Consider the following 57,671-nt stretch of genomic DNA (forward strand, 5'->3'; position numbering starts at 1 on the left):
CAGTTCCCGACCGTATCTATGGGTCTGGGCCCAATCGGTGCCATCTACCAGGCTAAGTTCCTGAAATATCTGGAACACCGTGGCCTGAAAGATACCTCTAAACAAACCGTTTACGCCTTCCTGGGCGACGGCGAGATGGATGAGCCAGAATCTAAGGGCGCTATCACCATCGCGACCCGTGAAAAACTGGACAACCTGGTCTTTGTTATCAACTGTAACCTGCAGCGTCTTGACGGCCCGGTAACCGGTAACGGCAAGATTGTTAACGAACTGGAAGGCATCTTCGCGGGTGCTGGCTGGAACGTAATCAAAGTCATGTGGGGCGGTCGTTGGGATGAGCTGCTGCGTAAAGACACCAGCGGTAAACTGATCCAACTGATGAACGAAACTGTTGACGGCGACTACCAGACCTTCAAATCCAAAGATGGCGCATACGTACGTGAGCACTTCTTCGGTAAATACCCGGAAACTGCAGCCCTGGTTGCTGACTGGACTGATGAGCAGATTTGGTCTCTGAACCGCGGTGGTCACGATCCGAAGAAAGTTTACGCTGCACTGAAAAAAGCGCAGGAAACCAAAGGCAAAGCAACTGTAATCCTCGCCCATACCATTAAAGGTTACGGCATGGGTGACACCGCTGAAGGTAAAAACATCGCTCACCAGGTTAAGAAAATGAACATGGACGGCGTGCGTTATATCCGCGACCGTTTCAACGTTCCTGTGACCGACGAGCAGGTTGAAAACCTGTCTTACATCACCTTCCCGGAAGGTTCTGAAGAGCACACTTATCTGCACGCTCAGCGTCAGAAACTGCACGGCTACCTGCCTGCTCGTCAGCCGAACTTCACCGAGAAGCTGGAACTGCCAGCTCTGGAAGACTTCGGTGCGCTGCTGGAAGAGCAGAACAAAGAAATCTCCACCACTATCGCTTTCGTTCGTGCCCTGAACGTGATGCTGAAGAACAAGTCGATCAAAGATCGTCTGGTTCCGATCATCGCTGACGAAGCGCGTACTTTCGGTATGGAAGGCCTGTTCCGTCAGATCGGTATCTACAGCCCGAACGGTCAGCAGTACACCCCGCAGGACCGTGAGCAGGTTGCTTACTATAAAGAAGACGAGAAAGGTCAGATCCTGCAGGAAGGTATCAACGAACTGGGTGCTGGCGCATCCTGGCTGGCTGCTGCGACCTCTTACAGCACCAACGATCTGCCGATGATTCCGTTCTACATCTACTACTCCATGTTCGGGTTCCAGCGTATCGGCGACCTGTGCTGGCAGGCTGGCGACCAACAGGCTCGCGGCTTCCTGGTAGGGGGTACTTCTGGTCGTACTACGCTGAACGGCGAAGGTCTGCAGCACGAAGATGGTCACAGCCATATTCAGTCTCTGACTATCCCGAACTGTATCTCTTACGATCCGTCTTACGCGTACGAAGTTGCAGTCATCATGCACGATGGCCTGGAGCGTATGTACGGTGAGAAACAAGAGAACGTTTACTACTACATCACCACGCTGAACGAAAACTACCACATGCCGGCAATGCCAGCAGGTGCCGAGGAAGGTATCCGTAAAGGTATCTACAAACTCGAAACCCTCGAAGGTAAGAAAGGTAAAGTTCAGCTGCTGGGCTCCGGTTCTATCCTGCGTCACGTGCGTGAAGCAGCACAGATTCTGGCGAACGACTACGGTGTAGGCTCTGACGTTTACAGCGTAACTTCCTTCACTGAACTGGCGCGTGATGGCCAGGATTGTGAGCGCTGGAACATGCTGCACCCGATGGAAACTCCGCGCGTTCCGTACATCGCTCAGGTGATGAACGACGCTCCGGCAGTAGCATCTACTGACTATATGAAACTGTTTGCCGAACAGGTTCGTACTTATGTACCGGCTGATGATTATCGCGTACTGGGTACTGACGGTTTCGGTCGCTCTGACAGCCGTGAAAACCTGCGTCACCACTTCGAAGTTGATGCTTCCTACGTGGTTGTAGCGGCCCTGGGCGAACTGGCTAAACGTGGCGAAATCGATAAGAAAGTGGTTGCAGACGCAATCATCAAATTCAACATCGATGCAGATAAAGTTAACCCGCGTCTGGCGTAAGAGGTAAAAGAATAATGGCTATCGAAATCAATGTACCGGACATCGGGGCTGATGAAGTTGAAATCACCGAGATCCTGGTCAAAGTGGGCGACAAAGTTGAAGCTGAACAGTCGCTGATCACCGTAGAAGGCGACAAAGCCTCTATGGAAGTTCCGTCTCCTCAGGCTGGTATCGTTAAAGAGATCAAAGTCTCTGTTGGCGACAAAACTGAGACCGGCAAACTGATCATGATTTTCGATTCCGCCGATGGTGCAGCAGCCGCTGCACCTGCTCCGGCAGAAGAGAAGAAAGAAGCAGCTCCGGCAGCAGCACCTGCCGCCTCAGCAGCGAAAGAAGTACACGTACCGGACATCGGTGGTGACGAAGTTGAAGTTACCGAGGTCATGGTTAAAGTCGGCGACACCGTTGCGGCTGAACAGTCTCTGATCACCGTAGAAGGCGACAAAGCCTCTATGGAAGTGCCGGCGCCGTTCGCAGGTACTGTTAAAGAGATCAAAATCAACACCGGCGACAAAGTGTCTACCGGCTCGCTGATTATGGTCTTTGAAGTTGCGGGCGCAGCGCCTGCTGCAGCACCGGCTCAAGCGGCAGCTCCAGCAGCAGCGGCGGCTCCGGCAGCTTCTGGCTCGAAAGAAGTTAACGTACCGGATATCGGCGGTGACGAAGTTGAAGTCACTGAAGTGATGGTTAAAGTGGGCGATAAAATTGCCGCTGAGCAGTCACTGATCACCGTAGAAGGTGACAAAGCCTCTATGGAAGTTCCGGCACCGTTCGCGGGCACCGTGAAAGAAATCAAAATCAGCACCGGCGACAAAGTCAAAACCGGTTCTCTGATTATGGTCTTCGAAGTTGAAGGCGCAGCGCCTGCTGCCGCTCCTGCGCAAGCCGCAGCTCCGGCTCCGGCCGCTGCACCGGCTCAGGCTGCTAAACCAGCCGCGGCGTCAGCAGCGAAAGCGGAAGGCAAATCTGAGTTTGCTGAGAACGACGCTTACGTTCATGCAACGCCGCTGATTCGTCGCCTGGCGCGCGAATTCGGTGTGAACCTGGCGAAAGTGAAAGGTTCTGGCCGTAAAGGTCGTATCCTGCGTGAAGACGTTCAGGCTTACGTGAAAGACGCTATCAAACGCGCCGAGTCTGCACCGGCTGCGGCTGGTGGCGGTATCCCGGGCATGCTGCCCTGGCCGAAAGTGGACTTCAGCAAGTTTGGTGAAATCGAAGAAGTGGAACTGGGCCGTATCCAGAAAATCTCTGGTGCTAACCTGAGCCGTAACTGGGTGATGATCCCGCACGTTACGCACTTCGACAAAACTGATATCACCGATCTGGAAGCGTTCCGTAAACAGCAGAACGCGGAAGCTGAAAAACGTAAACTGGACGTGAAATTCACCCCAGTGGTCTTCATCATGAAAGCCGTTGCCGCCGCTCTGGAACAGATGCCACGCTTCAACAGCTCCCTGTCTGAAGACGGTCAGCGCCTGACCCTGAAAAAATACATCAACATCGGTGTTGCGGTGGATACGCCGAATGGTCTGGTTGTTCCGGTCTTCAAAGACGTGAACAAGAAGAGCATTACCGAGCTGTCTCGTGAACTGACCACCATCTCCAAGAAAGCACGTGATGGCAAGCTGACCGCTGGCGAAATGCAGGGCGGTTGCTTCACCATCTCCAGCATCGGTGGCCTGGGTACTACCCACTTCGCGCCGATTGTGAACGCGCCGGAAGTGGCTATCCTCGGTGTCTCCAAGTCCTCTATGGAGCCAGTGTGGAACGGTAAAGAGTTTATGCCGCGTCTGATGATGCCGATTTCGCTCTCCTTCGACCACCGCGTAATCGACGGTGCGGATGGTGCGCGCTTTATCACCATCATCAACAACATGCTGTCTGACATTCGCCGCCTGGTGATGTAAGCGAAAAAGCCGGCCCGACGGCCGGCTTTTTTCTGGTAATCTCATGAAGTCAGTGAGGTTATTGTGCGAAAGACAAATCGGTTGCCGTTTGTTGTTTCAAAATTGTTAACAATTTTGTAAAATACGGGCGGATAGAACGACCCGGTGGACGACGGGTATAAATTAAGAGGTCATGATGAGCACTGAAATCAAAACTCAGGTCGTGGTACTTGGGGCAGGCCCTGCAGGTTACTCTGCTGCCTTCCGTTGCGCAGATTTAGGTCTGGAGACCGTCATCGTAGAACGTTACAGCACCCTCGGTGGTGTTTGTCTGAACGTCGGCTGTATCCCTTCTAAAGCGCTGCTGCACGTAGCAAAAGTTATCGAAGAAGCCAAAGCGCTGGCTGAACACGGTATCGTTTTTGGCGAGCCGAAAACCGATATCGACAAGATTCGTACCTGGAAAGAAAAAGTTATCACTCAACTGACCGGCGGTCTGGCTGGTATGGCCAAAGGCCGTAAAGTGAAAGTGGTTAACGGTCTGGGTAAATTTACCGGGGCTAACACCCTGGAAGTTGAAGGCGAAAACGGCAAAACCGTGATCAACTTCGACAACGCGATCATCGCGGCGGGTTCCCGTCCGATCGAACTGCCATTCATTCCGCATGAAGACCCACGCGTGTGGGATTCCACTGATGCTCTGGAACTGAAAACTGTTCCTAAGCGCCTGCTGGTAATGGGCGGCGGTATCATCGGTCTGGAAATGGGTACCGTGTACCATGCGCTGGGTTCAGAGATCGACGTGGTTGAAATGTTTGACCAGGTTATCCCGGCTGCCGATAAAGACGTGGTTAAAGTCTTCACCAAACGCATCAGCAAGAAATTCAACCTGATGCTGGAAACCAAAGTGACCGCCGTTGAAGCGAAAGAAGACGGTATCTACGTTTCCATGGAAGGCAAAAAAGCGCCTGCTGAAGCTCAGCGTTACGATGCGGTGCTGGTGGCTATCGGTCGTGTACCGAACGGCAAAAACCTCGATGCGGGCAAGGCTGGCGTGGAAGTTGATGACCGTGGCTTCATCCGCGTTGACAAACAGCTGCGCACCAACGTTCCGCACATCTTTGCTATCGGCGATATCGTCGGTCAGCCGATGCTGGCGCACAAAGGTGTTCACGAAGGTCACGTTGCCGCTGAAGTTATCGCCGGTAAGAAACACTACTTCGATCCGAAAGTTATCCCATCCATCGCCTACACTGAACCAGAAGTTGCATGGGTTGGCCTGACTGAGAAAGAAGCGAAAGAAAAAGGCATCAGCTACGAAACCGCCACCTTCCCGTGGGCTGCTTCGGGCCGTGCTATCGCTTCTGACTGCGCAGATGGTATGACCAAACTGATCTTCGACAAAGAATCTCACCGTGTTATCGGTGGTGCGATTGTCGGCACCAACGGCGGCGAGCTGCTGGGCGAAATCGGTCTGGCGATCGAAATGGGTTGTGACGCTGAAGACATCGCGCTGACCATCCACGCTCACCCGACTCTGCACGAGTCCGTGGGCCTGGCGGCAGAAATCTTCGAAGGTAGCATCACCGACCTGCCAAATCCGAAAGCGAAGAAAAAGTAATCTCCCGCTTTTGTGAATACGCCTCTTCGGAGGCGTTTTTTTTGCCTGAAAGCTACCATTTTTGGTAGTCATGTTATTGATATTTCCACTAAAAAAAACTGCGCAACTGCCGATACTTTTTTCGCCATTGTGTGGCTACTGGCTGCACGGAGAAGAGGCTCTGGACTCTCTATTACACGAAAAAAGGAAAATACATGTCTTTAAAAAAAATCGCGGTTGTTGGCATGGTTGTCGCGACAATGACGCTGACCGGTTGTGGTGCGATGACCACTGCCGTTAAAAAACGTAACCTCGAAGTGAAAACGCAGATGAGCGAAACCATCTGGCTGGAGCCTTCCAGCGAGAAGACCGTCTACATTCAGGTAAAAAACACTTCTGATAAAGACATGAGTAACCTGCAAACCCTGCTGGCAAACGATTTGTCCGCGAAGGGCTATAAAGTGACCAGTTCACCGGACAGCGCCTACTACTGGGTGCAGGCGAACGTACTGAAAGCAGACAAAATGGATCTGCGCGAAGCTCAGGGCTTCCTGAAGACCGGCTACGAAGGGGCGGCGGTGGGCGCTGCTTTAGGCGCGGGGATTACCGCCTATAACAGCAACTCCTCCGGTGCGGCGCTGGGTGTTGGCCTGGCGGCGGGACTGATCGGCATGGCCGCGGACGCCATGGTAGAAGACGTGAACTACACCATGGTTACTGACCTGCAAATCTCCGAGCGCAGCAAAGCGAAAGTGACAACGGATAACGTTGCCGCGCTGCGTCAGGGGACGTCCGGCATCAAGCTGCAAACCAGCAGCGCGCAGGGCGATCGCGCAAAATACCAGACCCGCGTGGTGTCGAATGCTAACAAGGTGAATCTGAAGTTCGAAGAAGCGAAACCGGTTCTCGAAGCGCAGCTGGCGAAATCCGTCGCTAATATCCTGTAATCTGTTGTAAGTTGCCGGGTGGCGGTTTCGCCTTACCCGGCCTCCTAACTTTTCGCCTCTGGGGATCAGGGTGCTACGGGCTGCCAGTTTTTATCCGGATGGTATGCGGTTAACGCCTGAGCTTTCTGCTGCGACTCCTCGCCAAGATCCGCCTGGTAGACCTTGTCTTCACCGTTAATGATAAAACTCATGACACCGGTGTGATCGTAGCTGACGGGCCAGGCGACCATCGCAAAGCCGCTGGCTTTATCGGGAAGGATACGGAAATGATAGCCGTGATAGCCCGTACCTGGCTCCGGTGGGCTAAAGGCCGGGCCTAGCGGGCTGGGGGCTTCGCCGGGCGAAACAGGCCAGTACAGACCGTCTTTTTTCCCTTCAGAACTGACAATCTTTTGCGCGTATTTTTGGTTCATCGCAAAGTAGCTTTGCTGAGCATCTACATAGGCGTGTAATGCTTCAATCGCGGAAAGTTCGTTGCGCCCAATCTCTCGAGTCAGGATCTCTTCCGCCGCTTCCTTGATATCAAATTGCCAGCCAGAAGCGGTTTTAACAACGGGGATCGGCAGTTGCCAGTCGCTGTCCCCGACCACCAGATGCGCGGTATTGCCGTCGACGATGGTGTTATGGCGAACCTTCCAGTCGCGCAGGAAGCGATCAACCGCATCAGGATCAACGCCTTCCGGCGGCAGAAACTCGCGCCAGTTTTCCCCAAGCAAGTTGTTCATCGCGCTTTCATTTTGCTCGCTGATAGCGCTTGCCAGGGCATCGGTCGCCTGGTCTGGCGTACTGAAGGATTGCTGTGCCATCGCGGTGGCCGAAACCATGAACAACACCATTCCACTGAGTAGTTTATTTTTCATGTCGGCTCCCTTAACGATGACGGAATTCACGGTGTTCAGCACGACCGCCGGAAAGCTGGCGAGATGGCTGGTTGCGGGCGACCTGTCTGCTTTGAGCACCTCGCTGCTGCTGCGCCTGCCAACTGGCGGAGCGACTGTCGTTGCCGCTCAGTGCATTAGCGCGTGGCTGGCTGGTCCGCTGTTGAAGATTACGCTGCTGTACATTATGGTGCTGCGCTGGTTGCGTGATCCGTTTCTCCTGGCGTTGGGTCGCGGCCTGGCGATTTTCGCGCTGCTGAGTGTTCGCCCGTTTCGCCGTTTGCGGTTTGGTATCGTAACCCCGGTAGTTATTACGCTGGGAAATTTGCTTCAGCTGTTGGCTGGATGCCTGACGCTGGGCGTCTTTCGTGCCTGGACGCGCCGCCTGCGGGAATGTTTTCCCCGTCGATTTTTCCATCTGGCTCAGGGCTGCCTGACGCTGGCTATCACGGTTGACCGGTCTTTGCTGGGTTGAGCTTAATCCCGTCGCCGTGTTAGTGGAGTGAAAGCGGTTATTAAGCTGGTTGTTAGGGTACGGCACGCCCTCGCGATAGGCCGGGTTATGCTGCCAGGTACGGTTAGCGTCCGTCAGCCGTTGCCCACTGATTTTATTGAAGTTATCAACGTTGATATTAATGTTGTTATCACCATTGCGGTTATAACCGCCATGGTTATCCCAGTCATCGTTATGATGGTGATCGTCATCATCCCAGTCGATATTGCTAAAGATGGCATAGGTTGTGGCAACACCGAGGCTGAAGCCTAAACCGTTAACGAAGCTGTTGCCAAACTGCTCACCGGGCGTTGGCGGCAGATAGGTTGGCGGATAGGCGGTGTTCGGCCAGGTACCGTAAACCGTATTCGGGTTATAGGTGGGAACGTACACTACCTGTGGATCGGCGGATTCAATTTTGATTACCGTTGGAGCCGGTGGGGCCGTCGATTGAACTGTTACTCCTTCTTGAGTTTGGGTACGAGGAGGAGGCACATTTTTCACACTCGTGGTGACTGTCTGCTGCGGTGTCGATTGCAACGCACCGGTCTGTCGCGCCAGCGCACGCAGGCGTTGCACGGAATCCATAACATCTTTCGGCTGCGCAAGGAAAGCATCACCCAGGCTTTGTACCCACGGCGGATTTTCACCCATCAGCGACATCAGTTGCGGAAATGCGACCAGTGATTTCACGCTGGGATCCCAGGGTTGGCTGGCAACGGCCTGAATGGCGGCATCACCCTGCATTTTGGGGTTGTCTTTTGACCACTGCGCGGCCTGGATGACGTTGGCCGGGTAGGTTGAGGCCATCAAAATCTGCGACAGCAGTGAATCCGGATAGAGCGCGATAGGCGCAACCCACTGATCGATTTGTGCCGCCGTGTACGTAGGTGTTGCAGCAGGCGCTGGGGCAGGGGCCTCTACGGGAGCCGGAGCCGGCGCTGACGGTTGTTGTGCGACGGGGGCTGGAGCTGCAGGCTCCGTTGCGCGACTTTTAACGAACATCACGCCAGAGGCGGCAAACAGCCCGGCACTGCACAGAAGGACAAGCAGGTGTGGCTTAAAGGGCAACTTCATAAAATGACTCCAACGAGACAAGTGCTGTGCCGTGAGGCGTTCCTGTTGCCGCGAGTATTATTCACCCGTGTTAGACAGTTTTGACTTTTATTGGGGATTCACCCGGTAGGTCCGGAAAAAGAGTGTGAAGATTTATTACACAATTATATCTGATGGCTGAAAAGTCGCTGGAATATTCAGCAGGTCACGCTTGAAAATCAACCGTTTCAGGGCGGTTTCAGGTAGCCTTAATGGCCTCCCGCCTTGTCGCTATACCATTCTTAACGATTCAGCCAATTTTTTATGTTGCTTTTTTGTAAACGGATTAACACTTAATGAAAATCCTGTTATTGTGCCTTATGCGGTACCGGGCATTTACCCTACTAACTACTGTCTCACAGGAGCGTGAAGAGAATCGCCCATCTACAAAAGCGCCGCATTATGACAATGAGAGCGAGGAGATATCGTCGTGCTAGAAGAATACCGTAAGCACGTAGCTGAGCGTGCTGCCCAGGGGATTGTGCCAAAACCTTTAGACGCAACCCAAATGGCCGCACTTGTCGAGCTGCTGAAGACCCCGCCTGTGGGCGAAGAAGAATTCCTGTTAGACCTGTTGATCAACCGCGTTCCTCCTGGCGTAGATGAAGCCGCGTATGTTAAAGCTGGTTTTCTCGCTGCCGTCGCGAAAGGCGACACTACCTCCCCGCTGGTTACGCCAGAAAAAGCCATTGAACTGCTGGGCACCATGCAGGGTGGTTACAACATTCATCCGCTGATTGACGCGCTTGACGATGCAAAACTGGCGCCGATTGCCGCCAAAGCGCTCTCTTCAACGCTGCTGATGTTCGATAACTTCTACGATGTAGAAGAAAAAGCCAAAGCGGGCAACGAATATGCGAAGCAGGTAATGCAGTCCTGGGCCGATGCCGAATGGTTCCTGAACCGTCCAGCTCTGGCTGAAAAAATCACCGTTACCGTCTTCAAAGTGACCGGTGAAACCAACACCGATGACCTCTCTCCGGCTCCTGACGCATGGTCTCGCCCGGATATCCCTCTGCACGCGCTGGCGATGCTGAAAAACGCCCGTGAAGGTATCGAACCGGATCAGCCGGGCGCGGTAGGTCCGATCAAACAGATCGAAGAACTGCAGAAAAAAGGCTACCCGCTGGCTTATGTGGGTGACGTTGTCGGTACCGGTTCTTCGCGTAAATCCGCTACCAACTCCGTACTGTGGTTCATGGGCGATGATATTCCGCATGTGCCGAACAAGCGCGGCGGCGGTCTGTGCCTCGGCGGTAAAATTGCACCTATCTTCTTCAACACCATGGAAGATGCGGGCGCGCTGCCAATCGAAGTGGATGTGTCGAACATGAACATGGGTGACGTGATTGACGTTTACCCGTTCAAGGGCGAAGTACGCAACCACGAAACCGGCGAACTGCTGGCAAGCTTTGAGCTGAAAACCGACGTGCTGATCGACGAAGTGCGCGCTGGTGGCCGTATTCCGCTGATCATCGGTCGTGGCCTGACCACCAAAGCGCGCGAAGCGCTGGGCCTGCCGCACTCAGACGTCTTCCGTCAGGCGAAAGACGTGGCGGAAAGCAGCCGCGGCTTCTCTCTGGCACAGAAAATGGTGGGTCGCGCCTGCGGCGTGAAAGGTATCCGTCCGGGCGCGTACTGCGAACCAAAGATGACTTCCGTGGGCTCTCAGGATACTACCGGCCCGATGACCCGTGACGAACTGAAAGACCTGGCATGCCTGGGCTTCTCTGCTGATCTGGTGATGCAGTCTTTCTGTCACACCGCCGCGTATCCGAAGCCGGTTGACGTGACCACACACCATACGCTGCCGGACTTCATTATGAACCGTGGCGGCGTGTCGCTGCGTCCGGGGGACGGCGTTATCCACTCCTGGCTGAACCGCATGCTGTTGCCGGATACCGTCGGCACCGGCGGTGACTCCCATACCCGTTTCCCGATTGGTATCTCCTTCCCGGCGGGTTCCGGTCTGGTAGCGTTTGCCGCGGCGACCGGCGTGATGCCGCTGGATATGCCGGAATCCGTTCTGGTGCGCTTCAAAGGCAAAATGCAGCCGGGTATTACCCTGCGCGATCTGGTACACGCCATTCCGCTGTACGCGATCAAACAGGGTCTGCTGACCGTTGAGAAGAAAGGTAAGAAAAACATCTTCTCTGGCCGCATCCTTGAAATCGAAGGTCTGCCGGATCTGAAAGTCGAGCAGGCGTTCGAACTGACCGATGCCTCCGCTGAACGTTCCGCTGCCGGCTGTACCATCAAACTGAATAAAGAGCCGATCGTTGAGTATCTGAACTCTAACATCGTGCTGCTGAAGTGGATGATCGCTGAAGGCTATGGCGATCGCCGTACGCTGGAACGTCGTGTGCAGGGGATGGAAAAATGGCTGGCGGATCCGCAGCTGCTGGAAGCCGATGCTGACGCAGAATATGCGGCGGTGATCGACATCGATCTGGCGGATATCAAAGAGCCAATCCTGTGTGCGCCGAACGATCCGGACGATGCGCGCCTGCTGTCTGACGTGCAGGGCGAGAAGATCGACGAAGTGTTCATCGGCTCCTGTATGACCAACATCGGCCACTTCCGTGCCGCCGGTAAGCTGTTGGATGCGCATAAAGGCCAACTGCCGACGCGTCTGTGGGTGGCTCCGCCAACCCGTATGGATGCGGCACAGCTGACCGAAGAAGGCTATTACAGCGTGTTCGGTAAGAGCGGCGCGCGTATTGAGATCCCGGGCTGTTCCCTGTGCATGGGCAACCAGGCGCGTGTGGCTGACGGCGCAACGGTAGTGTCCACCTCTACCCGTAACTTCCCGAACCGTTTAGGTACCGGAGCGAACGTCTACCTGGCTTCTGCTGAGCTGGCGGCGGTTGCGGCGCTGATTGGTAAACTGCCGACGGCGGAAGAGTATCAGACCTATGTGGCGCAGGTGGATAAAACTGCCGTAGATACCTACCGTTATCTGAACTTCGACCAGCTGTCTCAATACACCGAGAAAGCCGATGGTGTGATTTTCCAGACCGCGGTGTAATGCGCTAACGCGTTTTGTCTAAAAACGCATCAATGCCCGGAGAAGTCTGCTTCTCCGGGCATTTTTATTTCTATTCCTTATACCCGCTACGCTTTTTTTCTGCCGCGCTGCTGCGATAATTACAGCAAGGCGCAATGCGGTATTGGCGCATTGCCGGGAGCAGAGGAAGACATTATGGATTACGAATTTCTGCGCGATATTACCGGGGTGGTAAAAGTGCGTATGTCCATGGGCCACGAGGTGGTGGGGCACTGGTTTAATGAAGAAGTGAAAGAGAACCTGGCCTTACTGGATGAAGTGGAACAGGCGGCGCGTGCGGTGAAGGGCAGTGAGCGCTCCTGGCAGCGAGCAGGGCATGAATACACGCTCTGGCTGGATGGTGAAGAGGTGATGGTTCGTGCTAATCAGCTGGAGTTCACCGGAGATGAAATGGAAGAAGGGATGAACTACTACGACGAAGAGAGCTTTTCACTTTGCGGCGTAGAGGATTTTCTTCAGGTCGTGGCCGCATATCGTGAATTTGTGCAACAGCGTTAATTCATGCGGAGCCAGCGGGCTCCGCTATGCCTGTTACTTCACGTACGCCAGCAGGCTTAACGAGTCACGCGCCAGCGCTTTGCATTTTTTTGCCGTTGGGATGCCGATACCGCTGAGATCGCGATAGCTGTCCTCACCCAGTGCCTTCATATTGAAGGTGTCGTAATTACTCAGGTCCCACTGGTTTTGCTGGGCAAAAAAGACCAGTGCGCGACGAATCTGCCCGTTAGGCAAATTCTGGTATCCACAGTCATTTTTCAGAAAAACAAAAACTGCCGTTAAATCGGCCATATCTTCGGCTTCGGACTCACTCAGCGCGTAGCTATTTGCGCATACGGCCATCAGGCTGCCGAACAAAACTGTTCTGAAAAACGTCTTCATTGCTTCTACCACTGCATCACGGAATTTAAACGTTAGCACACTGCGAGCGAAGCGACGACCTTTATTATTAGCCGTTCACTTGACCTTCCCGTAAGGGGAAGGCTTATGCTTAAAAGATAGCCTGCTTAAGCTGCTGAATATAAGGAAGTGATTATGCAACGTCGTGATTTTTTAAAGTACTCCGTGGCGCTGGGCGTCGCGTCAGCGTTACCTTTGTGGAGCCGGAGCGTATTCGCCGCAGACCGTCCCGCATTACCCATTCCAGACCTGTTAACCGCCGATGCTTCTAATCGCATTCAGTTGATTGCACAAGCCGGGCAGTCGAGCTTTGCAGGTAAAACTGCTACCACATGGGGATATAACGGCAACTTGCTCGGGCCAGCGGTCAAGCTGAGCAAAGGGCAGGCGGTCACGGTGGATATCCACAACCAGCTTGCCGAAGAAACGACGTTGCACTGGCACGGGCTGGAAATCCCCGGAGAGGTCGACGGTGGGCCGCAGGGCATTATCCCGGCGGGCGGGAAACGTTCAGTGACCTTCACGCCGGATCAGCGCGCAGCAACCTGCTGGTTCCACCCGCATCAGCATGGGAAGACTGGTCGCCAGGTGGCGATGGGGCTGGCCGGACTCGTGTTGATTGAAGATGAAGAGATTCGCAAGCTGCTGCTGCCTAAGCAGTGGGGCATTGATGATGTGCCGGTGATTATTCAGGACAAACAGTTCTCTGCAGATGGTCAGGTTAACTATCAACTCGACATCATGACCGCTGCCGTCGGCTGGTTTGGCGATACGCTGCTGACCAACGGGGCGATTTATCCTCAGCATGCGGCACCGCGCGGCTGGCTGCGCTTGCGTCTGTTGAATGGTTGTAACGCGCGCTCATTGAATATTGCAGCCAGCGACAATCGTCCTTTGTACGTTATTGCCAGCGATGGCGGACTGTTGGCGGAGCCGGTAAAAGTGACCGAACTACCTATGCTGATGGGCGAACGCTTCGAAGTGCTGGTGGATGTGAGCGACGGTAAAGCATTTGATCTGGTCACTCTGCCTGTCAGCCAGATGGGCATGGCGATTGCGCCATTTGATAAGCCGCACCCAGTGATGCGCGTTCAGCCGCTGCTGATTACCGCTTCCGGCACGCTGCCGGATACGCTGACATCTATGCCCGCGCTGCCATCGCTTGAGGGGCTGACGGTGCGCAAACTGCAATTGTCTATGGATCCGATGCTCGACATGATGGGTATGCAAATGCTGATGAAGAAGTACGGCGCTCAGGCTATGGCGGGTATGGATCATGGGAAAATGATGGGCCATATGGACAATGACAATATGGGTCACGGGAATATGAATCATGGCAATATGGACCACGGTGAGATGGGGAATATGCAGCATGGCGACATGGGCAACATGAAGCATGGAACATTCGATTTCCATAATGCCAATCGGATTAATGGCCAGGCGTTTGATATGAATAAACCGATGTTTGCCGCGGCGAAGGGTCAGCATGAACGCTGGGTGATTTCCGGTCAGGGCGACATGATGCTGCATCCGTTCCACATTCACGGCACGCAGTTCCGCATTTTGTCTGAAAATGGCAAAGCGCCTGCCGCGCACCGCGCGGGATGGAAAGATACGGTACGGGTAGAAGGCGGCGTGAGTGAGGTTTTGGTGAAGTTTGACCACGACGCGCCAAAAGAGCATGCCTATATGGCGCATTGTCATCTGTTAGAGCATGAAGACACCGGGATGATGCTCGGTTTTACCGTATAAACAGCGGCGGATAGCGGTGGCGCTATCCGCTAAATGTTTATTCCAAAAACGGATTATTACCCTATCGTCCAGTAGAAGCATGCATATACTGATGAGGTTAATCACTCATCACGAGGTATTCATGACCCTTTTGCGTAAAATACTGACGGCATCTTTTATTATGCTTCTGGCTGTTTCGGCACAGGCTGCGATGAAGATGGAACGCCAACAGATTTCAAAACTGAATTTAAGCCTTGAAATTCCGCAGGCGCTCACGCCGATGCCGGACGAAATGGCAAAAATCAAATACCCTTCTGAAAACCGTCCACAAGTGATTTACGGTGACGAACGCGGTAAGGCGTCTTTAGGTATTACCGCCGGGCGCAACGCGTTGCCTGCCGCTCAGTTGGATGTGGCAAAGGATGCGACGCTGAAGATGCTGACCAACTTCAACCCGCAGGCCGAACCTGTCACAGTTGACGGACATAAAGCGTGGCTGATTACCTTCCGTTCTCAAGCGCCGGATACTGAAATTCTCAATATGCTGCTGATTACCTCGCAAAACGAGAAAGCGGTGCAGGTCTCCTTCAATATGACCAAAGATCTGGTGGCTCAGTATCAGGAAGCCGCAAAAGCGTCGTTACTGTCACTGAAGTTTGAATAAAAAAACGCCCGCTGAATAGCGGGCGTTTTCCATTTTACTTCGCGTCGTCCGGCAAGGCATATGCCACGATATAATCGCCCATCTTCGTACCAAATGAGCCGTGGCCCCCAGCGGAAATCACCACATACTGCTTACCGTTCACTTCATAGGTCATCGGCGTTGCCTGACCACCGGCCGGCAGACGGCCCTGCCACAGTTTTTCACCGTTACTCATGTTGTACGCACGCAAATAGTTATCCGCCGTCGCGGCGATAAACAGCACGTTCCCCGCGGTGGAGATAGGTCCGCCCAGCATCGGCATCCCCATATTGAACGGCACCGGAACCGGCATTGGGAACGGCATGCTGTCCTGCGGCGTACCTATACGTTTTTTCCACACCACGTGATTGGTTTTCAGGTCCACCGCGGAGATATAACCCCATGCTGGCTGCTTACACGGCAGGCCAAATGGTGAAAGGAACGGATTGAGCGTTACGCCGAACGGTACGCCGTATTGCGGCTGAATACCGGACTCCGTGCCTGTACCTTTGGCGTCTTTTGGCGGTTCCATTGGGTTGCCGGGACCGCGTGGGATCAGCTTCGAAACAAACGGCAGCGCCATTGGGTTGGCAATGGCGACCTGACGGTTAGGATCAACAGAGATCCCGCCCCATTCGAACATGCCGAGATTACCCGGGAACACCAGTGTGCCCTGCTCTGAAGGTGGGGTAAAAATGCCCTCATAGCGCAACTGATGGAACATTACACGGCACACCAGCTGGTCAAACATGGTTGCGCCCCACATATCCGCGCCACTGAGATCTTTATGCGGACGGAAGCTGAGGTCGGAGAACGGCTGGGTTTTGCTGACATAATCACCTTTGGCTGCCCCTTGCGGCACCGGTTTTTCCGGGGCTGGCACCACCAGTTCACCATTACGGCGATCGAGCACAAAGATATTCCCGGTTTTTGCCGGGGCATAAATGACCGGAACTTTCTCTCCGTTGACGTTGATATCCGCCAGAGTTGGCTGCGCCGGTAAGTCCATATCCCACAGATCGTGGTGAACGGTCTGATAGCTCCAGGCCAATTTCCCGGTAGTGGCATTTAACGCCAGGATGGAGCTGGCATAACGTTCCTGCTCCGGTGTGCGGTTACCGCCCCAGATATCCGGCGTGGTGACGCCCATGGGCAGATATACCAGATCCAGCTTCGCGTCGTAGGCCGCAGGCGCCCAGGAGTTCGGCGAGTTAAAGGTGAAGGTATGTTCATCCGAAGGGATGAAATTAGGATCTTTGGCGCCTGGGTCGAACGCCCACAGCAGCTTACCGGTATTCACATCGAAGCCACGGATAACGCCGGAAGTTTCGCGGGTGGAGAAGTTATCAGTCACCGACCCGGCAATCACAATGGTTTTATCAGTGATGATGGGCGGTGATGTTGGCTCATACAGACCCGGCGTGGTATCCGGCATATTGGTCTGCAGATTCAAAATGCCTTTATTGGCGAAGGTTTCACACAGCTTGCCGGTCTCGGCATTCAATGCAAACAGTCGCCCATCATTGACCGGTAAAAGGATACGGCGCGGACAGTCGGCCATCACCTCTGCTGAAGCCGTATCCGGTCTGGCTTCATGATAGGAAACGCCGCGACAAGTTACGTGCTGGAAGCTGGTATTGGTATTAAGTTGAGGATCGAAATGCCACTTCTCTTTACCGCTGGCCGCGTCCAGGGCAAACAGTCGCTGGTGGGCGGTACACAGAAAAAGGGTATCGCCTACTTTTATGGGCGTAACTTCATTGGTGATTTCACCGGGATCGTTGGGTTGTTTTAAATCCCCGGTACGAAATACCCAGGCTTCTTTCAACTGATGAACGTTGTCTGCGTTGATTTGTTTCAACGGAGAGTAGCGTTGACCTTCCTGATTGCGACCGTAAGCCGGCCAGTCTTCATCGGCAACCGGAGAGATAGCCTCAGCCTCGGTGGCATCAGCACTCAGCATACCGTGAACCTCTTGTGGGTCGTTGAAGCCAGCCCAGGTCAGGATACCGCCGCTAATCAGCAGGGCCACCACCAGCCCCGCTACTGCGCCACTGGAAGGGATAATCAGGCGACGCCAGACGAAAGGCAGGATAAGCCAGATACCAAAGAAGACCAGGATGTCGCTACGCGGCGTCAGCGCCCAGAAATCAAAGCCGACCTCCCATATGCCCCAAATCATGGTGGCGAGAAGCAGGGCGGCATACAGCCAAAGGGCAGAGCGTTTACTGCGCCATAACAGAAGCGCCACACCGAGCATGGCGAGGCCCGCGATCGGGTAATACCAGGAGCCGCCAATGGCGACGAGCCAGCCTCCGCCAATCAGGAGATACAGTCCACAAAGTGCCGCGAACACGGCGCTCAGGGTCACGATAAGCCGTTGAGAACGTACGTTGTTATTTGCCATAAAAAATACCATCACATGTGTTATTTCTTTAATAGCAGTTAATTATAGGAGCTAAAACGCGTGACCATTGTCACATTATGAACTTTATCAACAGATGCCGCGTATGAATGCTTTTGCTGGTATACTGCGTGCCTTGCGCTTAGATGCTGGCTTATTAAAAGTAAGCATTAAGTGATTTGTTTTTAAATCATATGGTTAGAGATATGAAACATACTGTTGAAGTCATGATCCCGGAAGCGGAGATCAAAGCGCGTATTGCTGAACTGGGACGTCAAATTAATGAACGTTACAAGGACAGCGGCAGCGATATGGTGCTGGTTGGTCTGTTACGCGGCTCATTTATGTTTATGGCGGACCTGTGCCGTGAAGTGCATGTCTCCCACGAAGTCGATTTCATGACTGCATCCAGCTATGGCAGCGGCATGTCTACCACGCGCGATGTTAAAATCCTGAAAGACCTGGATGAAGACATTCGTGGCAAAGACGTGCTGATTGTTGAAGACATCATCGACTCCGGCAACACGCTGTCCAAAGTGCGTGAGATTCTGAGCCTGCGCGAGCCGAAATCCCTGGCTATCTGTACGCTGCTGGACAAACCTTCCCGTCGCGAAGTGGATGTTCCGGTTGAGTTTATCGGATTCTCTATTCCAGATGAGTTTGTTGTCGGCTACGGCATTGACTATGCCCAGCGTTATCGCCATCTGCCGTACGTTGGCAAAGTGGTGCTGCTGGACGAGTAATGTCGGGAGCGCCTGGTGGCGCAGGTTTGTAGGCCGGGTAAGGCGTAGCCGCCTCCCGGCAATGTCACATTATTTATGGTTGATGTGTTTCTGACTAAGGTTAGACAACCCCTGGCGATAACGCTGCTCCAGCGTTTCGCGACTGGTGGCGGTGACGTCCAGATCGCGCAGCAGGCCATCATGAATACCGTAAGCCCAGCCGTGAATGGTAACTTTCTGACCGCGCTTCCAGGCTGAACGCATAATCGTTGAGTGGCCCAGGTTATACACCTGCTCCATGACATTAAGTTCGCACAGGGTGTCCATGCGACGTTCCTGCGGCATTTCGCCCAGCAGTGAGCTGTGTTTGAACCAGATATCGCGAATATGCAGTAACCAGTTATCAATCAGCCCCTGTTCTTTATTTTCAATAGCCGCCTGGACGCCGCCGCATCCATAGTGGCCGCATATAATAATATGTTCCACTTCCAGCACATCCACCGCATACTGAACCACTGAGAGACAGTTCAGGTCGGTGTGAATAACCAGGTTGGCCACGTTACGGTGAACAAACAGTTCACCCGGTTCAAGACCGGTTAAACGCTCAGCGGGAACGCGGCTATCGGAACATCCAATCCATAGAAAACGCGGATTCTGCGCATGTGTCAGGGTTTCAAAAAATCCGGGATCTTCTTCTACCAGCATCTTTGACCATAGTGCATTGTTGCTGATGAGTGTATCTATGTCTTTCATGGAGTTGTACGACCCGAAGCCAGATAAATTCGATGGGCTAATATAGGGTAACTCCAGCATTAATTAAACTATATATAAAATGTCAGAACGTAAGGTAAGTAAAAAACCATGACCATTGCTCTGGAACTTCAACAACTTAAAAAAACCTATCCCGGTGGCGTTCAGGCGCTACGCGGCATAGATTTGCAAGTCGAAGCGGGTGATTTTTATGCGCTTTTGGGACCGAATGGCGCAGGTAAATCTACCACCATCGGCATTATCAGTTCGCTGGTGAATAAAACTTCCGGACGGGTAAGCGTCTTCGGCTACGATCTCGATAAAGATACGGTTAACGCTAAACGTCAGCTTGGTCTGGTGCCACAGGAGTTTAATTTTAACCCGTTTGAAACCGTGCAGCAGATCGTGGTCAACCAGGCAGGCTACTACGGCGTTGAGCATAAAGAAGCCGTTAAGCGTAGCGAAATATATCTAAAACAGCTCGACTTGTGGGAAAAACGTAACGAGCGCGCGCGCATGCTTTCCGGTGGGATGAAGCGCCGTCTGATGATTGCCCGGGCGCTGATGCACGAGCCAAAATTACTTATCCTGGATGAACCGACGGCGGGTGTCGACATTGAGCTGCGCCGTTCAATGTGGGGCTTTTTAAAGGATTTAAACGATAAAGGCACCACCATTATTCTGACCACCCACTATCTCGAAGAAGCGGAAATGCTGTGTCGCAATATCGGCATTATTCAGCACGGCGAGCTGGTGGAAAATACCTCGATGAAAAGCCTGCTCTCCAAGCTGAAATCCGAAACCTTTATTCTCGATCTGGCGCCGAAAAGCCCGCTGCCAAAACTGGAAGGTTATCAGTACCGGCTGGTGGATACCTCCACGCTGGAAGTGGAAGTTCTGCGTGAACAGGGGGTCAACAGCGTGTTCTCACAGCTGAGCGCCCAGGGGGTACAGGTATTGAGTATGCGCAACAAGGCGAACCGACTGGAGGAACTGTTTGTTTCCCTGGTGCATGAAAAACAAGGAGATCGCGCATGATGCAGCTTTACTGGGTAGCGCTGAAAAGCATCTGGGCGAAAGAGATCCACCGCTTTATGCGGATCTGGATCCAAACGCTGGTTCCTCCGGTCATTACCATGACGCTCTATTTTATTATCTTCGGTAATTTGATCGGCTCGCGTATCGGTGAAATGCACGGTTTTAGCTACATGCAGTTTATCGTGCCGGGGCTGATTATGATGGCGGTGATCACCAACTCGTACGCTAACGTGGCATCGTCATTCTTTAGCGCCAAGTTTCAGCGCAATATTGAAGAACTGCTGGTCGCCCCGGTGCCGACGCACGTGATCATCGCCGGTTTTGTCGGCGGCGGCGTGGCACGCGGCCTGTGCGTAGGCATTCTGGTCACCGCTATCTCACTGTTCTTCGTGCCGTTCCAGGTGCACTCGTGGGTCTTTGTGGCGCTCACGCTGGTGCTGACGGCGGTGCTGTTTTCGCTGGCCGGATTGTTGAACGCGGTTTTCGCTAAAACCTTTGACGATATCAGCCTGATCCCGACCTTCGTGCTGACGCCGCTGACTTATCTGGGTGGCGTGTTCTATTCGTTAACGCTGCTGCCGCCGTTCTGGCAGGGACTGTCGCATCTGAACCCGATTGTCTACATGATTAGCGGTTTCCGCTACGGCTTCTTGGGTATTCATGATGTTCCGCTGGTCACCACGTTTGGCGTGCTGGTGGTATTCATTGCGGCGTTTTACCTGCTGTGCTGGTACCTGATTCAGCGCGGACGCGGCCTGCGTAGCTAATTCTTTCTTCCTCTCCCTGGCCGGGAGAGGAAGACTTTTGATGCTTATCACCATTACCGATTTATCACCCTGATAAACTACTTGCCTGCTAAGGAGGTAGGCAATGTTAGGTTGGGTAATTACCTGTCATGACGATAAGGCACAGGACATGCTGCATCGTCTGGAGAAAAAGTACGGCCCGTTGGTCCAATGCCAGGCGGTAAGCTTTTGGCGTGGACTCAGTTCGAATATGCTAAGCCGCATGATGTGTCATGCCCTGCATGCCACCGACTCAGGCGAGGGCGTGATCTTCCTGACGGATATGGCCGGGGCCGCGCCTTACCGCGTCGCTTCGTTAATGAGCCACAAACATTCCCAGTGTGAAGTGATTTCAGGTATCAGCTATCCATTGCTTGAGCGAATGATATCGTCGCGGGAATCGATGAGCAGTTCTGCGTTTCGCGATTGCATCGTCGCGCTTGGCGGGCCTGAAGTCTCTAGCCTGTGGCACCAACAACAGAAAAATCCCCCGTTCGTATTGAAGCATGATTTGTATGAGTATTAATCATTGGTATTGATGGCGCTTTTGCTACAATAGCCGGGGTTTCTCGCCTCGGTTATCTCATATGGTTATTCGCGTTCTGCTTGTTGTAGTGCTCCTGTTCTCTGGCAGCGTCGCCGCGGCTTTGCCTGCTCGCTATATGCAAACCACCGAAGCGGCCGCCGTATGGGCGCAGATTGGCAATAAGATGGTGACGGTCGGGAATATTCGCGCCGGGCAGATCCTTGCCGTTGAGCCCATCGCGGCAGACTATTACGAATTTACCTTTGGTTTTGGCACCGGATTTATTGATAAGGGACATCTGGAGCCGGTTCAGGGGCGGCAGAAAGTTGACGATGGTCTGGGCGATCTCAATAAACCCCTCAGCAATCAAAGCCTGGTGACCTGGAAAGATACCCCGGTTTATAATGCTCCGGATGTGGGTAGCGCCCCGTTTGGCGTGCTGGCGGATAATCTGCGCTATCCCATAATCAGTAAGCTTAAAGACCGTCTCAACCAGACCTGGTACCAGATCCGCATCGGCGGCAGACTGGCCTACATTAGCGCGCTGGATGCGCAGGAAGACAACGGTATCCCGGTGTTAACCTATCACCATATTCTGCGCGATGAAGAGAACACCCGCTTTCGTCACACCTCCACGACAACCTCCGTACGCGCCTTCAGCAACCAGATGGCCTGGCTCCAGGACCGCGGCTATACCACGTTGACGATGTACCAACTGGAAGGCTATATCCGCAACAACATGAACCTCCCGGCGCGGGCGGTGGTGCTGACTTTTGATGATGGGCTGAAGTCGGTGAGCCGTTATGCTTACCCGATTCTGAAGCAGCACGGCATGAAGGCAACGGCGTTTATCATCTCCTCACGCATCAAGCGCCACCCGCAGAAGTGGGATCCGAAATCGCTGCAGTTTATGAGCCTTTCTGAACTGAACGAGATCCGCGACGTGTTCGACTTCCAGTCGCATACTCATTTTTTACATCGGGTGGATGCCAATCACCGGCCAATCCTTTTGAGTCGCAGCTATCACAACATTCTGTTTGATTTTGCCCGTTCGCGCCGGGCGCTGTCCCAGTTCAATCCTCACGTCCTGTATCTTTCCTATCCGTTTGGCGGTTATAACGCTACGGCGGTAAAAGCGGCTGGCGACGCGGGATTCCACATGGCGGTCACCACGGTGAGAGGGAAGGTTAAGCCGGGGGATAATCCGTTCTTATTGAAAAGACTTTATATTTTAAGAACGGATTCGCTGGAGACGATGTCGCGGCTGATAGTCAATCAGCCGCAGGGGTAAGGGCTGTCAGGCAACCTGTACCGGAATGGCTTTCGCGGTACGCTTCATCTCGTTGTCGCCTTCAAAGTAGGCGACTTTCGGACGCCAGGTACGGGCTTCTTCATCAGACATGGTGACGAAGCTGGCGATAATCACAATGTCGCCAACTTCAGCACAGTGCGCCGCCGCGCCGTTCACCGAGATGATTCTGGAGCCGCGTTCAGCCGCAATCGCATAGGTTGAGAAACGTTTACCGTTGGTCACGTTCCAGATATCAATAGCTTCGTTTTCCAGAATACCAGAGGCATCGAGAAAATCCTGGTCGATGGCGCAGGAGCCTTCGTAGTGCAGGTCCGCCTGCGTAACTTTTACGCGGTGGAGCTTGCCTTGCAGCATGGTGCGAATCATAACTTCTATACCCTGTCGTTTACCTTGGCTAAGCAGGCGCGAGTGGCCTGCTTTGAGAAATTCTCAGGCAGTATTGCCTGATTTTTAACCCGTGTCTACTGGGCTAATGTAACGCTTTGATTATCGATCAGGCGCGCCTGACCCAGCCAGGCGGCGGCGAGAATCACCGCGCGTTTACTGGTTTCCGTCAGCTCCAGCAGGGTGTCGGCATCACGAATCTGAATATCGTCGGCGCGAAAGCCTTTTTCATTCAGTTCCTGCTCGGCAATGGCAATAATCTCTTGCAGCTCACGATGACCCGCAATCAGTTTTTCAGCGATGCCGTTCATCACTTTGTGCAAACCCGGCGCAATTTTACGCTGCTCTGCGGTCAGATAACCGTTACGCGAGCTAAGCGCCAGACCGTCTTTGGCGCGAATAATCGGCACGCCGACGATCTCAATGTCATAACCCATATCCGCCACCATTTTGCGGATCAGCGCCAGCTGCTGGAAATCTTTCTCACCAAAGCAGGCGATATCTGGCTGGATCAGGTTAAACAGCTTGCTGACGATCGTGGCAACGCCACGGAAGTGGCCTGGACGGCTGGCGCCTTCCAGCATGGTGGAGAGGCCGGGAACATCAACGAAAGTCTGGCCTTCCAGACCCTGCGGATAGATTTCTTCCACGGCTGGGGCAAATACATAATCGACTTTGCGCTTGTTCAGCTTTTCGCAGTCTTCCTGCAGCGTGCGCGGATAACGCACCAGATCGTCCGGCCGGTCAAATTGCATCGGGTTGACGAAAATGCTGACGATGACCACATCGGCCCGGGCTTTTGCTTCATCGACCAGCTTCATATGGCCATCGTGCAGGTTGCCCATGGTGGGAACCAGGGCGACGCGTTTGCCTTCCTGACGCAGACGACGAATATGCTGGCGCAGCAGCGGCAGGGTTTCGATAATTAACACACCTTGACTCCTTAATGGAAACTGTGTTCTTCGCCCGGATAAACGCCGGACTCCACTTCAGCCATATACTGCCGCACTGCGGCGCGCATGTCGCCCGCTTCGGCAAGGAAATTTTTCGCGAATTTTGGAATATGACCGCCGGTGATGCCAAACGCATCGTGCATCACCAGGATTTGCCCGTCGGTGACGTTACCTGCGCCAATACCGATAACCGGAATCGACAGCGCCTCAGTGACGCGCTTCGCCAGCTCAACCGGCACGCACTCCAGCACCAGCAGTTGAGCGCCGGCGGCTTCTAAGGCCAGCGCGTCGTCCAGCAGTACCTGTCCGGCGTCGCCGCGACCCTGAATTTTATAGCCGCCGAAGATATTCACCGACTGGGGGGTTAATCCCAGATGACCGCAAACCGGCACCGCGCGTTCGGTGAGCATTTTTACGGTATCCGTAAGCCAGGTGCCACCTTCGATTTTGACCATATTCGCGCCCGCGCGCATCACGATGGCGGCGTTTTCAAATGCCTGCTCCGGAGTGGCGTAAGCCATAAACGGCAGGTCGGAGAGCAGCAGGCAGTTGGGCGCGCCACGGCGCACGGCGCGGGTGTGGTAGGCAATGTCTTCCACGGTGACCGGCAGGGTGGAGTCGTGCCCCTGTACCGTCATGCCCAGCGAATCGCCAACCAGCATCACGTTGAGGCCAACATCGGCGAACAGTTTAGCAAAGCTATAGTCGTAGGCAGTGATTGTTGCGAAGCGCTTTTTCTCTTGTTTGCATTTCTGCAGCACAGCGATAGTAGTGGGTTTGCTCATAACCTCTCCGGCCATAATATTGATGAATAGAATGGGCGCATTGTAGGGGAATGAAGCAGAAAAGCGTTAGCCCTTTGTGGGAATTCCCGACGGTGTTCCGTCGGGAATATGTTTAGGGAACTGGCTGTTGTGAACGGACCGTGGCGTTATTCGTATTTTACATTCACTAACACACGGCTGCTTAACTCACCTGGCGTCACCGTGCCGCTATCAAGGATTTTTTGCATTCTGGAGTAAAAGGTCCAGCTGGTATCGCTGTAGGCCGTTGCGTTAAAGGTTGCTCGCGATGTGCCATCCGTATTCAACACATTCTTACGCGGGGCGTCCGTGGTAAAGATCACCACGCCTACGTTGTCTGCTCCGCCTGCGCTCTGAATAAGCTCGTTGGCAAACACCTGCTGATTGCCCGCGGCAAACTGCCCGCTTTGCGGCGTGAATTCAAACGTCACATTGGTCATGGCTCCGTCGCTGACCGGGCAACTCAGGAGCTTAATGGAGAACTCTTCTCCCCCCTTATAGTCGCTTTCGGCGGAAATGCCGTCAGCGAAATAGGCGGGACCTACGGTTGCGAAATTTACCGTTCCACTGCCATTAATTTCTATCTGGCAGGTATCCTTCTGCACGGTGGCGGTGAAATCCACGTTGGTGTCGGCATACAGCGGCCCAACAACCAGGGCTGTTGCCAGCCCTGGAATTAACGCGGAGAGTGTGAATCTACGCAAACGCATCATGGCGATTACCGTTACTGGTAAGTAATGGTGAACGTGGTTGGTGAATAGAAATCACCGGCGGTAAGCGTATTGAGTGCCGAGCCAGTTACCGGGGCCATACGAGCACTTAACGGGAAATCCACTGGGGTGGTAGACGTCGCTGCACTCAGATCCACTGTTTGGGCATTTTTGTTATAACAATGTAATTGCACACTGTTTGTACCTGCTGGTGTCTCGGTGGTCCACACTTCTACTGCGACCTTGGCTGCTTTGCTTTCGGATGATGACATATTCGCAAATTCAGCATTTTGACCATTTCCGCCAGCGCAACCACCACCGCTTGCGGCATGATCTAATACGACAGTCGCTGTCTTATCTTTTAATCCTGCGCATTCGCTAAAACGCAGCTTAAACGGTTTCACTTTTGTTTTTGCAAAAACTTCAGAGATATAGACATTACCAAAGCCAATGGTGTTGGTGGCGGTCTCGCCGTCAACCACCGATGCTGAACAGGTGCCGGCGGTGATATTAGCCTCTACGGTTAAATCCAGGCTTGCCGTGCCGTCGGCCTGCGCCAGGGTGGAAACGCCCGTACCCATCGTTGCCAGTGCGCCAAAAATTAACCCGCGCAAAAATTGTTTTTTCATTATCATCGTCCCTGTTATTGATAAGTGAAGGTAAAGGTCGCTTTGGAGCTGAATGCGCCGGTGGTGCCCGCGCCATCCGTCAGTTCGCGCAGCGCCACGGTCATTTCAAGGGCGTTGTTGTTGCGCTCTTCAGGAGACCAGGTGAGGGTGCCGGACCCCGGCGTTAAATAGGTTTCGCCGCTGGTACTTTTACGCTTAAAGCCCATACCGATATTGGTGGCGGCACCGGTATCGGAAGATTCATTTTTAATAAAATTGCCGCTGGCGGAAGCGGATGTCGCCAGTGTGGTGGTGATACTGGTCATTGAACCGGCACAGTCGCTGGAGACAAACTTAAAGTTCTTCTGCGATTCCGCCGATTTTTTGACGATCTTATCCAGACCGACGTCGCCCACCGTTAACTTAAAGCCGTTGGTTGCGTCGCCGGAAACGGATGAACCATCCAGCGCGGCAATGGTCATGTTACAGGTGGTGCCCAGTACGGTCGCGGTGAAGTCGACGTTCACTGTTTCCGCCTGGGTGGTCAGCGGAAAAAGTACCGCGAGTACGGAGGCAGCTAAAAAGCGCTTATTCCTTTTCATTGGGGATTCCATTTGTATTGTGGTTAATGACACGACACGTAATGTTGTCTAACAGTAGAGTCTGGCTGGCGCCGACCTTCTGTTGTGTTGCAGGCAACTGGAAGGTTGCCGTACAGGTAGCGGGCTGGTTATTTTCAAACCAGCGCACCGTAAGTTCGCCGCTGTCGCTAATGCCGCGAACAAATGCCTGGCCGCCCTGGCCCATATTGCCGATCTGCACGTCGTTCTCGTAGACTTCAGCGCCGAATGGAATGGTTTTACCATCGTCGCGCGTCATGTTGAGAATGGCTGAACGTCCTTCATCGGTTTCAAAACTGGCGAAAACGACCGCGCCATCGCGTGGAACCAGGGTGGCGCTGGTGCTCTTGAGCTCGACGTCGTTATCCATTGTGTCAATGTCGAGGTTGACCTGGTTTTCACGGTAGGCCGTCAGCGAGTTCGTTGCGCCGTAACCCCAGCGGTCAATGGTGCTGCTGCCGCCGTTAATTTTGGCGCCTTTGGCGCCAGGGGCTTTCACCAGCACGATGGCATCGCTGTTGTTGAAGCTGTCGCTGGAGAAGGTCAGTCCGCCGCTGTGCAGTACAAAGCCGCCATTGGTGGAAAGCGAGTACTGACGGTTGCTGTCGTTATTGGCGGAGGCAGAGGCCGAAATATCACCCCACGGCGACTGGTAGCTGGTGTAGCCGCCGACATCAGAGATGTTCTTACCCTCTTTTTGCATGGTGTAGCCGGTATTGACGCTGTAGTTGAACTTGCTGTCTTCGCTGCTGCCGCTACTGTTCATGCTGAGCTGATGCCCACCGTTAAAATCGGTACGCATCTGGGTGCTCAGGTTATTGAAGCCTGAGCGGCGATGTTCACCGCCCAGCAGGTTTGCCAGCGGTATGTTGAAGTTGATATAGAGCGAATCATCCTTCTCGCCTTCTTCATCCCAGGTGCGCTGCAGGTTGATGCTCATGCTGCCCCAGGAGAAGCCTTTCCCGTAGCCCAGGCTGTAATCGCTGCGGCTTTCATTGCTCGCCCAATAGTCGGTCCAGGTGGCTGACAGATAAAATGAACCGTAATCAACCTCAGCCGACTGCAAAGGCTGGTTCATGCTGACGGTGACCTGATTCTTCATGCGCGAGAAGTTATTCATGGTGTCCTGCTCGGCATCTTCACCTTTGAATTTGGCGTCGTCGATAAGCTCGATAGCATCATTCAGGCCGAGATAGTTTTGCGTCGAATAGCGGTAAGCCGCGACGTTGAACGACGTATCGGTCGCTTCAATCAGTTTGTTCCACGTTACGCGATAGCTTTGACCCTGATAGGTTTTGTCGTCAGGGATTTCCGCGCGCGAGTGGGTCACGTCGACCGCCAGCGCGCCAAAGGACGTGTTCAGGCCGAGGCCGAAGAGCCCTGCAAGATAGTTATTATCCGTGGCCTGAACGCCGGTGTAGGCCGTCAGCACGTTGTTCAGACCGTAGTAGTACGAACCCTGCGCCATATTGGGCTTGTCGTGAAGTTCGTCGTTATTGACTTCACCGACGCTCAGATCCCAGCGCCCGACGCCCGGACGCTGCATCTGCATGACCGAAGAGAACGGCTGAGAGAAAGTGCGTTTGCTGCCGTCGGCTTCTTCGATGGTGACGACCAGATCGCTACCGTAGCCGGACGGGCTGATATCGTTGATTTCGAAAGGTCCGGGCGGGACGGTCGCTTCATAAATCTTGTAGCTGCCCTGAGTGATGGTCACTTTGGCGTTGGTGTTGGCGACGCCGCGGATGATCGGCGCGTAGTTAGCCAACTGCGAAGGCAGCATGCGGGTGTCGCTATACAGACGCGCGCCGCGAATATTCACCGAGTCAAAGGTTTCGCCGGTGGTATAGGCTTCACCGACGATCAGCTGTGAGCGTAGTGACGGAAGGTCGCGCTGCAGATAACGGTTCTGATAGTCAAAATTACTGTCGCCATCTTTCGTCCAGTTATAGTTGCCGCTGGCGCGCAGGCGCCATGCGCCGAGGTTGATACCGGTGTTAAATGCGGCGTACAGGCTGTCGTTATCAGTACCATCGCTGGTGCTGTGGTAGCCGTTAAGGTTGTAGGACAACAACGCAGCTGGAATACCGCTTTCCCACAGGGACGGTTCAACATAGCCAGAATAACCTTTGATCAGCCACGCCTGTGGAATGGAGACATCCAGACGTTGTTCGCCCATATCAAAGCTCACGTTTGCCTGATCGATGAGCGCCGGAAGATTTAAACAGTCTTCCTCTTCTTCATTGCCTTTCTTCAGAATGGCTTGCTCACCGGAGAGTTCAGGCTGTTTGATATGCAGCTGCGCCAGATTCTTCGACGTCAGGCAGGCTTGCGCACTTTTTTTGCCGGTATCAATAAACGGTATCGACAGGGTGGCGACCGCTTTTTCGTTAACGTAAACCTTTACATTGTAGATCCCCGCTGGCGTTGGGTTGCCATCGGCGTATTTACTGATATCAATCGTTGAGGCACTGCTCCCCATCAGGAATGAGCTGTCATATTCAACGCTTTCGGCGGTTAAACCCGACTGGCTATAAAACAGTGCGCAGCAAACCGCCAGCAGCGTTTTTTTCGGCATCTTTTTTTTATGAGGAACGTTTTGCACCGTCTTTTATCCTGCGTTTTGATTAATCGATTACAGAGAAACGGAACCTTCGATCATGCCGCCGTAATCATTAATGGCGTGGTAGTCCAGCTTGCCTGAGGTGGCGTTTTGCAGACCTTTCACGCTGAAGGATGCTTTACTCAGAGGTGCGACCATGGTGGCGTCGACGGTGTAGCGTTTTCCGCCAACCGTAACGACGGCATCATTAAACGAAACGTAGTAAGGGGTTGGGTTATTCACCTGCACGGCTGCTTTGCCTTGTTCATTCCCCATCTGCCACTTCAACTGTTTGGTGGCTTCGGCAGGCGAGCCCTGTAAACCCGCTGGGCGATAAAACAATTTGATGCGAGTACGGAAGGCCAACTGCAGCAAGTTTTTGTTTTCTTCTTTGCTGGTGTCGGCTTTAGGCGGTACTTCCAGCACGTTAAACCAGAACACGCTTTCGCGGTCTTTTGGCAATGCGGTGGCCTGGGTATACATGATTTTTACGGATTGACCGCGTTTGGGTTCAATACGTGAAACCGGAGGAGTGGAGACGAATGGGGCCTTAATACTGCCCGGATCGGCATTATCGTTCCCAAGGTCAATCCAGTTTTGTACCAGCAACGGGCGGGTACCTTTGTTTTCCAGGCGGACGCTGACATCTTTTTTATTTTCATCATAAATGATGCGCGTGCCGGAAATAATGATATCGGCATGGCTGATATTACTAAATAAGCTTCCTGCAAGTACCAATGTGGTAAGCGTTTTCTTAAAATTCAACATGAGCATTCCTTGCCTGTAAATAGTTGTATGTTTATAAATCAATGACGGGGGAGTGATTGCTGTAGTCATCACCACCCCGTTATTACGCGACGCGTTAATAGAAAATGAATCCTGAATACTACATGGCGCTATTAACGATCGTCTTATTACCTGTTTATTTCATCGTTAAAAAACGATTACTCATAGGTAAAGGTATACATTGCGTTAGTGGTAACGTGACCAGGGGTTACGTCATCAGCCAGTACCGCTTTCACGTAGGAAGCCACGAAGTGGTAAGTAGCGACTTTGCTGGTATCGAAGGTGGCATCGTGGACGTCTGCGCCGTCAACTTTCATCAGGGTCTTTTTGTCTGCGTCATGAATCGCGATGTTTACGTTCTTCGCAGCAGCCATGCCAGCGGCAGTCAGGTTGGTATCGTTATTCAGAGTCCCTTTGGTATTGCCAAAAGAAGAGACCATTGACAGTTTTGCAACGGTGGTGCCGCCAACGACTTCGGATGCATCTTTACAGTTCAGAATGATAGTGAACGGTTCTTCGAGTGCGCCGTAAGTGGTATCAGCGACTTCAGTGGTAATATCACCTGGGGTCGCAGTACGCAGATAGATATTACCGTCGGTGGATTCATCGCCACGGCTGGTGGAAACGACTTTAGAACAGGTTGTTGCGCTCACTAAACCGTGAAAATTAAGCTGGCCGCCCTGATCCGCTGCCATTGCTGAAGTTGAGCCCATTGCCATAACCATGGCTGCTGCCAAAATTGCTTTTTTCATTACTGTATCCTTACAGGACTTGAAATATTAGATAATTGCTATTTTGCTATAATAAATAGCAGGGACATATTCTAACTGTTAGTAATGTTTTGTAAAATAATTTGGGTTTATAGATTTTATGAAATCATTTTATTTTGGCATTATTTTGGGGAAAGTCTTATTTGGTTTTTGGGGTTATATTTTTACAGGATATGGTTTTGAGTGATGGCGTACGAAAACTAATCAATAATTATTCTTTAATAATAATTATTTTGCATGGGTTATGGTGTGATAGCGTGTATAAATTAAATTTGCTAAAAACAAAATGTAGTTTAATTTATATGAAAAGTATTTTCGTAGTTAAAATTTTTATATAACGCTGCTACCAGCGTGCAGGGCAGGGGGAAGTTTGCTGGACGAGCAACGCAAGTGATTGTTGATCATCCGGGAAGATAAGCTCTGGCGCAATTTCGTATAACGGCCACAGCATAAAACCACGGTTTTTCATGTCGTAGTGCGGCACAGTCAGACGGTCGGTGGTAATCACTTCGTCGCCAAACAGCATAATGTCGAGATCCAGCGTGCGTGGCCCCCAGCGTTCAGCTTTGCGCACGCGGCCCTGTTGCAGTTCAATACGCTGAGTATGGTCCAGCAATGCTTCGGGGGCGAGGGCGGTTTCCAGCGCCACGGCGGCGTTCAGGTAGTCTGGTTGATCCTGCGGACCTAACGGCGGTGTGCGGTAAAACGAGGAGATTGCCACGATGCGGCTGTCGGGAATGTCGCCAATCGCTTTGACGGCAGCATTAACCTGCTCCAGCGGGGAAGCGAGGTTACTGCCGAGGGCGATATATACCCGTCGTGTTTCAGGCTGCATCTGCGTCACCGCCTTGATGCAACCCGAAATCCATTGGGTATACGTGATGGGTCATGCGGAACCTTCGCGACGCGGCGCGCGTTTACGCGGGCGACGATGACGACGGCGTACGTCTGGCTCTTCATCCAGTTCGTTCAGCATGCCTTTTTGTTCCGGCGGCGCTGAAACCTGGAATTCACCCCACCATTTCGCCAGTCGTTGCAGTTCGGCATTGTTTTCTACTTCGGCGCGCAGGGCCAGCAGATCGTAAGCGGCGCGGAACTTCGGATGCTCCATCAGCTTCCAGGCGCGTTTACCCTGACGACGAGACATGCGTAGCTGCAGCTGCCAGATATCGCGGGTCAGCGAGGTCAGACGTTTTGGTATAGCCAGCGAGCGGCAGGCTTCGTCCAGCACGTCGTTCATTGCCAGCGCGAAAGCGTCGTAGTAGGCCAGACCGCTTTCCTGCGCAATTTTCTGTGCGGCTTCCAGTAACGGATACCAGAACATGGCGGCGAACAAGAACGCCGGGTTAACGCGCATATCATTATGAATGCGGTTATCGGTATTCTTCAGTACCTGGGCGATGATGCGTTCCATCGGGCTGTCACCGTCTTCGGTGAAATAGCGCGTAATAGTTGGGAACAGCGGCTGGAACAGGCTGTACTCACGCAGTTTTTTATAGGTTTCATACCCATAGCCCGCTTGTAACAGCTTAAGCGCTTCTTCGAACAGGCGTGCGGGGGGAATATCGTTAAGCAACGTTGCCAGACGCGGGATCGGCTCTGCGGTTTCCGGGCTGATACGCATGTCGAGCTTGGCGGCAAAGCGCACGGCGCGCAGCATACGCACAGGGTCTTCGCGATAGCGCGTTTCCGGATTACCGATCAGGCGAATGATGCCCTCTTCGAGATCCTGCATGCCGCCGACGTAATCGCGCACGGTGAAATCGGCCACGCTGTAATACAGGCTGTTAATCGTGAAGTCGCGACGCTGGGCATCTTCTTCAATGGAGCCGAAGATGTTGTCGCGCAGCAGCATGCCGTTTTGTCCGCGCTGGGAAGTTGTGCGATCGGACTCGCTGCCTTCATGATGACCGCGGAAAGTCGCCACTTCGATGATTTCCGGGCCAAACATGACATGGGCCAGACGGAAACGGCGACCGACCAGGCGACAGTTACGAAACAGTTTTCGCACCTGATCTGGCGTAGCGTTAGTGGTGACATCAAAATCTTTCGGCTTTTTGCCCAGCAAAAGATCGCGTACGCCTCCGCCAACCAGCCATGCCTCGTATCCGGCCTTATTGAGCCTGTACATTACCTTCAGGGCATTTTCACTGATATCTTTGCGGGAGATAGAGTGCTGCTCACGCGGGATTACCGTCATATGTGGACGGGCGACGGCAAGCTCGGCCTCGCGCTCCTCGCGGCTTAGCACCTTGCGGCAAAAATTAGCGACTCGGGTAAAAATAGTGCACCTCGGTAGTGTCAAACTTCAATCAGAACAAGTGTTGCTGTGTAAAAATAGCGGCTAATCATAGCTCAGCATGGCGCATTTGAGAATGGCGGATTTAATATCGCCGATTCTGGCACTGCTGTCAGGCTCCAGTTTTCCACTGCAAATGCCAGAATCTGCTCCACGCGCATCTCCTGCCACGGAAGATCGGCGCGCTGGCCGAGAAAGCGCAGCGCGGCGACAATCACCGGACGCGGATCGCCTTTCGGCAATGCAGGTGCATGATTTTGCTTGGAAAGTTTAGCGCCTTGCTCGTTAAGCGCCAGCGGCAGATGAATATAGTCCGGCGCCTGCCAGCCAAACTGTTGATACAATGAAATCTGCCGTACGGTTGGCTCGATAAGATCGGCGCCGCGCACAATCTCGGTTACGCCCTGGAAGTGGTCATCTACCACCACCGCGAGGTTATAGGCAAACAGTCCGTCGCGCCGGTGGATAATAAAATCTTCGCCTGCAAGCTGTGGGTCGGCCTGAATCACGCCGCGCAACTGGTCCGTAAACTGCATTACCGGATGGCGTTGCTTAATGCGAACTGCGGCCTGTTCAGGCCCGTGGCGCAGCTCACGGCAGTGACCATCGTAAATGCCGCCGACGCTTTGAATACGCGCGCGCGTACAGGTGCAGTAATAGCTCAGATCCTGCTGATGCAGCCAGGCGAGCGCTTCTCTGTAGGCGTCATGGCGCTGGGATTGCCACAAAATGTCGCCATCCCAGTGCAGTCCGTAATGTTCCAGCTGACGCAGAATCGTATCTGCAGCACCGGGAACTTCACGAGGGGGGTCAATATCTTCAATGCGTACTCGCCAGATTCCGCGCCGGGCACGAGCCTGCAGGTAACTGCCGAGGGCGGCAATCAGTGAACCGAAATGCAGTTCGCCGGAGGGGGAAGGGGCGAAGCGGCCAATATAGTGTGAATCGCTCATTTTGCGGACTAACAAATAATAAGGCGGGAGATGCTCCCGCCTGTAGTAAACGTGGTAAAAATGACCGGAATTAACCTGCCATTTGTTTTTCGCGGATTTCTGCCAGCGTTTTACAGTCGATGCACAGATCGGCTGTCGGACGCGCTTCCAGACGGCGAATACCAATTTCTACGCCGCATGATTCGCAGTAGCCGAAATCTTCGTCTTCCACTTTCTTCAGCGTCTTCTCGATCTTTTTGATCAGTTTGCGCTCACGGTCACGGTTACGCAGCTCAAGGCTGAATTCTTCTTCCTGTGCGGCGCGGTCCACCGGATCAGGGAAGTTAGCCGCTTCGTCTTGCATATGAGATACGGTGCGATCAACTTCATCCCTAAGTTGATTACGCCATGCCTCAAGAATACGCCTGAAGTGCGACAGCTGGGCTTCGTTCATATACTCTTCGCCCGGTTTCTCCTGGTACGGCTCCACCCCAGCGATGGCGAGAATACTCAGGGACGATGTTTTACGGTTTTGCCCTTCTTGCATGTTGCTTCTCCTTAACACGCACTATCGATCCCCATGTTCGGGGGAAAAATCAGGTCGCTATAAATAGCAGATGCTTTTCCGGATAGCAATTATCTAAACGTAACACTTGACAACCCTGTGAGGAAAAGCGTATTTGCCCACGCGCCCAGAATACTAATTAACCAAATGTTTACACCATTACAAGGTAATGGGCAACGGCTCTTTAAGAGTCATACCATGGGCAGAAAGTTCCGCTTTATAAACCAGAATTTCTACCCCCTTAAGCTGTGCTTCAACTAATAATTGCGCATATTTTGCATCGATATGGCGCGCGGGTGAAAACCGTGTAATGGCTGAATGCAGCACCGCGAAAAATATCACCGCCCGCTTGCCTTCGGCCGCTACGCTCATCAATTCCCGAAGATGTTTCTGACCTCGTTCAGTGATGGCATCGGGAAAATAACCCTGATCTTTTTCCGCCAACGTGACTGATTTCACTTCAATATAGCAGTCTGGTCGGGAATCCGCCTGCAACAAAAAGTCGATGCGGCTCCCTTCGGCGCCGTATTTTACTTCGCTTTTCAAGACGCTGTAGCCTGAAACTTCCGAAATTAACGCCTGCTGAATCGACTCTTTCGTTAATCTATTGGCCCACAGTGTGTTAACACAAATAAATGCCCCGGATTGGGTTTGCGTTAATTCCCAGGTATGTGGATATTTCCGTTTAGTATTTTCTGATGTCGAATACCAGACGGTGTCACCCGGGGTTGCGCATCCGGTCATCGCGCCGGTATTTGGGCAGTGTAGCGTTAACTCAGTGCCATCCGGTGTGATCACATCCGCTAAAAAGCGCTTGTAGCGCTGTATGAGCGTAGCCGGTTGTAAAGGTGGAGAAAATTGCATCAGCAGTCCCTTTAATTATTCAGTCAGCGTCCAGCGTTGCAGCTGTGTATAACGCGTGCGTCCTCGTGCAAATGAGGAGGAGTAAAGCGCAAATTCCGTGACCGGAAACGACCAGCCAAAGCCCGGTGGGGGGATGGGAACCGCGTGGCCGGCATCGCGCAGCAGCGTGATATGCGGGTGAAACGGCTGCGGGCTTTGGTAGCACCCACTGCGTGCGGCCTGCGCCCGCAGCATATTCGCCAGTTGCAGCAGCCCGCGCGGCGGCTGACGCATTCCCAGCCACACGACCCTGGATCGCAGCCATTGCCCGGCATCATCGAACTTGAGCGTAAAACCCGGCTGGCGAATACGCCCCGCGAGCTGCGACAGCGCCTGCTGTTTCTCCGCGCTGACATCGCCTAAAAAGGCCAGCGTCAAATGCAGATTATCGGCGGCCACGGGACGACCCGCTTCTGGGGGGAACTGCGCGGCCCGCCAGTGGATTAACTGCTCCCGAACCTCGCCTGGCAATTCAATCGCAAAGAACAGCCTTTTTGGCTCAGACATGATGGATACTCGGTTATGAATTAACGCGATGCTACAATGCAGCGCGAAGAATGTTAACCCTCTGGAGCCATTTGTGACGTCGTTGCCCGTTGCCGCCGTAGTGCCTGAACTGCTTACCGCCCTTGATGCCTCGTCGCAGGTTCTGCTGACGGCACCGACCGGGGCCGGGAAATCGACCTGGCTGCCGTTGCGGCTTCTTGAGCATCGCGGGATCAAGGGACGGATTATTCTGCTGGAGCCGCGCCGTCTGGCGGCGCGCAACGTGGCGCAGCGGTTAGCGGAATTGCTGAATGAAAAGCCTGGCGAGACCGTGGGGTATCGCATGCGCGCGCAAAGCTGCATAGGGCAGCAGACCCGACTGGAGGTGGTAACGGAAGGTGTGCTGACGCGCATGATCCAGCGCGATCCCGAACTGGCGGGTGTTGGGTTAGTGATCCTCGACGAATTTCACGAGCGGAGCCTGCAGGCCGACCTGGCGCTGGCTTTGTTGCTGGACGTACAGCAAGGGCTGCGTGACGATTTAAAACTGTTGATTATGTCCGCCACTCTGGACAACGGGCGTTTGCAGCAGATGTTGCCCGATGCGCCGACGATCGTCTCTGAAGGCCGCGCATTTCCCGTTGAGCGGCGGTTTCAACCGTTAGCGGCGCATCTGCGTTTTGATGAAGCGGTGGCGATAGCAACAGCAGAGCTACTGCGCCATGAAAGCGGGTCGCTGCTGCTGTTTTTACCGGGCGTTGGCGAAATCCTGCGCGTGCAGGAGCAGCTGGCAACGCGTGTAGGCAGCGATGTGGTGCTGTGCCCGCTGTATGGCGCATTGACGCTTGCCGAACAGCGTCAGGCGATTTTGCCCGCGCCGCAAGGTAAGCGCAAAGTGGTGCTGGCGACCAATATTGCCGAAACCAGCTTAACGATTGAAGGTATCCGGCTGGTGGTGGACTGCGCCCAGGAGCGCGTGGCGCGCTATGACGCACGTACCGGTTTGACGCGGCTGATTACCCAGCGCATCAGTCAGGCTTCAATGACCCAGCGAGCGGGTCGTGCAGGGCGTCTGGAGCCCGGTATCTGTTTGCATCTGCTTGCTAAAGAGCAGGCGGAAAGAGCGGCGGCGCAGGGAGACGCGGAGATATTACAGTGCGACCTGTCCGGGCTGTTGATGGAGTTGCTGCAATGGGGATGCACTGACCCCGAGCAACTGAACTGGCTGGATGCGCCGCCCACTATCAACCTGCAGGCGGCAAAACGGCTGCTGCAGATGCTGGGCGCGCTTGCAGGCGACAGGCTCAGCGCCACGGGGCAGAAAATGGCGGCGTTGGGTAACGACCCCCGTTTAGCGGCTATGCTGGTTAGCGCCAACAATGACGATGAAGCGGCAACGGCGGCGAAACTGGCTGCGATTCTGGAAGAGCCGCCGCGCGGCGGCAGTACCGATCTGGCTGTGGCGTTTTCACGAAATCAGCCTGCCTGGCAGCAGCGCAGTCAACAATTGCTGAAACGGCTTAACGTTCGCAACGGACACCCCGACAGCGCGCTGCTCCCCTCATTGCTGGCGCAGGCGTTTGCCGATCGGATCGCGCGTAGACGCGGGCAGGAAGGGCGCTATCAACTGGCCAACGGTATGGGGGCAATGCTGGATGCTGATGACGCCTCAGGACGCCATGAATGGCTGATAGCACCGTTGTTACTGCAGGGCAGCGCTTCGCCGGATGCGCGTATTCTGCTGGCCTTGCCGCTGGATATCGAGGCGTTGATGCAGGCATGTCCTGAACTGCTGCAACAGTCCGACACCATCGAATGGGATGAGACTCAGGGAACGTTAAAGGCATTGCGTCGGTCGCGCATTGGTCAGCTAACGGTAAAAGTACAGCCGCTGGCCAAACCCTCGGAAGAGGAGTTGCACCAGGCGATGTTGAACGGCATTCGCGATAAAGGACTCAGTGTGCTCAACTGGACGCCGGAAGCCGAGCAGTTTCGCCTGCGTCTGCAATGCGCGGCAAACTGGTTGCCAGAGTATGACTGGCCCGCGGTAGATGAGGACTCTCTGCTGGCGTCGCTGGAGAGCTGGCTGCTGCCGCACATGAGCGGTGTGCACTCGTTACGCGCGTTAAAAGCGCTAAATGTGGCTCAGGCGTTGCGCGGTTTGCTGGATTGGTCAATGCTGCAACGTCTGGATAGTGAACTGCCGGCGCATTACACTGTGCCGACGGGAAGCCGGATCGCCATTCGCTATCATGAGGATAATCCTCCGGTACTGGCGGTGCGGATGCAGGAAATGTTTGGTGAAGCGAAGACCCCAACCATCGCCCAGGGACGCATACCGTTGGTGCTGGAACTGCTGTCTCCTGCCCAGCGACCGCTACAGGTGACCAGTGATTTGAGCGCGTTCTGGCAGGGATCGTACCGCGAGGTGCAAAAAGAGATGAAAGGGCGCTATCCCAAACATGTCTGGCCGGACGATCCGGCGAATACCGCGCCAACGCGGCGCACCAAAAAGTATTCGTAATGAAACGGTAGGTCGGATAAGGCGTTTATGCCGCATCCGGCGAAAGAGCGGTAATAATTGAGAGATTTCTTCTTCTGTCGCAGGACGGAAGAACAGAGAATCGGGCCCTTGCGCCTGAATGTTGCGGAGAAAAAGCATGGCGGGGAATGACCGCGAGCCAATTGGACGTAAAGGGAAACCATCGCGTCCGGTGAAACAAAAGGTGAGCCGTCGTCAACTCAGAGATGAAGAGTATGACGACGATTATGATGATGATGACTATGAGGATGAAGAACCGATGCCGCGTAAGGGTAAGGGCAAAGGGCGTAAGCCTCGTGGTAAGCGCGGCTGGTTCTGGCTGCTGGTAAAACTGTCGATTGTCTTTTTGGTGCTGATCGCCATTTACGGCGTGTATCTGGACCAAAAAATCCGTAGCCGTATTGATGGCAAAGTCTGGCAGCTTCCTGCGGCGGTATATGGCCGTATGGTTAACCTTGAGCCAGAAATGCCTATCGGTAAGAACGAGATGGTGAAGCTGCTGGAGGCTACGCAGTATCGTCAGGTGACGAAGATGACGCGTCCGGGCGAATTTACCGTGCAGGCGAAGAGCATCGAGATGATCCGTCGTCCGTTTGACTTCCCGGACAGCAAAGAAGGGCAGGTGCGCGCGCGTCTGACCTTTGACGGCGATCATCTGGACACCATCGAGAATATGGATAACAACCGCCAGTTCGGTTTCTTCCGTCTCGATCCGCGTCTGATCACCATGCTTTCTTCGCCTAACGGCGAGCAGCGCCTGTTTGTTCCGCGTAGCGGCTTCCCGGATCTGCTGGTGGATACGCTGCTGGCGACCGAAGACCGTCACTTCTATGAACATGACGGTATCAGCCTCTATTCCATTGGTCGTGCGGTGCTGGCGAACCTGACGGCGGGTCGTACGGTACAGGGGGCCAGTACGCTGACTCAGCAGTTGGTGAAAAACCTGTTCCTCTCCAGCGAACGCTCTTACTGGCGTAAAGCCAACGAAGCCTATATGGCGCTGATCATGGACGCGCGTTACAGCAAAGATCGTATTCTTGAGCTGTACATGAACGAAGTCTATCTCGGTCAAAGCGGTGATAACGAGATCCGCGGCTTCCCGCTGGCGAGCCTCTATTATTTCGGTCGCCCGGTGGAAGAACTGAGCCTCGACCAGCAGGCGCTGCTGGTAGGGATGGTTAAAGGGGCGTCGATCTACAACCCATGGCGTAACCCGAAGCTGGCGCTGGAGCGTCGTAACCTGGTTCTGCGTTTGCTGCAACAGCAGCAGATTATCGACCAGGATCTGTATGACATGCTGAGCGCGCGTCCATTGGGCGTACAGCCGCGTGGTGGGGTGATCTCCCCGCAGCCTGCGTTTATGCAGATGGTGCGTCAGGAGCTACAGGCGAAGCTGGGCGATAAAGTTAAAGATCTCTCCGGCGTGAAAATCTTCACCACCTTTGATTCCGTGGCGCAGGACGCCGCAGAAAAAGCGGCGGTGGAAGGTATTCCGGTGCTGAAGAAACAGCGTAAGCTGAGCGATCTGGAAACGGCGATTGTGGTGGTTGACCGCTTTAGCGGTGAAGTTCGCGCCATGGTCGGCGGAGCAGAACCGCAGTTTGCGGGCTATAACCGTGCGATGCAGGCGCGTCGTTCGATTGGCTCTCTGGCCAAGCCTGCGACCTATCTGACCGCGCTCAGTCAGCCGAAGCTGTACCGTCTCAATACCTGGATTGCCGATGCGCCGATTGCGCTGCGTCAGCCGAACGGCCAGGTGTGGTCGCCGCAGAACGATGACCGTCGCTATAGCGAAAGCGGAAAAGTGATGCTGGTGGATGCGTTAACGCGCTCGATGAACGTGCCAACGGTAAATCTGGGGATGGCGCTGGGCCTGCCTGCTGTGACCGACACCTGGCTGAAGCTGGGCGCGCCGAAAGATCAGCTTAACCCGGTTCCGGCCATGCTGCTTGGCGCGTTGAACCTGACGCCAATCGAAGTAGCACAGGCGTTCCAGACTATCGCCAGTGGCGGGAACCGCGCGCCGCTGTCAGCGCTGCGTTCGGTGATTGCTGAAGATGGTACGGTGTTGTACCAGAGCTTCCCGCAGGCCGAGCGCGCCGTTCCGGCGCAGGCGGCGTATATGACGCTGTGGACCATGCAGCAGGTGGTTCAGCGTGGTACGGGTCGCCAGCTTGGCGCGAAGTATCCAGGGCTGCATCTGGCAGGGAAAACCGGGACCACCAACAACAACGTGGATACCTGGTTTGCCGGGATTGACGGCAGCCAGGTGACCATTACCTGGGTTGGCCGTGATAACAACCAGCCAACCAAGCTGTACGGCGCCAGCGGCGCGATGTCGATTTATCAGCGTTATCTGGCGAACCAGACGCCGACACCGCTGGTGCTGACGCCGCCGGAAGATGTGGTGGATATGGGCGTGGACTACGACGGCAACTTCGTATGTAGCGGCGGGATGCGTACGCTCCCGGTGTGGACCACCGATCCGGATTCACTGTGTCAGCAGGGTGAAATGCAGCAGCAGTCGGGGAATCCGTTCGATCAGTCAACGCCGCAGCAGCAGCCACAACAGCAGCAACAGCAACAACCGCCGCAGCAGGAGAAGAAAGATAGCGACGGTGTCGCTGGCTGGATTAAGGACATGTTCGGCAGTAACTGATTTTGGTTTTAACTGTTCTTCCCCCGCATCGGCACAGGCCGGTGTGGGGGACTTCCCCCACGCGTTGCTGGCACCTTTCCCTCTCTTTTCATTTTCTCTCTGCGTGCTGAATGTCTGCGCTTGCCTTCGCGTATGCGACTAATTTGCTGTAGATCACATTTCTTTGTTAATTGCCGCAGTAAGTAAAATTGATCTGCTGTGGTATTTGTAGCCCGCACTTGGGCTGTTAATTATAGACTCAATATATTACTTTTTTGTATATATTCGGTATTGACTAATTTTACTCGCATTTTTGTGCTGGTTTTTTCGCTATTCTTATTTTTTGGGATCATAAGGTGGTATTTAATATTCCCTTGTTGAATTGATTAAAGTCTTCTTAATTCAAATTTAAGAAAATATTGTGTCTATTCTTATCATTATGAATTTAAAGGAATAGTCAGCGTTCGGCATCATCTTTGGTGAATATGTTAGTTCGCTTTTATAGGTTATGAACCGTAGAATAGATCACGCAAAGGAATGTTTTGGATTGAATGAGTCGATAAAGATATATTATATATCAAGTGATGTTGTTGCATCCGTATCTACAGCCAGTCTTAAGTTCCTTTCGTTAAAATTGCTTTTTTCTTTGTTACTTTTTGTGAGCATATGTAAGGAATACGTTATGTGCAAAAAAATTCTCACCTCGTTGTTTGTAAGCAGTGTGCTGGCGGGTGCCGCAATGCCTGTATTAGCCGTTGATACGGGAACCGTAACCTTTAACGGAAAAATTATTCCTGATAGCTGCGTAGTGGATGTTAACGGTACAACGACAAACGGTACGGTGACGTTTAATAATCTTTCACAAACCGCATTTGGCGCAGATAAGAAAGTGGGGGATTCACAATCTTTTGCTATCACGCTGACGGAATGTGATGCCGCGATTGCCAACCTCAATATCAAATTTGATGGTACGCGTATCGCCGGATATAACGAGGAAGTATTGCAACCGACGGGAACCGCGACGAACCTCGGCGTGCGTATGTTGCCGGAAGGCAGCAGTAATTACGTAAAATTTGATGGCTCAGATCCTGATGCGTCTTTGAATAAAGCCAATGGCGACAGCGTAGTGTTCAATTATAAAGCTGAAGTTATTCAGGTTGGCAGCACGGTACCGACCACCGGTGATTATACCGCGCAAGCGACTTATACCCTGATTTATCGTTAATTGTCATACAACCTGGCCCAGGCTGGGCCAGTATTTCAATGGAATGGAAAAATGAAACGACTCATTACCACATTAGCCCTGGTGTTAGCTACTGGCATTAATATTGCTCATGCTGGCGTAGTGGTTGGCGGAACGCGAATTATTTATCCTGCCAACCAGTCTGAAGTACAGGTAACATTAAAAAATAAAGATAATGATAAACGTTATCTGGTGCATAGTTGGGTCAGTAATATTGATGACAGTAAAGCGCCATTTATTATTACCCCACCGATTTATAAACTGGATGAAAATCGCCAGACGCTGCTGCACGTAGTTTATACCGGTAATAAAACGGCCTTGCCGCAGGACCGTGAGTCGCTGTTTATGGCGAATATAAAATCTGTTTCTGCGATCCCGGAAGAATTACGCGATAACAACACGCTGCAATTTGCTATTAAGACCAAATTAAAGCTGTTCTATCGCCCGGCTTCGCTGAAAGAAAGTGAGGCGAAAACGGCCTGGCAGTCATTGCAGTTTAGCCGTAGCCAAAATCAGTTAGTGGTGAAAAACCCTACGCCATTCTATGTCACCTTTGGACAGCTAAAAGTCGCGGGAACAGAGATTAAAGCAGCATCAGAGCAAAACTCTCCCTCGGCATTAACCATGATGGTAGCGCCGTTTGCTGAGCAGCATTTTCCGTTGCCATCGGCAGTAAAAGGTAACGTTGTCTGGACCGCAATTAATGATTACGGATCAGAAACCGGACAGCGGAAACAGTCGCTGTAAATGAGCTATCGATTTCTTACGGGTGGCGTTTATGTCTTCTCATCGTACTGTCCGGCTTTTTGCACTCAATACGCTGACATTCGCGATATTAACGGCGAGTGGTTCCGTTTACGCTGACGATTATTTCAATCTCAACGCGCTGGAAACGGGGACGCCGCTGGAGAATACCGGCGCGCTTGAAGCCTATTTACGCCATAACGGATTATCTCCCGGGCGATATTTAACGTCCATTGTCTGGGATCAGGATCGCATCGATAAACGAAATTTAAATTACCTCCTTTCAAAAGATAACAGCAAACTGATTCCGCAATTCACCAAAGCGGAACTGCGTGAATTAGGCGTCAAGGTCGATACCGTCCCGGCATTAAATAATATTAATGAAGATACGCTGCTGGGCGATATCAGTGATTATATTGCTGATGCGCGCTATGACTTCAGCCCGGAAACTCAGGTACTGCAATTACGTATTCCGCAAATCTACCGCGACAAACAAATTTCGGGTGAAAGCAATCCTGCCTCCTGGGACGATGGCATTCCGGCGCTGTGGACCAGCTACTATGTTTCGGGCTCGCATCAGCAGTCGAATGGGGACAACAATGCTTCTAACTGGGCCAGTCTCAATTCGGGTATGAACATCGGCCCATGGCGGGTGCGCAATTCCAGCAACTGGGGGAATGACAGCGGCTGGCAATCTATAAGCACAACGCTGGAGCGTGATATCAAACGCCTGCGCAGCCAGCTTCAGCTTGGGCAAACCTACACCAACGGCGAACTGTTCGACAGCGTGCAAATGACCGGGGTGAAGCTGGAGACCGATACCAGCATGCTGCCCAGCGGATTACAGGGGTTCGCCCCGGCGGTGCGCGGCATCGCCAACAGCGATGCCAAAGTGACCATCAAACAAAACGGTTACACCATCTACCAGACCAACGTCTCGCCCGGCCCGTTTGAAATCCGTGATTTAACCCAGGTCACGGCAGGGGCGGATCTGGAAGTCACCGTCACGGAGGCCGACGGTACGGAGCGCAGCTTTATTCAGGCCAGCTCCTCGGTGCCGATTATGCAGCGCGAAGGCGCGCTGAAGTACAGCCTGGCGGCAGGGAAATATCGCGATGTGGATAACGGCGAAGAACCGGAATTCGGCCAGGCGACGGCAATTTACGGCTTACCTTACGGGATTACCGCCTACGGCGGTCTGCAGGGCGCGTCGATGTATCATGCCGGGCTGGTCGGCATCGGGGCCGATTTACGCGATTTTGGTTCCGTGTCGATGGATTTGACGGCGGCGAGAACCGCGTTTGACGACGGTCGCGCAGATGCGAACGGCCAGTCGTGGCGCGCGCAGTACGCAAAAGATTTTCCGCTGACCAATACCACGGTCACGCTGGCCAGCTATCGTTATTCCACCTCCGGGTTTTATACCTTTCAGGAGGCGCTCGATCAGCGCAATAACACCTATGATGACGACAGCATTTACAGCTATCGCAATGCTTTTAACCGCCGCAGCCGCTTACAGCTAAACCTTTCACAGTCGTTACATAGCTGGGGGTCGGTATATGCCAATGCCTATCAGCAGGACTACTGGGGAATGGAAGGCCATGAGCGCAGCGTCAGCCTGGGTTACAGCAGTAGCTGGCAGGGCGTTAACTGGTCGCTGAACTACAGCCTGACGAAAACGCCTTCAACCGATAACGACCAGCAGGTTTCGATTTCGATTAACGTTCCGCTCTCGCGCTGGCTGGCGAACTCCTGGGGCACCTACAACCTGACCAGTTCGAAAAAAGGTAACACCTCGCACCAGGCGGGCGTCAGCGGCACGCTGCTGGAAAATAACAACTTAAATTACAACCTTCAGCAGACCTACACTGATAACAACGTGGGCTACGGCGCCTATCTCTCCTCGCGCTATCGGGCCTCGGTGGGGGAATTCAGCGCGAATTACAGCTATCAGCAAGACAGCAAGCAGTGGGGCTATAGCGCGCAGGGATCCGTGGTCGCGCACTCGCAGGGAATCACGCTGGGACAATCAATCCAGGACGCTTTTGCAGTGGTGCATATCGCCGATGGCGATAACGTCAAAATCCAGAATTCACAAGGGGTGTATACCGACCGTTGGGGCAATGCCATTGTGCCGACCTTAACCAACTATCGGCGCAATACTATCACCGTGAATACCCAGGGGCGCGATGATTTAGATATTCAGGATGCGTCTTTGGACGTGATTCCGACTAAAGGTGCGGTGGTGGCGGCTGACTTTACCGCGCGGGCAGGTAAACGCGCCTTGCTGACGTTGCAATATGGCCAGGGCGTAGTGCCTTTTGGGGCCGTGCTGAGTATGGACGGCGCGACGTCAATCGTAGGCGATGCCGGTGAAGTGTATGTCACCGGGTTAAAAGGGACGCAGCGTGTGACCGCGCAATGGGGCGATACGGCGCAGCAGCGCTGCTCGGCGGAGGTGACGGTTCCGGCACAACCGGAACCGGGTATTTTTACCGCAACGCTTAACTGCCATTGATAAAAGGAGGCAATATGCAAAGGATGATAAAACGCGGGTGTCAGGTGGTGGTATGCGGTGGATTGTTGATGTGCTATCAGACGGCAAGCGCCAGTTGTTCAATTTTAAATGGTAAGGAACCTTCGACTGCGGTAATCACGCTGCCAGCATTAGTGGTGAATGCCGATGCCGAACCGGGAACCGTGCTCTACTCGCAAGAGTCATTAGGGGATGCGATTTCTGTTTCATGTACCAGCGATGGAGAGATCAAGACGGGCTACACCTTTTTAACCGCCAGCGATGAGCGTACCGATAATCCATTGTCCCGGGTTTATCAGACCAACGTTCCCGGGATTGGCGTACGCATGGCGTGGGTTAAAGACATCCAGGCGATAACGCCAGGCTCGTTGGTAACACCGATGCATACTGGGTCATCCCGAACCGAACCGAAGAGTATTTATGCAATGGACTCACACGCTGAGGCACAGTTTGTCGTGACCGGAGAAGTGAGCTCAGGGGACATTGATACTTCACAGTTAAGTGCTGACTGGATCTACGACGGCGTTACTGTGGCGAGGATCAGAGTTTCACCGACTACCGTAATCGTTCAGTCAAACAGCTGTAACCTGGTTGAAAAGAATGTTCTGGCGCCGCTCTCTACGATTGTCGCCAGCGAACTGGCTAATGGCGTGTCCAGAACGGTGTCCGATGACAGCTTTAAAATTCAGCTTAATAATTGCAGCGCGGGCATCCAGGTTGACTATCAGTTCACCACTGCAGGTTCGACTGGCGTCACGGATGGCAATATCCTGAATATCGCTACGGGCGATCACGCTGCTGACGGGGTCGGCATTCAAATTATGGACAGTAACGACAACGTGCTGCAGTTTGATCGCAACTATACGGCGGTCGCGCAAACGACACAGGATCAGTCGGTGACCATTCCACTTAAAGCGCGCTATATCAAAACGGGTAACGTGAAGGCGGGTCAGGTTGATGCGGTGGCGACGTTTGCCGTTTATTACCGGTAATCCACTGGGGAACGCACCCAGGGATGTTGTTTAGCAAACAGGAAAGTTAACCAATGAGTAAAGGGAAAAAGGGATTTTCCAGGCTCTTCATGATGTTGGTTTTAGCCTTGATGAGCGTCTGTTTTCAGCAGGCCAGAGCGGACTGCTCGTTTACCAATCCGAATGCGAATCCAACGATTACGTTTACCATGCCCGCGCAGATTGTGATTGACTCCGATGCCGCGGTAGGAACCATTGTCTATTCCGGAGAAACGGTCGGAGAATCACACGGATTGACCTGTAATACAGATGTACAGGTTCGCGAAGGTTACACGGTATTAACCGACGCCGATTACTCGGGAGTGTTAAGCGGCGTTTATAAAACCACGGTGCCGGGCATCGGGTTTCGCGCCGCCCGCGCGGAAAATAAAACCGCCACGTTTATCGATGAAAACCTGATTACCCCCTGGCATTACATTGGCATGACGGGCAACTGGTCCTCTTACGATTCAACTTATCATGTTGGCGTTCAGTTAGTGGTTATCGGGACGGTCCAGTCTGGCACGCTGGATACCAGTAAATTTAACGCCGATTATCAAATGGGAAGTTTAACCGTAGCGAAATTACGCTTTGCGCCTGCCACGGTTGATGTGATTGCTAATACCTGCAATCTGAAAAGCAAAAATATCAATGTGTTGCTGGATACGGTGACAGCCGGTGGGTTATCTCAGGGATATTCATCCGTGCTCACCGATGACAGCTTTAAAATTGAAGTCGCCAATTGTACTGCCGGAACGCACATTGATTATAAGTTTACCAGCGCCGGTTCAACCGGTGTTACCGACGGCACTATTCTGAACATTGCCCGCGGAGAAGGGGCCGCCAGCGGCGTCGGGATCCAGATCCTCGACAAAGACAATCATGTGCTGAATTTTGATCAGGAATATACGGGGATCGAAAGCGCGACCGGGCAGGGAACAGAGGCGATCCCGCTGAAAGCGCGATACGCTAAAACCGGAACGGTGAAGGGGGGCCAGGTCGATGCGGTAGCCACCTTTGAGGTGTATTACCGCTAATGTGGATCTATGCAGACGCGATACCCCTACGGGGTTCTTTTTGAGCCCTAACATTTCAGCCTAATTTATTAACCCTTTCTTTTCATCTGGTTATTTCTTAACCCCTCAGTTTTAGTAGGGACGCGTATTGCTTGCTATCTCGCCAGAGTTTCGAATATTATGCTGCCGTTATAATAATAATTCTCGTTTACGTTATCATTCACTTTCATCAGAGAAATACCAATGGCGCGTCTTAAAACTGCTCAGCCAAGTTCATCGCTGCGTAAAATCGCAGTAGTGGTAGCCACAGCGGTTAGCGGCATGTCTGTCTATGCACAGGCGGCGGTTGACCCGAAAGAAGAAACCATCACCGTAACTGCTGCACCTGCTCCGCAGGAAAGCGCATGGGGGCCAGCGGCAACCATCGCTGCACGACAGTCTGCTACGGCGACCAAAACCGATACTCCGATTCAAAAAGTTCCTCAGTCTATTTCCGTGGTCACCGCCGAAGAGATGGCGTTGCATCAGCCGAAATCGGTTAAAGAGGCGCTCAGCTACACCCCTGGCGTTGCCGTGGGTACGCGTGGTGCGTCCAATACCTATGACTATCTGATTATTCGCGGATTTGCCGCCGACGGCCAAAGTCAGAATAACTATCTGAATGGCCTGAAGATGCAGGGTAACTTCTATAACGATGCGGTAATCGACCCCTATATGCTGGAACGCGCTGAAGTGATGCGCGGTCCGGTTTCCGTTCTTTACGGAAAGAGCAACCCTGGCGGGTTGTTGAACATGGTCAGCAAGCGTCCGACGACGGAGCCGCTGAAAGAAGTTCAGTTCAAAATGGGCACCGACAGCCTGTTCCAGACCGGTTTCGACTTCAGCGACGCGCTGGATGACGATGGCGTGTACTCATACCGCCTGACCGGCCTGGCGCGTTCCGCGAATGCGCAGCAGCAGGGTGCGGAAGAACAACGCTACGCCATCGCGCCATCGTTCTCATGGCGTCCGAATGATAAGACAAACTTCACCTTCCTCTCCTACTTCCAGAACGAGCCGGAAACCGGCTATTACGGCTGGTTGCCGAAAGAGGGGACCGTATCTAAGCTGCCAAACGGTTCGCGTCTGCCTACCGATTTCAACGAAGGTGCGAACAACAATACCTATTCTCGTAACGAGAAGATGGTGGGCTACAGCTTCGATCACGAATTTAACGACACCTTTACCGTGCGTCAGAACCTGCGTTATGCGCAAAACAAGGTTTCGCAGAATAGCGTGTATGGCTACGGCATGTGCTCCGATCCGCTCTATACAAAAGACCAGGCAGCACTCAACGCTAGTCCTTGTAAAAGTATCCCTCAGTCAGATTGGGATCACACGCTAACTCGTCAGTATGTTGACGATAATGAAAAATTGCAGAATTTCTCTGTTGATACCCAGTTACAGAGCAAATTCGCTACCGGTTCCCTGGATCACACGCTGCTGACCGGCGTTGACTATATGCGTATGCGTAACGATATCAACTCCTGGTTCGGTTGGGCTGGTTCGGTTGCGCCGTCTGATATCTATAACCTTGACCGTAGCGACTTTGATTTTGGAGCGCATAATGGGCCAGGCGCACCTTATCGCGTTCTGAATAAACAGGAACAAACGGGCCTGTACGCTCAGGATCAGATGCAGTGGGATAAGGTGCTGGTCACTCTGGGCGGCCGTTACGACTGGGCAAAGCAGGACTCCCTGAACCGCGTTTCTGGCGTGCTGGATTCCCGTGATGACAGACAGTTCACCTGGCGTGGCGGTGTTAACTACCTGTTCGACAACGGCGTGACCCCGTATTTCAGCTACAGCGAATCGTTTGAACCTAGTTCTCAGGTCGGGGAAAGCGGTAATATCTTTGCGCCATCTAAAGGTAAGCAGTACGAAGCGGGCGTGAAGTACGTGCCGAGCGATCGTCCGATCGTATTAACTGGTGCCGTTTACCAGTTGACCAAAACCAACAACCTGATGGCCGACCCGAATGGATCGTTCTGGTCAGTTGAAGGCGGTGAAATTCGCTCACGCGGTGTGGAAATCGAAGCGAAAGCGGCGCTGTCTGCCAGCGTCAACGTAGTGGGTTCTTATACCTACACCGACGCGGTATACACCACCGACACCACCTACAAAGGCAACACGCCTGCTCAGGTGCCAAAACATATGGCATCACTGTGGGGGGACTACACCCTTTATGACGGCGCGCTTTCCGGGCTGACGTTGGGTACGGGTGTTCGTTATACTGGCTCCAGCTATGGCGATCCGGCAAACTCCTTTAAAGTGGGGAGCTATACGCTGGTGGATGCGTTAGTACGTTACGATCTGGCGCGCGTCGGCATGGCGGGCTCCAACGTGGCGCTGCATGTGAACAACCTGTTTGACCGTGAATACGTCGCCAGCTGCTTCAATACCTATGGCTGCTTCTGGGGCGCAGAACGTCAGGTCGTTGCAACCGCAACCTTCCGTTTCTAATTTCTTTTTGGGCACGCTTTGCGTGCCCGTTTTACAAGTTGGCTGCTATGCAGGAAAACAGATCCCATCCCGACACCACTTTTGCGTTGCGTAATGTCTCCTTTCGTGTGCCTGGCCGCACGCTTTTGCATCCTCTCTCATTAACTTTTCCTGTGGGGAAAGTGACTGGTCTTATCGGCCACAACGGTTCCGGAAAATCGACGTTATTGAAAATGCTGGGACGTCATCAGCCGCCGTCAGAAGGTGAAATCCTGCTCGACGAACAGCCGCTGGAGAGCTGGAGCAGTAAAGCGTTTGCCCGCAAGGTCGCCTATCTGCCGCAGCAGCTGCCGCAGGCCGAAGGGATGACGGTGCGCGAACTGGTGGCGATTGGCCGCTATCCGTGGCACGGGGCGCTGGGACGTTTTGGCGTTGCCGACAGAGAGAAAGTAGAAGAAGCGATTTCGCTGGTCGGCTTAAAACCGCTGGCGCACCGTTTGGTTGATAGTCTGTCCGGTGGTGAACGCCAGCGCGCGTGGATTGCCATGCTGGTTGCGCAGGACAGCCGCTGTCTGCTGCTTGATGAACCGACTTCCGCGCTGGATATCGCCCATCAGGTTGACGTACTGGCGCTGGTGCATCGCTTAAGCCAGCAGCGCGGGCTGACGGTGATTGCGGTGCTGCATGATATCAACATGGCGGCCCGCTACTGTGATTACTTAGTTGCGCTGCGCGGCGGAGAAATGATTGCGCAAGGGACGCCTGCTGAACTGATGCGCAGTGAAACTCTGGAACAGATTTACGGTATCCCGATGGGCATTTTGCCGCATCCGGCCGGTGCCGCACCCGTGAGTTTTGTCTATTAATGATTGAATTACATCATATTACCCGTCGGCGCTTGCTTACGGCGATGGCGCTGTCGCCGCTGCTGTGGCAGATGAAAACGGCGCGCGCCGCGGCGGTTGATCCACAGCGCATTGTGGCGCTGGAATGGCTGCCGGTAGAGCTATTGCTGGCGCTGGGTATTACGCCGTATGGCATTGCCGATATCCCTAACTACAAGCTGTGGGTCAATGAGCCCCCGCTGCCGGACTCGGTGATTGATGTCGGGCTACGCACGGAACCCAATCTCGAACTGCTGACCGAAATGAAACCCTCGTTTTTGCTCTGGTCGGCAGGCTATGGTCCTTCTCCCGAAAAGCTGGCGCGTATTGCGCCTGGCCGGGGATTTAACTTCAGCGACGGCAAAAAACCGCTGGCGGTTGCGCGACAATCGCTGCAGGAAATGGCGCAATTGTTCAATCTGCAGGCCTCTGCTGAACGCCATCTGGCCGAGTACGATCGTTTTATCGCCAGTCTGAAGCCGCGCTTCATTCAACGCGGCGCGCGCCCTGTACTTCTCACTTCCCTGCTTGATTCGCGACATATGCTGGTGTTTGGCCCAAATAGCCTGTTCCAGGACGTGCTGGACGATTATGGGATCCCCAACGCCTGGCAGGGAGAGACAAACTTTTGGGGCAGCACTGCCGTGAGTATTGACCGTCTGGCTGCCTTTCAGGATGTTGATGTATTGTGTTTTGACCACGGCAACGATAAAGAGATGGCTGCATTGATGTCTACGCCGTTGTGGCAAGCGATGCCGTTTGTCCGTAGCGGACGTTTTCAGCGCGTGCCGGCCGTCTGGTTCTATGGCGCAACGCTCTCGGCAATGCATTTTGCGCGCATTCTGGATAATGCGCTGGGAGGCAAAGCGTGAGCAGGAAATTTGAAATGCCGGATGGCGACGCTAAAAGCGCCTTATCCGGCCTACGGTTTGCGCGCGTTGTAGGCCGGATAAGGCGAAGCCGCCATCCGGCGTTATTGTTGCTGATACTGGTTATTGTTGCTCTCTGGCTGACCTGGGTTAACTTCTCTGTGGCGCTACCGCGCAGCCAGTGGCAACAGGCTATCTGGTCACCGGATATCGACGCCATTAAACAGATGGTTTTCCACTATAGCCTGCTGCCGAGGCTGGCGATTTCGCTTCTGGTCGGTGCCGGGCTGGGGCTGGTCGGCGTATTGTTTCAGCAGGTGCTGCGTAACCCGCTGGCGGAGCCAACCACGTTGGGCGTGGCGACCGGTGCGCAGTTGGGCATTACGGTTACCACGCTGTGGGCTATTCCCGGTGCGCTGACCACGCAATTTGCGGCGCTGGCGGGGGCATGTGTCGTTGGGGCGTTGGTGTTTGGCGTAGCCTGGGGCAAGCGTCTTTCCCCGGTGACGTTAATCCTTGCCGGGCTGGTGGTCAGCCTGTACTGCGGGGCAATTAACCAGTTGATGGTTATCTTCCATCACGATCAGCTGCAAAGCATGTTTTTATGGAGCAGCGGTACGCTAACGCAAACCGACTGGAGCGGCGTACAGCGCCTGTGGCCGCAACTGCTGGGTGGCGTGATGCTGACTCTGTTGCTGTTGCGGCCTATGACGCTGATGGGACTGGATGACGGCGTGGCGCGTAACCTTGGTCTGGCGCTGTCGCTGGCGCGTCTGGCGGCTTTATCGCTGGCGATTGTTCTCAGCGCCTTGCTGGTGAACGCCGTGGGGATTATCGGCTTTATTGGCCTGTTTGCGCCGCTGCTGGCGAAAATGCTTGGTGCACGTCGTCTGCTGGCGCGTCTGATGCTGGCCCCGCTGATTGGTGCGTTGATCCTCTGGCTCTCCGACCAAATCATTCTGTGGCTGACCCGCGTATGGATGGAAGTCTCCACCGGATCGGTGACGGCGCTGATTGGCGCGCCATTACTGCTGTGGCTGTTACCGCGCCTTAGGAGTATGAGCGCGCCGGATATGAATGCCAGCAACCGCATCGCCGCTGAGCGTCAGAATGTGCTGATGTTTACGCTGGCGGGTGGGGCGCTCTTGCTGTTGACCCTGGTGGTGGCGCTGTCGTTTGGCCGCGATGCGCACGGCTGGACATGGGCCAGCGGCGCGATGCTGGATGAGCTGATGCCCTGGCGCTGGCCACGTATTATGGCGGCGCTGATTGCCGGGGTAATGTTGGCGGTAGCGGGCTGTATTATTCAACGTCTGACGGGCAACCCAATGGCCAGCCCGGAAGTGCTGGGCATTAGCTCCGGTGCAGCATTTGGCGTAGTGCTGATGCTGTTTCTGGTCCCAGGAAATGCCTTTGGCTGGCTGATGCCTGCCGGGAGTCTCGGGGCTGCGGCCACCTTGCTTATCATTATGATTGCCGCCGGGCGCGGTGGTTTTTCGCCGCACCGTATGCTGCTGGCAGGGATGGCGCTCAGCACGGCGTTTACAATGTTGCTGATGATGCTGCAGGCCAGCGGCGATCCGCGTATGGCGGGCGTACTGACCTGGATCTCCGGCTCAACCTATAACGCGACGGGTGAACAGGTACTGCGCACCGGGATTGTGATGGTTATCCTGCTGGCGATGACGCCGCTGTGCCGTCGTTGGCTGACGATTTTACCGCTCGGCGGTGATACGGCGCGGGCGGTGGGGATGGCAATCACGCCGTCGCGCGTAGGGTTACTGCTCCTGGCTGCAGGGTTGACGGCGACAGCAACCATGACCATTGGACCGTTGAGCTTTGTCGGGTTGATGGCTCCGCATATTGCCCGAATGATGGGTTTTCGTCGGGCGATGCCGCATATGCTGATTTCGGCGCTGGCGGGAGGCGTACTTCTGGTCTTTGCTGACTGGTGCGGCAGAATGGTGCTGTTTCCGTATCAGATCCCGGCGGGGTTATTGTCGACGTTTATCGGCGCGCCGTACTTTATCTATCTGCTGAGAAAACAGAGTCGCTGAGGCTGATTCTTTTCATGTAGGTCGGATAAGACGCTTTGCGTCGCCATCCGGCAATAAAAAAGCCGGGTGGCGGCTTCGCCTTACCCGGCCTACGTTGTTTCTGTACGTTCTCTTTTACAGTTTCGCAAACACCCGGCGCGCGGCGTCGATGGTGTTATTGATATCGTCTTCGCTGTGCGCCACGGACATAAAGCCCGCTTCGAAAGCAGAAGGCGCCAGGTAAATCCCTTCATCCAGCATCATGTGGAAGAAACGCTTGAAGCGTTCAACGTCGCATGCCATCACATCCTGATAGCAGGTTACGGTTTCTGCATCGGTGAAGAAAATCCCGAACATTCCGCCCACATGGTTAACTACCAGCGGAATATTCGCTTCTTCGGCAGCTTCCAGCAGACCTTCCGCCAGACGCGTCGTCAGTTCGTTCAGCGTTTCATGAATACCCGGTTGGGCCACTTCGGTCAGACAGGCAAAACCTGCTGCCATCGCTATTGGGTTACCGGAAAGCGTACCCGCCTGGTAAACCGGACCGGTCGGCGCCAGCGCGTCCATCACATCGCGGCGGCCGCCGAATGCGCCAACGGGCATCCCGCCGCCGATGATTTTACCCAGGCAGGTCAGATCCGGAACGACGCCGTAATAATCCTGTGCACCGGCCAGCGCTACGCGGAAACCGGTCATGACTTCATCGATGATCAACAGCGCGCCAAACTCATCGCATAGCGCACGCAGGCCCGGCAGGAATTCCGGCAGCGGCGGGATGCAGTTCATGTTGCCCGCGACCGGCTCAACGATGATGCAGGCGATCTCTTGTGGATACTGTTCAAATGCCTCACGTACTGAAGAGAGATCGTTGTAGGTGCAGGTGAGGGTGTGTTTCGCAAAGTCGGCCGGAACGCCCGGGGAGTTAGGCTGGCCCAGCGTTAATGCGCCGGAACCGGCTTTGACCAGCAGGCAGTCGGCATGACCGTGATAGCAGCCTTCAAATTTGATGATCTTATCGCGTCCGGTGAAACCGCGCGCCAGACGGATTGCGCTCATCGTCGCTTCCGTACCGGAGTTCACCATACGTACCATGTCCATGGTTGGCACGAGTTCAGTGACCAGCGCCGCCATTTTTACTTCCATCTCGGTCGGCGCGCCGAAGCTTAAACCGCGCTCCGCAGCTTCAATCACCGCATTACGGATTGCCGGGTGGTTATGGCCCAGTACCATCGGTCCCCAGGAACCGACGTAATCGACATAGGCTTTACCATCAACATCGTACAGATATGCGCCGTCCGCTTTTTCGATAAACAGCGGAGTTCCACCCACGCCAGTAAAGGCGCGAACGGGGGAGTTAACGCCGCCAGGGATAAGTTCGCGTGCTGCGCTGTAGAGATTTTCAGACTTACTCATGGATGGGGTCCTGGTTCGTAGAAAAAGTAAATGCCCGCTATTCTAGTTATTCAGAGAAGGTTATGAAAGTTTTACGCAATTGAAACAATGCGATTTGCAGGGGATTTTCGTGAAATGTGCGAGTAGAATGCCGATTCCGTATTTGTATTACCAATTAATGATCATCTGATGAAGACTGACTCTCCCTCTTTTGAAGCACAACAAATTGTGCGTTTACGCCGCAGGGATCAAATCCGTCGACTCCTGGAACGAGACAAAACGCCGTTGGCGATCCTGTTGATGGCCGCAGTTGTCGGTACCGTGACGGGACTGGTTGGCGTGGCATTTGAAAAAGCGGTGACCTGGGTACAGAACCACCGTATTGGCGCGCTGGCTCAGGTTGCGGACCATGCCATTCTGCTGTGGCCGCTGGCGTTTATTCTCTCCGCACTGCTGGCGATGGTCGGCTATTTTCTGGTGCGTAAATTTGCGCCGGAAGCGGGAGGTTCCGGGATCCCTGAGATTGAAGGCGCGCTGGAAGAGCTACGGCCTGTGCGCTGGTGGCGCGTTCTGCCGGTGAAATTTATCGGCGGTATGGGGACGCTGGGGGCCGGGATGGTGCTTGGGCGAGAAGGGCCGACCGTGCAGATTGGCGGCAATATTGGGCGCATGGTGCTGGATATTTTCCGCATGCGCAGCGCCGAAGCGCGGCATACCCTGCTGGCCACGGGTGCGGCTGCGGGGCTGTCGGCGGCGTTTAATGCGCCTCTGGCCGGGATCCTGTTCATTATTGAAGAGATGCGCCCGCAGTTTCGCTATAACCTTGTCTCGATCAAAGCCGTGTTTACCGGCGTTATTATGTCGAGCATTGTGTTTCGCGTGTTCAACGGCGAAGCGCCGATTATTGAAGTTGGGAAGCTCTCCAATGCGCCGGTAAATACGCTGTGGCTGTATCTGGTGCTCGGGCTTATTTTTGGCTGTGTCGGGCCATTGTTTAACACCATGGTGTTGCGTACCCAGGATATGTTCCAGCGCTTCCACGGTGGTGAAATTAAAAAATGGGTGCTGATGGGCGGCGCGATCGGCGGCCTGTGCGGGATCCTCGGGTTAATTCAACCGGAAGCGGCAGGCGGCGGGTTTAACCTGATTCCTATCGCCGCGGCAGGCAATTTTAGCGTTGGTCTGCTGCTGTTTATATTTATTACCAGGGTCGTCACCACGCTGCTGTGCTTCTCGTCCGGCGCGCCCGGTGGGATTTTTGCCCCGATGCTGGCGTTGGGCACGTTGCTTGGCACCGCGTTCGGTATGGCTGCGGCAGCTTCTTTTCCGCAGTATCATCTGGAGGCCGGAACCTTTGCCATTGCCGGAATGGGGGCTTTGTTAGCGGCTTCGGTGCGTGCGCCGTTAACCGGTATTGTGCTGGTGCTGGAGATGACCGATAACTATCAGCTCATTTTGCCAATGATTATTACCTGTCTTGGCGCAACACTATTAGCCCAATTTATGGGCGGAAAGCCGCTATACTCGACTATCCTTGCCCGCACGCTGGCAAAACAGGAAGCGGAGCAGGCGGCAAAAAGTCAGGGTACTGCCGCTGGCGAGAATACTTGAACGAAATACCAGGGTATTAGATAATGGCCTTAACCATTGGGTTATAATTTGCCCAATTGCCAATGTCGTTTGGAGCAAAATATGAGTGATGACGTAGCGCTGCCACTGCAATTTACAGAAGCAGCAGCCAATAAAGTAAAAAGCCTGATCGCTGACGAAGATAACCCGAATCTGAAATTACGCGTGTATATCACCGGCGGTGGTTGCAGCGGTTTCCAGTATGGTTTCACCTTTGATGATCAGGTGAACGATGGTGATATGACCATTGAGAAACAAGGTGTTGGTCTGGTAGTTGATCCGATGAGCCTGCAATATCTGGTGGGCGGCGCGGT

General features: G+C 53.7%; 47 protein-coding genes and 1 pseudogene (2 of these 48 running past the window's edge). 27 read left to right on the forward strand and 21 right to left on the reverse strand.

The features are described 5' to 3' along the window. From aceE to traT, 4 genes are all read left to right on the forward strand, one after another. Window positions 1–2,100, forward strand: partial view of a pyruvate dehydrogenase (acetyl-transferring), homodimeric type gene (gene aceE / locus OGV80_RS05265; protein ID WP_043018442.1) — the 3' portion only. 564 nt of this gene lie to the left of the window's left edge; the window shows 2,100 of its 2,664 coding nt (coding positions 565–2,664); its start codon lies beyond the left edge, outside the window; its stop codon occupies window positions 2,098–2,100. 14 nt (window positions 2,101–2,114) lie between these two features. Beyond that, window positions 2,115–4,007, forward strand: coding sequence for a pyruvate dehydrogenase complex dihydrolipoyllysine-residue acetyltransferase (gene aceF, locus OGV80_RS05270; protein WP_286513933.1), 1,893 nt, complete (start codon window positions 2,115–2,117; stop codon window positions 4,005–4,007). 175 nt (window positions 4,008–4,182) lie between these two features. Then, window positions 4,183–5,607, forward strand: coding sequence for a dihydrolipoyl dehydrogenase (lpdA, locus tag OGV80_RS05275; protein WP_003829486.1), 1,425 nt, complete (start codon window positions 4,183–4,185; stop codon window positions 5,605–5,607). A 194-nt stretch (window positions 5,608–5,801) separates the two neighbouring features. Next, a complete protein-coding gene (traT, locus tag OGV80_RS05280; protein WP_043018444.1) occupies window positions 5,802–6,533 on the forward strand; it encodes a conjugal transfer complement resistance protein TraT in 732 nt (243 codons plus the stop codon). A gap of 65 nt (window positions 6,534–6,598) precedes the next feature. On the opposite strand, the gene OGV80_RS05285 is transcribed toward traT, so the two are convergent. Continuing rightward, complete coding sequence (locus tag OGV80_RS05285; RefSeq protein WP_087051020.1) at window positions 6,599–7,393, reverse strand: DUF2950 family protein; 795 nt, start codon at window positions 7,391–7,393, stop codon at window positions 6,599–6,601. Between the two features lie 10 nt (window positions 7,394–7,403). Beyond that, window positions 7,404–8,981, reverse strand: coding sequence for a DUF3300 domain-containing protein (locus OGV80_RS05290; protein WP_286513936.1), 1,578 nt, complete (start codon window positions 8,979–8,981; stop codon window positions 7,404–7,406). Window positions 8,982–9,429: 448 nt separating this feature from the next. Between OGV80_RS05290 and acnB the strand changes: the two genes are divergently transcribed. Both acnB and yacL read left to right on the forward strand, forming a co-directional pair. Further along, entirely contained in the window at window positions 9,430–12,027 is a 2,598-nt protein-coding gene (gene acnB / locus OGV80_RS05295) for a bifunctional aconitate hydratase 2/2-methylisocitrate dehydratase (protein ID WP_016151723.1), read from the forward strand. 174 nt (window positions 12,028–12,201) lie between these two features. Continuing rightward, window positions 12,202–12,564 carry a protein YacL gene (yacL, locus tag OGV80_RS05300; protein WP_043018447.1) on the forward strand — a complete coding sequence of 121 codons (363 nt, stop codon included), beginning with the start codon at window positions 12,202–12,204 and terminating at the stop codon, window positions 12,562–12,564. A gap of 33 nt (window positions 12,565–12,597) precedes the next feature. Here yacL and OGV80_RS05305 read toward each other — a convergent pair whose 3' ends face one another. Then, window positions 12,598–12,945, reverse strand: coding sequence for a YacC family pilotin-like protein (locus tag OGV80_RS05305; RefSeq protein WP_003018667.1), 348 nt, complete (start codon window positions 12,943–12,945; stop codon window positions 12,598–12,600). Window positions 12,946–13,098: 153 nt separating this feature from the next. Here OGV80_RS05305 and cueO point away from each other — a divergent pair, with 153 nt between their 5' ends. Both cueO and OGV80_RS05315 read left to right on the forward strand, forming a co-directional pair. Beyond that, a complete protein-coding gene (cueO, locus tag OGV80_RS05310) occupies window positions 13,099–14,715 on the forward strand; it encodes a multicopper oxidase CueO (RefSeq protein ID WP_043018448.1) in 1,617 nt (538 codons plus the stop codon). A 121-nt stretch (window positions 14,716–14,836) separates the two neighbouring features. Beyond that, window positions 14,837–15,358 carry a hypothetical protein gene (locus OGV80_RS05315; RefSeq protein WP_043018449.1) on the forward strand — a complete coding sequence of 174 codons (522 nt, stop codon included), beginning with the start codon at window positions 14,837–14,839 and terminating at the stop codon, window positions 15,356–15,358. Window positions 15,359–15,392: 34 nt separating this feature from the next. On the opposite strand, the gene OGV80_RS05320 is transcribed toward OGV80_RS05315, so the two are convergent. Beyond that, a complete protein-coding gene (locus OGV80_RS05320) occupies window positions 15,393–17,783 on the reverse strand; it encodes a glucose/quinate/shikimate family membrane-bound PQQ-dependent dehydrogenase (protein ID WP_286513940.1) in 2,391 nt (796 codons plus the stop codon). Window positions 17,784–17,986: 203 nt separating this feature from the next. Here OGV80_RS05320 and hpt point away from each other — a divergent pair, with 203 nt between their 5' ends. Then, window positions 17,987–18,523: a hypoxanthine phosphoribosyltransferase gene (gene hpt / locus OGV80_RS05325; protein ID WP_042312274.1), complete on the forward strand. Its 537-nt coding sequence runs from the start codon at window positions 17,987–17,989 to the stop codon at window positions 18,521–18,523. A gap of 69 nt (window positions 18,524–18,592) precedes the next feature. On the opposite strand, the gene can is transcribed toward hpt, so the two are convergent. Further along, window positions 18,593–19,255 (reverse strand): carbonate dehydratase, encoded by a 663-nt coding sequence (gene can, locus OGV80_RS05330; RefSeq protein WP_043018450.1) that lies wholly within the window; start codon window positions 19,253–19,255, stop codon window positions 18,593–18,595. Window positions 19,256–19,363: 108 nt separating this feature from the next. Here can and OGV80_RS05335 point away from each other — a divergent pair, with 108 nt between their 5' ends. The 4 genes from OGV80_RS05335 (at window position 19,364) to OGV80_RS05350 (ending at window position 22,892) form a co-directional block, all read left to right on the forward strand. Further along, window positions 19,364–20,290, forward strand: a complete 927-nt coding sequence (locus OGV80_RS05335; RefSeq protein ID WP_286513941.1) for an ABC transporter ATP-binding protein — start codon at window positions 19,364–19,366, stop codon at window positions 20,288–20,290. After that, the gene (locus OGV80_RS05340; protein ID WP_008786229.1) at window positions 20,287–21,057 is read left to right on the forward strand and encodes an ABC transporter permease; all 771 of its coding nucleotides are present in this window, start codon (window positions 20,287–20,289) and stop codon (window positions 21,055–21,057) included. Before OGV80_RS05335 ends, OGV80_RS05340 begins: the two co-directional genes overlap by 4 nt. Before the next feature lie 103 nt (window positions 21,058–21,160). Continuing rightward, window positions 21,161–21,601 (forward strand): PTS sugar transporter subunit IIA, encoded by a 441-nt coding sequence (locus tag OGV80_RS05345; RefSeq protein WP_043018452.1) that lies wholly within the window; start codon window positions 21,161–21,163, stop codon window positions 21,599–21,601. Window positions 21,602–21,662: 61 nt separating this feature from the next. Beyond that, complete coding sequence (locus OGV80_RS05350) at window positions 21,663–22,892, forward strand: polysaccharide deacetylase family protein (protein WP_286513942.1); 1,230 nt, start codon at window positions 21,663–21,665, stop codon at window positions 22,890–22,892. A gap of 6 nt (window positions 22,893–22,898) precedes the next feature. Here the strand turns inward: OGV80_RS05350 and panD are convergent, their stop codons facing one another. From panD to thpR, 15 genes are all read right to left on the reverse strand, one after another. Continuing rightward, a complete protein-coding gene (gene panD, locus OGV80_RS05355) occupies window positions 22,899–23,279 on the reverse strand; it encodes an aspartate 1-decarboxylase (protein WP_000621526.1) in 381 nt (126 codons plus the stop codon). A gap of 95 nt (window positions 23,280–23,374) precedes the next feature. Further along, window positions 23,375–24,229 (reverse strand): pantoate--beta-alanine ligase, encoded by an 855-nt coding sequence (panC, locus tag OGV80_RS05360; RefSeq protein ID WP_043018454.1) that lies wholly within the window; start codon window positions 24,227–24,229, stop codon window positions 23,375–23,377. An 11-nt stretch (window positions 24,230–24,240) separates the two neighbouring features. Further along, the gene (gene panB, locus OGV80_RS05365) at window positions 24,241–25,035 is read right to left on the reverse strand and encodes a 3-methyl-2-oxobutanoate hydroxymethyltransferase (protein ID WP_043018455.1); all 795 of its coding nucleotides are present in this window, start codon (window positions 25,033–25,035) and stop codon (window positions 24,241–24,243) included. A gap of 146 nt (window positions 25,036–25,181) precedes the next feature. Next, complete coding sequence (locus OGV80_RS05370; RefSeq protein WP_220771672.1) at window positions 25,182–25,766, reverse strand: fimbrial-like protein; 585 nt, start codon at window positions 25,764–25,766, stop codon at window positions 25,182–25,184. An 11-nt stretch (window positions 25,767–25,777) separates the two neighbouring features. Beyond that, the gene (locus OGV80_RS05375; RefSeq protein WP_286513948.1) at window positions 25,778–26,392 is read right to left on the reverse strand and encodes a fimbrial protein; all 615 of its coding nucleotides are present in this window, start codon (window positions 26,390–26,392) and stop codon (window positions 25,778–25,780) included. Window positions 26,393–26,406: 14 nt separating this feature from the next. Continuing rightward, window positions 26,407–26,973 carry a fimbrial protein gene (locus OGV80_RS05380; RefSeq protein WP_286513950.1) on the reverse strand — a complete coding sequence of 189 codons (567 nt, stop codon included), beginning with the start codon at window positions 26,971–26,973 and terminating at the stop codon, window positions 26,407–26,409. Further along, window positions 26,960–29,596 (reverse strand): outer membrane usher protein, encoded by a 2,637-nt coding sequence (locus OGV80_RS05385; RefSeq protein ID WP_502873990.1) that lies wholly within the window; start codon window positions 29,594–29,596, stop codon window positions 26,960–26,962. The genes OGV80_RS05380 and OGV80_RS05385 overlap by 14 nt, the downstream gene beginning before the upstream one ends. Window positions 29,597–29,626: 30 nt before the next feature. Next, complete coding sequence (locus OGV80_RS05390; protein WP_286513952.1) at window positions 29,627–30,361, reverse strand: fimbrial chaperone; 735 nt, start codon at window positions 30,359–30,361, stop codon at window positions 29,627–29,629. A 176-nt stretch (window positions 30,362–30,537) separates the two neighbouring features. After that, window positions 30,538–31,131: a fimbrial protein gene (locus OGV80_RS05395; protein WP_286513955.1), complete on the reverse strand. Its 594-nt coding sequence runs from the start codon at window positions 31,129–31,131 to the stop codon at window positions 30,538–30,540. A gap of 361 nt (window positions 31,132–31,492) precedes the next feature. Next, window positions 31,493–31,984: a 2-amino-4-hydroxy-6-hydroxymethyldihydropteridine diphosphokinase gene (gene folK, locus OGV80_RS05400; RefSeq protein WP_286513958.1), complete on the reverse strand. Its 492-nt coding sequence runs from the start codon at window positions 31,982–31,984 to the stop codon at window positions 31,493–31,495. A gap of 51 nt (window positions 31,985–32,035) precedes the next feature. Next, window positions 32,036–33,433, reverse strand: a complete 1,398-nt coding sequence (gene pcnB, locus OGV80_RS05405; protein WP_204363990.1) for a polynucleotide adenylyltransferase PcnB — start codon at window positions 33,431–33,433, stop codon at window positions 32,036–32,038. 71 nt (window positions 33,434–33,504) lie between these two features. Next, the gene (gene gluQRS / locus OGV80_RS05410) at window positions 33,505–34,401 is read right to left on the reverse strand and encodes a tRNA glutamyl-Q(34) synthetase GluQRS (protein WP_193146019.1); all 897 of its coding nucleotides are present in this window, start codon (window positions 34,399–34,401) and stop codon (window positions 33,505–33,507) included. Window positions 34,402–34,471: 70 nt separating this feature from the next. Further along, window positions 34,472–34,927 carry an RNA polymerase-binding protein DksA gene (gene dksA / locus OGV80_RS05415; protein WP_003018625.1) on the reverse strand — a complete coding sequence of 152 codons (456 nt, stop codon included), beginning with the start codon at window positions 34,925–34,927 and terminating at the stop codon, window positions 34,472–34,474. A gap of 177 nt (window positions 34,928–35,104) precedes the next feature. Next, window positions 35,105–35,809: a DNA/RNA nuclease SfsA gene (gene sfsA, locus OGV80_RS05420; RefSeq protein ID WP_043018464.1), complete on the reverse strand. Its 705-nt coding sequence runs from the start codon at window positions 35,807–35,809 to the stop codon at window positions 35,105–35,107. A gap of 15 nt (window positions 35,810–35,824) precedes the next feature. After that, window positions 35,825–36,355, reverse strand: coding sequence for an RNA 2',3'-cyclic phosphodiesterase (thpR, locus tag OGV80_RS05425; RefSeq protein WP_043018465.1), 531 nt, complete (start codon window positions 36,353–36,355; stop codon window positions 35,825–35,827). Window positions 36,356–36,428: 73 nt separating this feature from the next. On the opposite strand from thpR, the gene hrpB reads away from it, so the two are divergent. The 11 genes from hrpB to fhuB all read left to right on the forward strand — a co-directional run bounded on the left by hrpB (window position 36,429) and on the right by fhuB (window position 54,354). After that, complete coding sequence (hrpB, locus tag OGV80_RS05430) at window positions 36,429–38,858, forward strand: ATP-dependent helicase HrpB (RefSeq protein WP_286513961.1); 2,430 nt, start codon at window positions 36,429–36,431, stop codon at window positions 38,856–38,858. 136 nt (window positions 38,859–38,994) lie between these two features. Then, on the forward strand, window positions 38,995–41,535 hold the full coding sequence (gene mrcB / locus OGV80_RS05435) for a bifunctional glycosyl transferase/transpeptidase (RefSeq protein WP_075145190.1): 2,541 nt from the start codon (window positions 38,995–38,997) through the stop codon (window positions 41,533–41,535). A 661-nt stretch (window positions 41,536–42,196) separates the two neighbouring features. After that, entirely contained in the window at window positions 42,197–42,739 is a 543-nt protein-coding gene (locus OGV80_RS05440; RefSeq protein WP_075145189.1) for a fimbrial protein, read from the forward strand. A gap of 51 nt (window positions 42,740–42,790) precedes the next feature. Then, a complete protein-coding gene (locus OGV80_RS05445) occupies window positions 42,791–43,504 on the forward strand; it encodes a fimbrial biogenesis chaperone (RefSeq protein WP_100193966.1) in 714 nt (237 codons plus the stop codon). Between the two features lie 31 nt (window positions 43,505–43,535). Further along, on the forward strand, window positions 43,536–46,019 hold the full coding sequence (locus OGV80_RS05450) for a fimbria/pilus outer membrane usher protein (RefSeq protein WP_286513967.1): 2,484 nt from the start codon (window positions 43,536–43,538) through the stop codon (window positions 46,017–46,019). Window positions 46,020–46,033: 14 nt separating this feature from the next. Beyond that, window positions 46,034–47,029, forward strand: coding sequence for a fimbrial protein (locus OGV80_RS05455; protein WP_080625711.1), 996 nt, complete (start codon window positions 46,034–46,036; stop codon window positions 47,027–47,029). Window positions 47,030–47,118: 89 nt separating this feature from the next. Next, window positions 47,119–48,084, forward strand: coding sequence for a fimbrial protein (locus tag OGV80_RS05460; RefSeq protein ID WP_286513971.1), 966 nt, complete (start codon window positions 47,119–47,121; stop codon window positions 48,082–48,084). 222 nt (window positions 48,085–48,306) lie between these two features. Continuing rightward, window positions 48,307–50,565 (forward strand): ferrichrome porin FhuA, encoded by a 2,259-nt coding sequence (fhuA, locus tag OGV80_RS05465; RefSeq protein WP_286513973.1) that lies wholly within the window; start codon window positions 48,307–48,309, stop codon window positions 50,563–50,565. Between the two features lie 47 nt (window positions 50,566–50,612). Further along, window positions 50,613–51,410: a Fe3+-hydroxamate ABC transporter ATP-binding protein FhuC gene (fhuC, locus tag OGV80_RS05470; RefSeq protein ID WP_043018472.1), complete on the forward strand. Its 798-nt coding sequence runs from the start codon at window positions 50,613–50,615 to the stop codon at window positions 51,408–51,410. Continuing rightward, entirely contained in the window at window positions 51,410–52,300 is an 891-nt protein-coding gene (fhuD, locus tag OGV80_RS05475; protein ID WP_181230759.1) for a Fe(3+)-hydroxamate ABC transporter substrate-binding protein FhuD, read from the forward strand. Before fhuC ends, fhuD begins: the two co-directional genes overlap by 1 nt. Before the next feature lie 14 nt (window positions 52,301–52,314). Next, window positions 52,315–54,354 (forward strand): Fe(3+)-hydroxamate ABC transporter permease FhuB, encoded by a 2,040-nt coding sequence (gene fhuB, locus OGV80_RS05480; protein ID WP_286514014.1) that lies wholly within the window; start codon window positions 52,315–52,317, stop codon window positions 54,352–54,354. Window positions 54,355–54,468: 114 nt separating this feature from the next. On the opposite strand, the gene hemL is transcribed toward fhuB, so the two are convergent. After that, window positions 54,469–55,749: a glutamate-1-semialdehyde 2,1-aminomutase gene (gene hemL / locus OGV80_RS05485; protein ID WP_087051033.1), complete on the reverse strand. Its 1,281-nt coding sequence runs from the start codon at window positions 55,747–55,749 to the stop codon at window positions 54,469–54,471. A 168-nt stretch (window positions 55,750–55,917) separates the two neighbouring features. Here hemL and clcA point away from each other — a divergent pair, with 168 nt between their 5' ends. The 3 genes and pseudogenes from clcA to erpA form a co-directional block, all read left to right on the forward strand. Then, window positions 55,918–57,339, forward strand: a complete 1,422-nt coding sequence (gene clcA / locus OGV80_RS05490) for a H(+)/Cl(-) exchange transporter ClcA (protein WP_043018476.1) — start codon at window positions 55,918–55,920, stop codon at window positions 57,337–57,339. Window positions 57,340–57,362: 23 nt separating this feature from the next. Continuing rightward, window positions 57,363–57,428: pseudogene (gene yadW / locus OGV80_RS05495) on the forward strand (small protein YadW). After that, window positions 57,421–57,671, forward strand: the 5' portion of a protein-coding gene (gene erpA, locus OGV80_RS05500) for an iron-sulfur cluster insertion protein ErpA (RefSeq protein WP_003018581.1). The gene runs 94 nt beyond the window's last position; only the first 251 of its 345 coding nucleotides appear in the window; it begins with the start codon at window positions 57,421–57,423; its stop codon lies beyond the right edge, outside the window. The pseudogene yadW and the gene erpA overlap by 8 nt, the downstream one beginning before the upstream one ends.

Origin of the sequence: Citrobacter sp. Ce119 (assembly GCF_030334525.1) — a bacterium.
GTDB lineage: Bacteria > Pseudomonadota > Gammaproteobacteria > Enterobacterales > Enterobacteriaceae > Citrobacter > Citrobacter europaeus.

Excerpts from the sequence above, each read along its gene's own strand:
- can (WP_043018450.1), bottom strand. The coding sequence starts at position 19,255 with ATGAAAGACATAGATACACTCATCAGCAACAATGCACTATGGTCAAAG.
- aceF (WP_286513933.1), top strand. The coding sequence starts at position 2,115 with ATGGCTATCGAAATCAATGTACCGGACATCGGGGCTGATGAAGTTGAA.
- OGV80_RS05395 (WP_286513955.1), bottom strand. The coding sequence starts at position 31,131 with ATGAAAAAAGCAATTTTGGCAGCAGCCATGGTTATGGCAATGGGCTCA.
- OGV80_RS05375 (WP_286513948.1), bottom strand. The coding sequence starts at position 26,392 with ATGAAAAAACAATTTTTGCGCGGGTTAATTTTTGGCGCACTGGCAACG.
- OGV80_RS05305 (WP_003018667.1), bottom strand. The coding sequence starts at position 12,945 with ATGAAGACGTTTTTCAGAACAGTTTTGTTCGGCAGCCTGATGGCCGTA.
- OGV80_RS05320 (WP_286513940.1), bottom strand. The coding sequence starts at position 17,783 with ATGGCAAATAACAACGTACGTTCTCAACGGCTTATCGTGACCCTGAGC.
- dksA (WP_003018625.1), bottom strand. The coding sequence starts at position 34,927 with ATGCAAGAAGGGCAAAACCGTAAAACATCGTCCCTGAGTATTCTCGCC.
- OGV80_RS05285 (WP_087051020.1), bottom strand. The coding sequence starts at position 7,393 with ATGAAAAATAAACTACTCAGTGGAATGGTGTTGTTCATGGTTTCGGCC.
- OGV80_RS05335 (WP_286513941.1), top strand. The coding sequence starts at position 19,364 with ATGACCATTGCTCTGGAACTTCAACAACTTAAAAAAACCTATCCCGGT.
- fhuB (WP_286514014.1), top strand. The coding sequence starts at position 52,315 with ATGCCGGATGGCGACGCTAAAAGCGCCTTATCCGGCCTACGGTTTGCG.
- fhuC (WP_043018472.1), top strand. The coding sequence starts at position 50,613 with ATGCAGGAAAACAGATCCCATCCCGACACCACTTTTGCGTTGCGTAAT.
- clcA (WP_043018476.1), top strand. The coding sequence starts at position 55,918 with ATGAAGACTGACTCTCCCTCTTTTGAAGCACAACAAATTGTGCGTTTA.
- OGV80_RS05370 (WP_220771672.1), bottom strand. The coding sequence starts at position 25,766 with ATGATGCGTTTGCGTAGATTCACACTCTCCGCGTTAATTCCAGGGCTG.
- yacL (WP_043018447.1), top strand. The coding sequence starts at position 12,202 with ATGGATTACGAATTTCTGCGCGATATTACCGGGGTGGTAAAAGTGCGT.
- lpdA (WP_003829486.1), top strand. The coding sequence starts at position 4,183 with ATGAGCACTGAAATCAAAACTCAGGTCGTGGTACTTGGGGCAGGCCCT.
- hemL (WP_087051033.1), bottom strand. The coding sequence starts at position 55,749 with ATGAGTAAGTCTGAAAATCTCTACAGCGCAGCACGCGAACTTATCCCT.
- fhuD (WP_181230759.1), top strand. The coding sequence starts at position 51,410 with ATGATTGAATTACATCATATTACCCGTCGGCGCTTGCTTACGGCGATG.
- OGV80_RS05440 (WP_075145189.1), top strand. The coding sequence starts at position 42,197 with ATGTGCAAAAAAATTCTCACCTCGTTGTTTGTAAGCAGTGTGCTGGCG.
- cueO (WP_043018448.1), top strand. The coding sequence starts at position 13,099 with ATGCAACGTCGTGATTTTTTAAAGTACTCCGTGGCGCTGGGCGTCGCG.
- OGV80_RS05450 (WP_286513967.1), top strand. The coding sequence starts at position 43,536 with ATGTCTTCTCATCGTACTGTCCGGCTTTTTGCACTCAATACGCTGACA.
- panB (WP_043018455.1), bottom strand. The coding sequence starts at position 25,035 with ATGAGCAAACCCACTACTATCGCTGTGCTGCAGAAATGCAAACAAGAG.
- mrcB (WP_075145190.1), top strand. The coding sequence starts at position 38,995 with ATGGCGGGGAATGACCGCGAGCCAATTGGACGTAAAGGGAAACCATCG.
- OGV80_RS05290 (WP_286513936.1), bottom strand. The coding sequence starts at position 8,981 with ATGAAGTTGCCCTTTAAGCCACACCTGCTTGTCCTTCTGTGCAGTGCC.
- OGV80_RS05460 (WP_286513971.1), top strand. The coding sequence starts at position 47,119 with ATGATGTTGGTTTTAGCCTTGATGAGCGTCTGTTTTCAGCAGGCCAGA.
- panD (WP_000621526.1), bottom strand. The coding sequence starts at position 23,279 with ATGATTCGCACCATGCTGCAAGGCAAGCTCCACCGCGTAAAAGTTACG.
- OGV80_RS05455 (WP_080625711.1), top strand. The coding sequence starts at position 46,034 with ATGCAAAGGATGATAAAACGCGGGTGTCAGGTGGTGGTATGCGGTGGA.
- OGV80_RS05380 (WP_286513950.1), bottom strand. The coding sequence starts at position 26,973 with ATGAAAAGGAATAAGCGCTTTTTAGCTGCCTCCGTACTCGCGGTACTT.
- OGV80_RS05350 (WP_286513942.1), top strand. The coding sequence starts at position 21,663 with ATGGTTATTCGCGTTCTGCTTGTTGTAGTGCTCCTGTTCTCTGGCAGC.
- folK (WP_286513958.1), bottom strand. The coding sequence starts at position 31,984 with ATGCAGCCTGAAACACGACGGGTATATATCGCCCTCGGCAGTAACCTC.
- OGV80_RS05315 (WP_043018449.1), top strand. The coding sequence starts at position 14,837 with ATGACCCTTTTGCGTAAAATACTGACGGCATCTTTTATTATGCTTCTG.
- fhuA (WP_286513973.1), top strand. The coding sequence starts at position 48,307 with ATGGCGCGTCTTAAAACTGCTCAGCCAAGTTCATCGCTGCGTAAAATC.
- gluQRS (WP_193146019.1), bottom strand. The coding sequence starts at position 34,401 with ATGAGCGATTCACACTATATTGGCCGCTTCGCCCCTTCCCCCTCCGGC.
- hpt (WP_042312274.1), top strand. The coding sequence starts at position 17,987 with ATGAAACATACTGTTGAAGTCATGATCCCGGAAGCGGAGATCAAAGCG.
- OGV80_RS05390 (WP_286513952.1), bottom strand. The coding sequence starts at position 30,361 with ATGTTGAATTTTAAGAAAACGCTTACCACATTGGTACTTGCAGGAAGC.
- sfsA (WP_043018464.1), bottom strand. The coding sequence starts at position 35,809 with ATGCAATTTTCTCCACCTTTACAACCGGCTACGCTCATACAGCGCTAC.
- OGV80_RS05345 (WP_043018452.1), top strand. The coding sequence starts at position 21,161 with ATGTTAGGTTGGGTAATTACCTGTCATGACGATAAGGCACAGGACATG.
- OGV80_RS05445 (WP_100193966.1), top strand. The coding sequence starts at position 42,791 with ATGAAACGACTCATTACCACATTAGCCCTGGTGTTAGCTACTGGCATT.
- thpR (WP_043018465.1), bottom strand. The coding sequence starts at position 36,355 with ATGTCTGAGCCAAAAAGGCTGTTCTTTGCGATTGAATTGCCAGGCGAG.
- traT (WP_043018444.1), top strand. The coding sequence starts at position 5,802 with ATGTCTTTAAAAAAAATCGCGGTTGTTGGCATGGTTGTCGCGACAATG.
- OGV80_RS05340 (WP_008786229.1), top strand. The coding sequence starts at position 20,287 with ATGATGCAGCTTTACTGGGTAGCGCTGAAAAGCATCTGGGCGAAAGAG.